Source organism: Pandoraea sp. B-6, assembly GCF_000282835.1.
Classification (GTDB): Bacteria; Pseudomonadota; Gammaproteobacteria; order Burkholderiales; family Burkholderiaceae; genus Pandoraea; species Pandoraea cepalis.
In genome coordinates this window covers 226-56,758 of the sequence record NZ_KB290546.1, presented here as the reverse complement: position 1 = coordinate 56,758, position 56,533 = coordinate 226, and the positions used below count along the sequence as shown (strand labels likewise).

49 protein-coding genes, 1 other RNA gene and 2 pseudogenes are annotated in these 56,533 nt (G+C 64.2%); 25 read left to right on the top strand and 27 right to left on the bottom strand.

The genetic code is table 11. The features are described from left to right. From A985_RS29470 to A985_RS0118615, 5 genes and pseudogenes are all read right to left on the bottom strand, one after another. Positions 1-862, bottom strand: a pseudogene (locus A985_RS29470) (3-isopropylmalate dehydratase); the annotation flags it as partial. A gap of 129 nt (positions 863-991) precedes the next feature. After that, positions 992-2,068 (bottom strand): ABC transporter substrate-binding protein, encoded by a 1,077-nt coding sequence (locus A985_RS0118630; RefSeq protein ID WP_017234889.1) that lies wholly within the window; start codon positions 2,066-2,068, stop codon positions 992-994. A 180-nt stretch (positions 2,069-2,248) separates the two neighbouring features. Then, positions 2,249-3,160 carry a LysR substrate-binding domain-containing protein gene (locus A985_RS0118625; protein ID WP_017234888.1) on the bottom strand — a complete coding sequence of 304 codons (912 nt, stop codon included), beginning with the start codon at positions 3,158-3,160 and terminating at the stop codon, positions 2,249-2,251. A gap of 367 nt (positions 3,161-3,527) precedes the next feature. After that, on the bottom strand, positions 3,528-3,683 hold the full coding sequence (locus A985_RS28295; RefSeq protein ID WP_157211514.1) for a hypothetical protein: 156 nt from the start codon (positions 3,681-3,683) through the stop codon (positions 3,528-3,530). A 65-nt stretch (positions 3,684-3,748) separates the two neighbouring features. Beyond that, positions 3,749-5,470, bottom strand: a complete 1,722-nt coding sequence (locus tag A985_RS0118615) for an iron ABC transporter permease (RefSeq protein ID WP_017234886.1) — start codon at positions 5,468-5,470, stop codon at positions 3,749-3,751. A gap of 300 nt (positions 5,471-5,770) precedes the next feature. On the opposite strand from A985_RS0118615, the gene A985_RS0118610 reads away from it, so the two are divergent. From A985_RS0118610 to A985_RS0118600, 3 genes are read left to right on the top strand one after another with little or no spacing between them, the layout of a single operon-like run. After that, positions 5,771-6,916, top strand: coding sequence for an ABC transporter ATP-binding protein (locus A985_RS0118610; RefSeq protein ID WP_017234885.1), 1,146 nt, complete (start codon positions 5,771-5,773; stop codon positions 6,914-6,916). Positions 6,917-6,939: 23 nt separating this feature from the next. Next, positions 6,940-7,734 carry a thymidylate synthase gene (locus A985_RS0118605; protein ID WP_017234884.1) on the top strand — a complete coding sequence of 265 codons (795 nt, stop codon included), beginning with the start codon at positions 6,940-6,942 and terminating at the stop codon, positions 7,732-7,734. After that, a complete protein-coding gene (locus tag A985_RS0118600; protein WP_017234883.1) occupies positions 7,731-8,219 on the top strand; it encodes a dihydrofolate reductase in 489 nt (162 codons plus the stop codon). Before A985_RS0118605 ends, A985_RS0118600 begins: the two co-directional genes overlap by 4 nt. 46 nt (positions 8,220-8,265) lie before the next feature. Here A985_RS0118600 and A985_RS0118595 read toward each other — a convergent pair whose 3' ends face one another. From A985_RS0118595 to pmbA, 7 genes are all read right to left on the bottom strand, one after another. Next, positions 8,266-9,705 carry a diguanylate cyclase gene (locus A985_RS0118595; protein ID WP_017234882.1) on the bottom strand — a complete coding sequence of 480 codons (1,440 nt, stop codon included), beginning with the start codon at positions 9,703-9,705 and terminating at the stop codon, positions 8,266-8,268. A gap of 204 nt (positions 9,706-9,909) precedes the next feature. Continuing rightward, on the bottom strand, positions 9,910-10,623 hold the full coding sequence (locus tag A985_RS0118590) for an ABC transporter ATP-binding protein (protein ID WP_017234881.1): 714 nt from the start codon (positions 10,621-10,623) through the stop codon (positions 9,910-9,912). After that, entirely contained in the window at positions 10,620-11,423 is an 804-nt protein-coding gene (locus tag A985_RS0118585) for an ABC transporter ATP-binding protein (RefSeq protein ID WP_017234880.1), read from the bottom strand. The genes A985_RS0118590 and A985_RS0118585 overlap by 4 nt, the downstream gene beginning before the upstream one ends. Positions 11,424-11,441: 18 nt before the next feature. Next, the gene (locus A985_RS0118580; RefSeq protein ID WP_017234879.1) at positions 11,442-12,317 is read right to left on the bottom strand and encodes a branched-chain amino acid ABC transporter permease; all 876 of its coding nucleotides are present in this window, start codon (positions 12,315-12,317) and stop codon (positions 11,442-11,444) included. 13 nt (positions 12,318-12,330) lie between these two features. Continuing rightward, positions 12,331-13,212, bottom strand: coding sequence for a branched-chain amino acid ABC transporter permease (locus tag A985_RS0118575; protein WP_017234878.1), 882 nt, complete (start codon positions 13,210-13,212; stop codon positions 12,331-12,333). 130 nt (positions 13,213-13,342) lie between these two features. Beyond that, positions 13,343-14,494: an ABC transporter substrate-binding protein gene (locus A985_RS0118570; protein ID WP_017234877.1), complete on the bottom strand. Its 1,152-nt coding sequence runs from the start codon at positions 14,492-14,494 to the stop codon at positions 13,343-13,345. Positions 14,495-14,712: 218 nt separating this feature from the next. Then, complete coding sequence (gene pmbA / locus A985_RS0118565; protein WP_017234876.1) at positions 14,713-16,071, bottom strand: metalloprotease PmbA; 1,359 nt, start codon at positions 16,069-16,071, stop codon at positions 14,713-14,715. A 115-nt stretch (positions 16,072-16,186) separates the two neighbouring features. On the opposite strand from pmbA, the gene yjgA reads away from it, so the two are divergent. Further along, the gene (gene yjgA, locus A985_RS0118560) at positions 16,187-16,792 is read left to right on the top strand and encodes a ribosome biogenesis factor YjgA (protein ID WP_017234875.1); all 606 of its coding nucleotides are present in this window, start codon (positions 16,187-16,189) and stop codon (positions 16,790-16,792) included. Further along, complete coding sequence (gene mog / locus A985_RS0118555; RefSeq protein WP_017234874.1) at positions 16,792-17,412, top strand: molybdopterin adenylyltransferase; 621 nt, start codon at positions 16,792-16,794, stop codon at positions 17,410-17,412. The genes yjgA and mog overlap by 1 nt, the downstream gene beginning before the upstream one ends. A 96-nt stretch (positions 17,413-17,508) precedes the next feature. On the opposite strand, the gene orn is transcribed toward mog, so the two are convergent. Further along, a complete protein-coding gene (gene orn, locus A985_RS0118550; protein WP_017234873.1) occupies positions 17,509-18,147 on the bottom strand; it encodes an oligoribonuclease in 639 nt (212 codons plus the stop codon). A 103-nt stretch (positions 18,148-18,250) separates the two neighbouring features. Here orn and A985_RS0118545 point away from each other — a divergent pair, with 103 nt between their 5' ends. Beyond that, positions 18,251-19,498: a M48 family metallopeptidase gene (locus A985_RS0118545; protein ID WP_017234872.1), complete on the top strand. Its 1,248-nt coding sequence runs from the start codon at positions 18,251-18,253 to the stop codon at positions 19,496-19,498. Further along, a complete protein-coding gene (gene rsgA / locus A985_RS0118540; RefSeq protein ID WP_017234871.1) occupies positions 19,495-20,436 on the top strand; it encodes a ribosome small subunit-dependent GTPase A in 942 nt (313 codons plus the stop codon). Before A985_RS0118545 ends, rsgA begins: the two co-directional genes overlap by 4 nt. Before the next feature lie 88 nt (positions 20,437-20,524). Here the strand turns inward: rsgA and A985_RS0118535 are convergent, their stop codons facing one another. From A985_RS0118535 to rpsP, 6 genes are all read right to left on the bottom strand, one after another. After that, positions 20,525-21,463, bottom strand: coding sequence for a CobD/CbiB family protein (locus A985_RS0118535; RefSeq protein ID WP_026132135.1), 939 nt, complete (start codon positions 21,461-21,463; stop codon positions 20,525-20,527). 135 nt (positions 21,464-21,598) lie between these two features. Further along, positions 21,599-22,285 carry a CoA pyrophosphatase gene (locus tag A985_RS0118530; protein ID WP_026132134.1) on the bottom strand — a complete coding sequence of 229 codons (687 nt, stop codon included), beginning with the start codon at positions 22,283-22,285 and terminating at the stop codon, positions 21,599-21,601. A 232-nt stretch (positions 22,286-22,517) separates the two neighbouring features. Further along, entirely contained in the window at positions 22,518-22,904 is a 387-nt protein-coding gene (rplS, locus tag A985_RS0118525) for a 50S ribosomal protein L19 (RefSeq protein WP_017234868.1), read from the bottom strand. 103 nt (positions 22,905-23,007) lie between these two features. Continuing rightward, on the bottom strand, positions 23,008-23,778 hold the full coding sequence (gene trmD / locus A985_RS0118520) for a tRNA (guanosine(37)-N1)-methyltransferase TrmD (RefSeq protein WP_017234867.1): 771 nt from the start codon (positions 23,776-23,778) through the stop codon (positions 23,008-23,010). Positions 23,779-23,838: 60 nt separating this feature from the next. Next, positions 23,839-24,489: a ribosome maturation factor RimM gene (gene rimM / locus A985_RS0118515; protein ID WP_232424674.1), complete on the bottom strand. Its 651-nt coding sequence runs from the start codon at positions 24,487-24,489 to the stop codon at positions 23,839-23,841. A gap of 129 nt (positions 24,490-24,618) precedes the next feature. After that, positions 24,619-24,870 (bottom strand): 30S ribosomal protein S16, encoded by a 252-nt coding sequence (rpsP, locus tag A985_RS0118510; RefSeq protein WP_017234865.1) that lies wholly within the window; start codon positions 24,868-24,870, stop codon positions 24,619-24,621. 328 nt (positions 24,871-25,198) lie between these two features. Here rpsP and A985_RS0118505 point away from each other — a divergent pair, with 328 nt between their 5' ends. The 5 genes from A985_RS0118505 to A985_RS0118485 all read left to right on the top strand — a co-directional run bounded on the left by A985_RS0118505 (position 25,199) and on the right by A985_RS0118485 (position 30,015). Further along, positions 25,199-26,275 (top strand): sorbosone dehydrogenase family protein, encoded by a 1,077-nt coding sequence (locus A985_RS0118505; protein ID WP_198288719.1) that lies wholly within the window; start codon positions 25,199-25,201, stop codon positions 26,273-26,275. A gap of 196 nt (positions 26,276-26,471) precedes the next feature. Further along, complete coding sequence (locus A985_RS0118500) at positions 26,472-27,272, top strand: META and DUF4377 domain-containing protein (protein ID WP_198288715.1); 801 nt, start codon at positions 26,472-26,474, stop codon at positions 27,270-27,272. A gap of 9 nt (positions 27,273-27,281) precedes the next feature. Continuing rightward, positions 27,282-27,731 (top strand): hypothetical protein, encoded by a 450-nt coding sequence (locus A985_RS0118495; protein ID WP_017234862.1) that lies wholly within the window; start codon positions 27,282-27,284, stop codon positions 27,729-27,731. A 9-nt stretch (positions 27,732-27,740) separates the two neighbouring features. Further along, complete coding sequence (locus A985_RS0118490) at positions 27,741-28,673, top strand: Rossmann-like and DUF2520 domain-containing protein (RefSeq protein WP_017234861.1); 933 nt, start codon at positions 27,741-27,743, stop codon at positions 28,671-28,673. Positions 28,674-28,860: 187 nt separating this feature from the next. Next, on the top strand, positions 28,861-30,015 hold the full coding sequence (locus tag A985_RS0118485; protein ID WP_017234860.1) for a PA0069 family radical SAM protein: 1,155 nt from the start codon (positions 28,861-28,863) through the stop codon (positions 30,013-30,015). Positions 30,016-30,081: 66 nt separating this feature from the next. Here A985_RS0118485 and A985_RS0118480 read toward each other — a convergent pair whose 3' ends face one another. After that, complete coding sequence (locus A985_RS0118480) at positions 30,082-30,570, bottom strand: Lrp/AsnC ligand binding domain-containing protein (RefSeq protein ID WP_017234859.1); 489 nt, start codon at positions 30,568-30,570, stop codon at positions 30,082-30,084. Between the two features lie 104 nt (positions 30,571-30,674). On the opposite strand from A985_RS0118480, the gene A985_RS0118475 reads away from it, so the two are divergent. The 6 genes from A985_RS0118475 to ssrA all read left to right on the top strand — a co-directional run bounded on the left by A985_RS0118475 (position 30,675) and on the right by ssrA (position 39,348). Then, complete coding sequence (locus A985_RS0118475) at positions 30,675-31,961, top strand: D-amino acid dehydrogenase (RefSeq protein ID WP_017234858.1); 1,287 nt, start codon at positions 30,675-30,677, stop codon at positions 31,959-31,961. A gap of 105 nt (positions 31,962-32,066) precedes the next feature. Then, entirely contained in the window at positions 32,067-33,200 is a 1,134-nt protein-coding gene (ald, locus tag A985_RS0118470; RefSeq protein WP_017234857.1) for an alanine dehydrogenase, read from the top strand. A 217-nt stretch (positions 33,201-33,417) separates the two neighbouring features. Further along, the gene (gene ubiG, locus A985_RS0118465) at positions 33,418-34,116 is read left to right on the top strand and encodes a bifunctional 2-polyprenyl-6-hydroxyphenol methylase/3-demethylubiquinol 3-O-methyltransferase UbiG (RefSeq protein ID WP_026132131.1); all 699 of its coding nucleotides are present in this window, start codon (positions 33,418-33,420) and stop codon (positions 34,114-34,116) included. A 1-nt stretch (position 34,117) separates the two neighbouring features. Further along, a complete protein-coding gene (locus A985_RS0118460; protein WP_017234855.1) occupies positions 34,118-34,843 on the top strand; it encodes an HAD-IA family hydrolase in 726 nt (241 codons plus the stop codon). A gap of 111 nt (positions 34,844-34,954) precedes the next feature. Continuing rightward, positions 34,955-38,959: a DUF748 domain-containing protein gene (locus A985_RS0118455; protein WP_017234854.1), complete on the top strand. Its 4,005-nt coding sequence runs from the start codon at positions 34,955-34,957 to the stop codon at positions 38,957-38,959. 30 nt (positions 38,960-38,989) lie between these two features. Continuing rightward, positions 38,990-39,348, top strand: a transfer-messenger RNA (tmRNA) gene (ssrA, locus tag A985_RS27700). 175 nt (positions 39,349-39,523) lie between these two features. Here ssrA and A985_RS0118450 read toward each other — a convergent pair. The 5 genes and pseudogenes from A985_RS0118450 to A985_RS0118430 all read right to left on the bottom strand — a co-directional run. Further along, positions 39,524-39,958, bottom strand: a pseudogene (locus A985_RS0118450) (Fic family protein); the annotation flags it as partial. Positions 39,959-40,125: 167 nt separating this feature from the next. Beyond that, on the bottom strand, positions 40,126-41,748 hold the full coding sequence (locus A985_RS0118445) for an acyl-CoA synthetase (RefSeq protein WP_017234852.1): 1,623 nt from the start codon (positions 41,746-41,748) through the stop codon (positions 40,126-40,128). After that, on the bottom strand, positions 41,745-42,914 hold the full coding sequence (locus A985_RS0118440; RefSeq protein WP_017234851.1) for an acetyl-CoA acetyltransferase: 1,170 nt from the start codon (positions 42,912-42,914) through the stop codon (positions 41,745-41,747). The genes A985_RS0118445 and A985_RS0118440 overlap by 4 nt, the downstream gene beginning before the upstream one ends. A 34-nt stretch (positions 42,915-42,948) precedes the next feature. After that, positions 42,949-43,707 carry an SDR family NAD(P)-dependent oxidoreductase gene (locus A985_RS0118435; protein ID WP_026132128.1) on the bottom strand — a complete coding sequence of 253 codons (759 nt, stop codon included), beginning with the start codon at positions 43,705-43,707 and terminating at the stop codon, positions 42,949-42,951. Positions 43,708-43,821: 114 nt separating this feature from the next. Further along, positions 43,822-44,643 carry an SDR family NAD(P)-dependent oxidoreductase gene (locus tag A985_RS0118430; RefSeq protein ID WP_017234849.1) on the bottom strand — a complete coding sequence of 274 codons (822 nt, stop codon included), beginning with the start codon at positions 44,641-44,643 and terminating at the stop codon, positions 43,822-43,824. Positions 44,644-44,896: 253 nt separating this feature from the next. On the opposite strand from A985_RS0118430, the gene A985_RS0118425 reads away from it, so the two are divergent. From A985_RS0118425 to A985_RS0118395, 7 genes are all read left to right on the top strand, one after another. Then, positions 44,897-45,790: an IclR family transcriptional regulator gene (locus tag A985_RS0118425; protein ID WP_017234848.1), complete on the top strand. Its 894-nt coding sequence runs from the start codon at positions 44,897-44,899 to the stop codon at positions 45,788-45,790. 71 nt (positions 45,791-45,861) lie between these two features. Beyond that, on the top strand, positions 45,862-46,764 hold the full coding sequence (locus A985_RS0118420; RefSeq protein ID WP_017234847.1) for a PCC domain-containing protein: 903 nt from the start codon (positions 45,862-45,864) through the stop codon (positions 46,762-46,764). Beyond that, on the top strand, positions 46,761-49,103 hold the full coding sequence (locus A985_RS0118415; protein WP_017234846.1) for a molybdopterin-dependent oxidoreductase: 2,343 nt from the start codon (positions 46,761-46,763) through the stop codon (positions 49,101-49,103). Before A985_RS0118420 ends, A985_RS0118415 begins: the two co-directional genes overlap by 4 nt. Before the next feature lie 55 nt (positions 49,104-49,158). After that, the gene (locus tag A985_RS0118410) at positions 49,159-50,178 is read left to right on the top strand and encodes a TRAP transporter substrate-binding protein (protein WP_017234845.1); all 1,020 of its coding nucleotides are present in this window, start codon (positions 49,159-49,161) and stop codon (positions 50,176-50,178) included. Positions 50,179-50,236: 58 nt separating this feature from the next. Beyond that, positions 50,237-52,099: a TRAP transporter large permease subunit gene (locus A985_RS0118405; protein ID WP_017234844.1), complete on the top strand. Its 1,863-nt coding sequence runs from the start codon at positions 50,237-50,239 to the stop codon at positions 52,097-52,099. A gap of 109 nt (positions 52,100-52,208) precedes the next feature. Continuing rightward, positions 52,209-53,066: a transketolase gene (locus tag A985_RS0118400; RefSeq protein ID WP_017234843.1), complete on the top strand. Its 858-nt coding sequence runs from the start codon at positions 52,209-52,211 to the stop codon at positions 53,064-53,066. A gap of 50 nt (positions 53,067-53,116) precedes the next feature. Further along, entirely contained in the window at positions 53,117-54,091 is a 975-nt protein-coding gene (locus A985_RS0118395) for a transketolase family protein (RefSeq protein WP_039830523.1), read from the top strand. Between the two features lie 127 nt (positions 54,092-54,218). On the opposite strand, the gene A985_RS26150 is transcribed toward A985_RS0118395, so the two are convergent. After that, a complete protein-coding gene (locus A985_RS26150; protein WP_051060255.1) occupies positions 54,219-55,331 on the bottom strand; it encodes a linear amide C-N hydrolase in 1,113 nt (370 codons plus the stop codon). A gap of 168 nt (positions 55,332-55,499) precedes the next feature. Next, positions 55,500-56,533: cytochrome c (locus A985_RS26145; RefSeq protein WP_232424673.1), on the bottom strand; the 1,034-nt coding region annotated here is incomplete at its 5' end.

The window sequence follows — 56,533 nt, the reverse complement described above, 5'->3', positions numbered from 1 at the left end:
GGGGGGCCCCCCCGCCACTGCCGACGGACACCGTGTCGAGATGGGTCAGGTGATCCTCAAAGCACAGCATCGACGCCGGGTCGTGCAGCGCCGGCACCGCGTCGCCGAAGGCGTGACGCAGGAAGCTCACGGCCATCGGCGTCACGTATTCGTGGGAAAAACGCCAGTCGGCGGGGACGAACACGGCGTCGCCTGCGCGCACACGAGGCACGCCGAGCGCCCTGGCAATGATCTTCTCGCCGTAGGTCATCGGTCCCGGCGCATGGGCGGGCCGCGGCGCCACGACGTCTCCCGCCAGCCGGCGCCGCGTGTAACCGAACAATCCCCCGCTGCGCACGATCTCCTCGCCCAATGGATCGCAGTCTTCGAGAAAGGCGTCGATGGCGACCGTCTCCCCCGCTTGCAGCCGCTCCGCGAGCGCCAAGTCGGTCGACATCAACAGCCCGAGGTTCTGGCAGTTCTGCGCATAAATGCGCTCGAAACTCTCGGCGATTACGATCCGGATGCCCGCGCACCATTCGGCGAACGGACTCGCCTCGCGCGACGACCCCTTGCCACGGCGCATTCCGGCGACCGACAACGCGAAGCCGCCTTCGCGCACCGCCTTCTGCCTAACGGGAAACACGCCGGCCGGATTCGTTGCGTCCGCACTGCATCGCAATCCGACATAGACGTAGTCGCCGAGCGTCTCATCGAACGCCAGACACGCCCATGCGGGCGTCATCTCGTCGGTGGAAATCTGGTCGCGCAACGGCCCGGCTTCGGTGCGCGTCAACGATTCGCCCGCCAGTTGCCGGGCCATGACATCGGCCCGGTCGCTCAACCACAGCACACGTCCGTGGAGTTGCACAGTGGCTTGCATGAGATCGCTCCTCGAATGTTCCCCAAGGGGTTCACCCGTTTTGATCGCACGTTCCGTACCGAGTCCGCGGGCGGCCGCGGGACGAAACGTGAGGTCACGACATCCAGGCGCGCGTTCGTCTGGACACCCTCAGGGATACTGTCGATTGGCCTGTGTCGCAAAAACGTTGGTCCACGTATCGCCGAGCCGGATCTGCGACGGCTTGACCTCGGGCGTGAACGACGCGAGCGCCTTGAGCGCCGTGGCCGGACCGCCGGCGGGCATCATGCCGTCTGGCGAGAACGCCTCGCGGCAGTTGGCGAACGCTTCCAGGTAAAGTGCCTTGTTGCCCAGCAGATAGGACTCCGGCACGGTCTTGATCAATTCTGCGGCGGTGGCGTGCTGAAGCCATTTGTCTGCCCGCACGATGGCGTTCGCGACGGCCTGCACGGTGCGCGGATTCTTCTCGATGAAGCTCTGCGGCGCGTACATCACGGCCGCCGGCATCGGCCCGCCAAACATGGCGCGGGTGCCCGCCTGCGTACGCGTGTCGACGAGTACCTTGATGTCGCCCGACGACTGCAGCAGCGTCATCATCGGATCGACGTTGGAGACGGCGTCGACCTGCCCGCCACGTGCGGCGGCGACGACCGTCGCATTGCTGCCGACGCCCACGATGGACACGTCGCTCGGTTTGAGCCCGGCTTTCGCGAGCGCCACGTTGACCAGCATATGCGTGCTCGACCCCGGCGCGCTCACGCCGATGCGCATTCCCTTCAGGTCCTTGACCGATTTCACCTCCGCGGCCTTGGCCTTGACCACGCCGAGCACCAGTTGGGGGGCCGCGCCGAGCACCACGAACGCTTGATAGGTCAATCCCTTGGTCTGCATGAGCAAGGTATGCTCGAAAGCCCCGGCGCCCACGTCGGCGCTACCGCCGACGACCGCCTGCAAGGCTTTGGAGCCGCCGGCGAAGTCGTCGATGGTGACGTCGAGCCCTTCGTCCTTGAAGTACCCGAGTTGTTCAGCGATGGTCAACGGCAGATAGTAGAGGCCGGGCTTGCCGCCCACGGCGATCGTGAGCTTCGGCTTTTCGAGCGCCTGTGCGGGCGCGGCGCAGGCCCCAGTGCTCAGCCCCAATGCTGCGAGGCCTGACGCCACCAGCGAGAAGACGAGAGCCCAACGTCCTACGGCAACGCGCACGCGGCGCGCTTCGGTATATGTCATCGCGTGTCTCCTCCCGCCCTATGCGGGAAATCGGCGCGCTCCGGCTCGTCGGCCGGAATCGCTATCGGCTCTGAGAGCATCCGCTGCCCCCGAAGCGCCGACAAGTTGTGTTTCGGCATGCCAGACATCGCCGTTCGCGACGCTTGCCGCCCTGGGGCGAACCTTTGGCGTTCCTATGCTTTACGCAATGTTGCGAGCGCACAGGTGATCGACGAGCATGCGCGAGGCGACGGGCAAGGCGTCATAGCGTCGCACGCACACGATCAGCCGGCGCAGCGCCCACGGATCGGTCAGCGGCACGATGCGCAGCGCCTCCCCGTCAGTCGCTTGCGAGTAACTGCCGACGGCCTCGCGCGGCACCACGGCCAGCCCGAGGTTGGCGCGCACCATGCGGCACACCGCCTCGAACGTCGACACATGGATGCGGAATTTGACCGTCTTGCCCTGCTCGGCCGCCACGCGCCGCAGCACGGTGTACATGGCGCTGTCCGGATGCACGCCGATGTGGTCGAAATCGAGCGTGTCGACGAAGGCGACCTGTTCGCGGCCGGCCAGCGCGTGGTCGCGGTGCAGTACGGTCACGATCTGGTCGTTGCGATAGGGGAAGACCTCGACATCGCGGGTATCCACGGCGTCCCAGCAAATGCCGATGTCGGTGGCCCCGTCCGCCACCCCGCGCACGACCTGTGCGCTGGTGTGATCTTCCAGGTCGACCTTCACGCCGTCGTGGCGACGCAGGAACGCGCCGAGCTCATCGGGAAGGGTTTCGACGATCGAGGAAACGTTGGCGAAGATGCGAATATGGCCGCGCACACCGCTGGTGTACTCGGACAGATCGCCCTGCATCTTCTCGAGGCTGCGCAACACATTGCGCGCGTGGTGCAGGAGGGCCTCGCCTGCCGGGGTCGCCCGCACACCCCACTTATGACGTTGGAGCAACGCCGAACCGACCAGGGACTCCAGGTCGTTGATCCGTTTGCTGACGGCAGAGGGCGCGATGAATTCGCGCTCGGCCGCCCGTGCAATGCTGCTTTCTTCGCAAACGGCGACGAACAGTCGCAACGAGACTAGATCGATCCGCCATAGCGTCATGCCTGGTCTCCCAAAGGCACTGCATTGACAGCGATTTTGCGGCGCATGTGGCGAAAACGCCACTGTCGACCGCCCCCGACGACACAGCAAAGCACCCGCGAAGCGCCAACGTGCGACAGGCCCCCTGCTGAACGACGGCAAACGACTACGACATTCGGGGAAGCGGCGAGTCGACTCAGGGGGAAGCGACTCGTCAAGCGCGGGAGGCGGCGAACCCGACGTCAAGCCCCGGGAATACACGTTCCCATCGGACGTCGCGCATCCGTCTCGAAGTGTCGGTGCCGGTCCCTCCCGGGACACCCGCTAGCGCATCGCTCCCGCCAGCAGCACGGCGCTCCAGCCGCCGTCTGCCGTGTTCAGCGGTGCCTCAGGTGGCGGTACCGACGCCAAGGCCATGAACAGCCAACATTTGCAAATGACGATCGCAATCATTTTGTTGACGCTCGATCATCCCGGCATCGTTGCCGGGCCTGCTTTGACTATAGTGCGGCGCTATCGGCGCGGCAACCAGGAAACGTTTCAAACGGGAATTCGATCGGGGTTCCCGCCACAAGTCGCGCGCGGCCTCGATGCCGCCACCCCATCCATTCAGGCGCGCTTCGCGATGGCGCGCGCCAGCACCAGCACCGGTAACAGGCCCACCAGCACAAGCGTCAATGCCGGCACGGCCGCCTCGGCGAGGCGTTCGTCGGCGGCCAGATGACTGGCAACGACCGCCAGCGTGTCCATGTTGAACGGCCGCAGCGCGAGCGTGGCGGGGAGCTCCTTCATCACGTCGACGAACACCAGCAGCGCGGCCGTCAACACGCTGCCGCGCAGCAGCGGCAGATGCACCCGGCGTAGCATCGCCCAGCCGCCCACGCCGAGGCTGCGGGCGCTGGCATCAAGATTTGGCGGGATGCGGGCGAAGCCGGCGTCCACGCTCTGCAGCGCCGCCGGCAGGAATCGCACGAGATAGGCATAGATCAACACGCCGCTAGTGCCTGCAAGCACCAGTCCGTCGGCGCCGAACACATGACCCAGCCACGTGTCGAGTCGGAGCACCGGCGCGAGAATGCCCAGCGCGATGACCGCGCCCGGGATGGCGTAACCCACGCCCACGAGCCGGATGGCGATACGCGTAACGCGTCCCGGGGCCAGTCGCTGTGCGTACCCGAGCACCACGGCGAAGACGCTGGCAACGAGCGCCGCCAGCGCCGCGAGGCGCACCGTATTGAAGACCCACTCGCCGTACCGATGCCAAGGCACCTGATCGAGCTCGGCGCCCGCCAGCCGCAGCATGATGAGCACGGGCAGCACGAAGCCGATGATGAGCGGCAGTGCGCACGCGAGGGTTGCCAGGGCGGCGCGCGCCCCTGACAAGCGCGCACGCCGCGACGTCGACGGCGCCCGCCCCGGCGCCCCATAGAACCGAAGGCGCGTCCGGCTGCGCGCTTCCGCGATCAGCAGGACGAGGACGGCGAACAGCAGACAGGCGGAGAGTTGCGCGGCCGCCACCCGATCGCCCATCGACAACCACGCGCGATAGATGCCGGTCGTGAGCGTCGGCACGCCGAAGTAGGCCACCGCGCCGTAATCGGCGAGTGTCTCCATCAGCACCAGCGCCAGCCCCGCGACCAAGGCCGGTCGCGCCAGCGGTAACGCCACGCGCCAAAACCCCTGCGCAGGCGTACACCCCAACGTGCGTGCGGCTTCGAGGTACCGTTGGCTGTGTTCCAGAAAGGCCGCTCGCGCCAGCAGATAGACATAGGGATAGAAGGCGCCCGCGAAGACCCAGGCAGCGCCGTACCAGCTGCGAACTTCAGGGAAGCCGGCGAGACGTTCGACCGCGAGCAGCGTGCGCAACGCGCTCTGCACCGGCCCGGCGAACTGCAGGAAATCGGTATAGGCGTAAGCGGTAACGTAAGCGGGCATCGCCAGCGGCAGAATCAGTGCCCACTCCAGCACACGGCGCCCGGGAAAGGCGCAGTGCACGACCAGCCATGCGCTGGCCACGCCCATCACCAGCACGCCGGCGCTCACGGCCACCGAGATACGAAGCGAGTTGAGCAGGTACTCGGGCAGCACCGTATCGAGCATATGCGCCAGCACGGCATGCGTATCCGCGTCGCCCGCGCCAAGCGCCGCCACGATGCCGAACATCGGCACGAGCACAACCAGTGCGGGAACCGATGCGACCAGCCGCCACGCCCAGGCGCCGGAAAGACGGCCAGCGCGCCTGCGGCGGGCGACGGGAGGCGAACGCTCGGCCAAAACGGGATCGATGACGGCAGAATCGGCGGCGGCGCGGGACGGGGGCGTCGATGACATCGGCAAATGGTAACGGGTAGCGGAAATGGGGCGGACGAGCGAGCGGCGGGAAAACCCCCGGGCGACGGCGCACAGCCGTTGCCCGTCGCGTGACTTCGGGGAACCGGTAGGCACTTGCCGGTCTAAAGCGTTGTAAATTATACGCATTCGCGATTGCGACTCTGACGCGCACGGCCGCAGAAAGTGCCCGGCCTCCCGCGAAAATGCCACCTTGCGGGCATTCGTGTCGATTCGCGTCGGCTCGTTTCCATGACTACGCTTCGTTGACGTGCTTGCGTCGACTCACACTTATCCACGCCGATGCCCCTGCCCTACCTGCTGCTCGACCATCTCTGTGTAAATTACGAGACTGCCGGCCACGTCCACACCGCGGTATGCGACTTGTCGCTGTCGCTGGCGCGTGGCGAGATCGGCTGTCTGCTCGGCCCGTCCGGCTGCGGCAAGACGACGGTGCTGCGCGCCGTGTGCGGGTTCGAGCCGTTGGCGGGCGGGCGCATCGTGCTCGATGGTCACGAAGTCGCCAACGCGCAGTTCAGCGAGCCGCCGGAGCGTCGCCACGTCGGTGTTGTGTTCCAGGACTACGCGCTGTTCCCCCATCTGGACGTTGCGCGCAACATCGGCTTCGGCATCGGGCGCATGGCGCGGGGCGAGCGTCAGGCGCGGGTGGAGGGGCTCGCCGAGCGCGTGGGGCTGGCGGGGGCGTTGAAGAAGTACCCTCACGAACTCTCTGGCGGACAGCAGCAACGCGTAGCGCTCGCGCGCGCCCTGGCCCCCGCCCCGGCACTGCTGTTGCTCGACGAACCGTTCTCGAACCTCGATCTCGATTTGCGCGAGCGTCTGGCGGTCGAGGTGCGGGAGATCATCCAGGCGAGCGGCGCGACGGCGATCCTTGTCACCCACGACCAGCATGAAGCGTTCGCAATGGCCGATCGCATCGGGGTCATGCATGCGGGGGCCATCGCTCAGTGGTCGCCCGCGCACGAGTTGTGGCGCATGCCCGCCAATCGCGTGGTGGCGGATTTCATCGGACGCGGCGCGTTGATACCCGGCACCTTCCGGGGCAATGCCAACGGTGGCGGCATCTCGCTCGAACTTGGGGAACTGGCCGTCTCGCCCATGCTGGCCGACAAGCTGCTGCGCAGCGCCGCCAGGGACACGTATCCCGTGAGCGTCGACGTTTTGCTGCGCGCAGATGACATTGCCCACGACCCGGCGAGCCCATTCGAAGCGACGCTGGTACGGCGTGCGTTTCGCGGGGCCGATCAGCTTTACACGCTTCGTCTGGCGTCGGGTCGCGAAGTGATCGCTCGCGTGGATAGTGAACTGGCCCACGAGGCGGGCGAGCGCGTGGGCGTACGCCTGACAGTCGAGCATCCGGTGGTTTTCGCGGCGAGTGTCGCCGACGTCTGCCCCTCGCGCAGCACGGCGTTCCCCGGAGGCTGGTAAAATCCGGCAAAACGGATGGGCCTATGAAACAGTACCTAGACTTCATGCGCCATGTACTTGAACATGGCACAGACAAGACCGACCGAACCGGCACGGGCACGCGCTCGGTGTTCGGCTACCAGATGCGCTTCGACCTGCAGGAAGGTTTCCCGCTCGTCACCACCAAGAAAGTGCACATCAAGTCCATCGTGCACGAACTCCTGTGGTTCCTGCAGGGCAGCACCAACGTGCGCTATCTGCAGGAAAACGGCGTGTCCATCTGGAACGAATGGGCCGATGCCGAGGGTGAGCTCGGCCCTGTCTACGGCGCACAGTGGCGCTCGTGGCCGACGCCCGATGGCGGCCATATCGACCAGATCACACAGCTCGTCGAGCAAATCCGCACGACGCCCGACTCGCGCCGTCTGATCGTGTCCGCCTGGAATGTCGGAGAGATTCCGCGCATGGCGCTGCCGCCGTGTCATGCGTTCTTCCAGTTCTATGTGGCCGACGGCAAGTTATCGTGCCAGCTCTACCAGCGCAGCGCGGATATTTTCCTGGGTGTGCCGTTCAACATCGCGAGCTACGCGATGCTCACGCACATGATGGCGCAGCAGACCGGGCTCGAGGTGGGGGATTTCGTCTGGACGGGCGGCGACTGCCATCTGTACAACAACCATCTCGAGCAGGTTCGCACGCAGCTTGCGCGCGAGCCGTTGGCGCTGCCGACGCTCGAGATCTCGCGCAAGCCCGATTCGATCTTCGATTACCGTTTCGAAGACTTCCATATCACGGGATACGAAGCGCATCCGCATATCAAGGCGCCGGTGGCCGTATGACGATACTGACGCTGGTGGTCGCACGCGCCGAGAATGGCGTGATCGGGCGGGACAATCAATTGCCGTGGCGTCTGCCGGAAGATCTTGCTCATTTCAAGCGCGCGACGCTGGGCAAGCCAATCGTGATGGGACGCAAGACGTTCGATTCGATCGGTCGTCCGTTGCCGGGTCGGCGCAATATTGTGGTGTCACGCAATCCCGATTTGAAGATCGATGGCTGCGACGTGGCCGGGTCGCTCGTCGACGCGATGCGGCTGTGCGTGGGTGTCGAGGAAATCTGCCTGATTGGCGGGGCGCAGTTGTACGCGGAGGCGCTGGCAAGCGCGGACAAGGTGATCGTCACGGAGATCGCCAAGGCGTTCGAAGGCGACGCGCATTTCCCGGATCTGCCTGCCGCCCAATGGCGCGAAGCCGCACGCGAGACCCATCACTCGCCCGCGCCCAATGACTTCGACTACGCGTTTGTGACGTACGAACGGATTTGATGTGATGGGGCGCGTGCGGACGTCGTCCTTGAACTTTGCCTCCGACTCACGCGCTCAGGTTTTCGCGCGGCGCCTGCGCGAGCGCGCCGGGTCGCTCGCCGCCATTTATCGGCGCGCCCTCCGAGACATGTACACGGTCACGACCAAGGCGCTTGGCAGCGTATAACGCGTCGTCCGCCAATGCGATCAGCCCCTCCGGCGTATCGCTCGCGACGCCCTGCTGCGGCACATGCGTTGCGCAGCCGACGCTGACCGTCACGTAACCCTGTCCGCCAGGCCCCGGTTTCGCCAGCGCCCGAACGCATTCCGTCACGCGCGACGCGACGAACCAGGCGCCGTTCGCGTCGGTCTCCGGCAGGACGACCACGAATTCCTCGCCGCCGTATCGCGCCACGAGATCCGTCGGTCGATGCGTCGCGCGCATGATGGCGAGCGCCACATGTGCCAGGCATTCGTCGCCAAGCGGATGCCCATAGGCGTCGTTGTAGCGCTTGAAGTGATCGACGTCGACCATCAGCAACGATAACGGATGGCCCGAGCGGCGGACCTGATCGAAGTCGCTCGGGAACCGATCGTTGAAGTAGCGGCGGTTGAAGATGCCGGTGAGCGCATCGCGGTTGGAGTATTCGATCAGACGCAGATGCGCGCGCGACAGCTCGCGGTATAGCCGCGTGATTTCCCACACCAGCACGCAGACAAGCAACCCCGGCGCCGACATGCTGAACAGCCGCGCCAGGTACCACCCCAGCGTGAATCGTACGGTGCTTATCAGACTAAGCACCGTATCCGTCACACACGCAAGAATGGCAAGCGCCACCCACACGTCGAGCACCGTGCGCAGACGACCGATCGCCAGCACCGCGCTCAGCGCCACGAGGTTCAATAAGAGCAGTACGATGCCGGTCCCGCCGACGGACAATTCACCCGGCACGCTCGCCGGTGACAACGCGGGCGGCAGCGGCACGGCCAACACCGTCAGGCAAAGCAGCACCCCCACGCCAATTGGCAGACCAATGAACAGCCACATCGCACGATCGGCAGGCGGCAACTGCGTCACGGACTGCGGGGTGAAGCGGCGTCGCTCCATCATGGCGATGAGCACGAGGGTGGGGAACCCCGCATGCCAGATGACCCAGATCCAGCCGGATGTCGTCGGGAGCGCCCCGAGCAGCCCGTGCGGCGCGAAAAGGCCGGGGAACGTCAGCAGTTGCATCGCGACGGTCAATGCCGTAAAGGCATAAGCACCGGACAGCAGCCCGAACACCGGCAGCCGACTCACCCGAAACTGTGCCGCCAACAGGAACGACGCGATCGTCGCCGTCGTGAAGACCGTCAGGCCGCACATGGGCAGGAAAGCCGCAACCGCCGGGAGTGCAGCGCTCGCCTGCGGCGCCGCCAGTATCAGGGCAGCGAGAATGACAATCGCCAGACAGCCTGCAAAAGCCCGCTGACCAGGCGTTGCACGCTCCATCAGAAAGGCGTCCATACGATACCCTTTGATTTTCGGTGTCCGATGCCGGCCCAACGACTCATGGCGTTGAGCACACATCTCCCCCGCCCACGACCGGTTAGCCGCAGCATGCACCAATTCCGCATGTCTGCCAACGGGTGTGCTCAACCGTCCGTCTTACACCGCACTCCAGCCGGATCGGGGCGGCACCCACGCCCCCCCCCGCTCCACGGCCGAACCTCAACCGCCCAGATACGCTTCGAGCACACGGGGATTGCCCAGCAGATTGCGCCCCGTGTCTTCGAGCACCACCTTGCCGGTCTCGAGCACGTAGCCGTGTTGCGCAATCTTCAGCGCCTGGCGCACGTTCTGCTCGACCAGGAAGATGGTCAGCCCCTCAGCGTTGATTTCCTTGAGGGTGCTGAAGATGCCCTGCACGATGATCGGCGCGAGACCCATCGACGGTTCATCGAGCAGCAACAGACGCGGCCGCGCCATCAACGCACGACCAATCGCCAACATCTGCTGTTCGCCCCCCGACAAGTTACCGGCCATCTGCTCGATACGCTCGGCAAGCCGTGGGAAACGCCCCAGCACCTTGTCCAGATCCGCCTTCACGTTCTGCTTGTCGCGACGCGTGTAAGCGCCAAGCTCCAGGTTCTCGCGCACGGACATCGTCGTGAGCGTGGCACGCCCCTCGGCCACCTGCACCAGCCCGCGCTGCACGATCTTGTTCGGTGCCAGACCGCCGACATCCTCGCCTTCGAAGAGAATCGTGCCCGCCTGCTTCTTGATGAGCCCCGACAAGGCGAGCAGCGTCGTGGACTTACCCGCGCCATTGGCGCCAACGAGCGAGGTGATCTCATGCTCGCGCAACGAAAAATCGACGCCCTTCACGGCCTCGATATGCCCATAGGCCACCTTCAGGCCCTTCACTTCGAGCAGCGCGCTCATGCCTTGTCCTCCGCGCCGGCCGCGAGGGCAGCCGCATCGTCGTCATCGTCATCGCGGCCGAGATAGGCCTCGATGACCTGCGGGTTGTGCTTGATCTCGTCCGGACTGCCTTCGGCGATGATGCGTCCGAAGTTCAGCACGGCGATGCGCTCGCACAAGCCCATCACAAAACGCATGTCGTGCTCGATCATGAAGATCGTGTAACCGCGCGCCTTGATGTTCTCGATCTCGCTCATGAGATCGACCTTCTCGCCCGTGTTCATGCCGGCCACCGGCTCGTCGAGCAGCAACAGCTTGGGCTCGGTCGCCAGGGCCCGGGCCAGTTCGAGCTTGCGCTGATCGCCATAAGACAGGTTGTCGGCGATGTCATGCGCCTTGTGATCGAGCTTGACCCAAGAGAGCAACTCATGCGCGCGTTCGCGCGAGCGCTTCTCCATCTCTCGATACCCTGGCAGCGAGAACAGCAGGCCCGCCGGGCCATACGAGAGATGCCGGTGCATGCCGACCACCACGTTCTCGATCAGCGTCATCTCCTTGAACACACGAATGTTCTGGAACGTGCGGGCAATGCCGCGCTGCGTAATCTTGTGCGGCTTCTGCCCCACGAGACTCTCGCCGTCGAACGTAATGCTGCCGCCCGTGGGCTGCAACAGTCCGGTGATCAGATTGAAGACGGTCGTCTTACCCGCCCCGTTCGGGCCGATCAGGCCGAAGATCGTGCCTTGCGGCACCTCGATGTTCACGTCCTGGAGAACGTGCAGGCCACCGAATCGTTTGGAAATATTGGAAAGCTTGAGCATGTCGTATCCCTCGTCCGCTTACGTGGAAGAGGCCGAGCGCGTCTTGCCGGCACGGAACCAACGGCGAAAACGCACCGGATCCCAAATGCCCTTGGGCAGGAACAGCACGATCAGCACCAGAATCAGGCCGTTGACCACCAGACGGAAGGCGTCGAACGCGCGCAGCAATTCGGGCAGCAGCGTAAGAATCGTGCTGCCGAGCACCGGCCCCACGAGCCCGTTGATACCACCAAGAATCGCCATGGTGAGAATCTCCACGCCACGGTCGAAGCCGAATTCGTTCGGTCCGATGAAGAACGTCAGATGCGCATTGAGTGCCCCGGCCAGCCCGGCGAGCACCGCCCCCAGCACGAACGCCAGCATCTTGTAGCCCGTGACGTTGATGCCCATGAGGCCCGCCGCCGTCTCGTCTTCCTTGATGGCTTCGAAGGCACGGCCCACTTTGGAGCGGCGCAGGCGCCACAACACGGCGAGCGAGATCACCACGGCCCCCGCCACGTGCCACCACTGCGTGAGTTGAGGAATGCCGTTCAGGCCCAGCGCACCGCCGGTCAGACCCTCGGCGTTGAGCGTCAGCACACGCACAACTTCGCCGAAGCCCAGCGTCGCCATCGCGAGATACACGCCCGACAGACGCAGCGTCGGCTTGCCGATGATGAACGCGATGAGCGCCGGCGCTGCCATGCCACCTGCCAACGACACCGCAAACGGCGTGTCGTAGTTCATCGTGAGCAACGCCGCCGTGTACGCACCGATGCCCATGAACGCGGCATTGGCCATGGCCAGCATGCCGCACGAGAGCGTGAGGTAAATCGACAGGGCCAGCAGCGCATTGGTGCCGAATGTCAGCACCAGATTGCTATAAACCGCCCAGAAATTGTTAAACCAGTCCATTGCGCCCCCGTGATTACGCTTTGCGTTCGAGCACTTTGCCGAACAATCCCTGCGGACGCACCAGCAGGATCAGGAACAACAGGCCGAATGCCACGGCGTCGCGCATGTTCGAGCCGATATACGCGACCGACAACACTTCCGCGAAGCCGAGGAAGAGGCCGCCGATCATCGCGCCGCGAATGTCGCCCATGCCGCCGAGAATGATGACCGCGATCCCCTTGTGCAGCATCGGCTGCCCCATCAGTGGGAAGACGGCGTTGGAGTAAAGCCCGATCAGCACCCCCGCCATGCCGCCCAGCCCCGCCGCGGCAAACGACGTGGCCAGGAACAGGCCCTCGACGTTGATCCCGAGCAGGTAGGCTGCCTTCGGCGACTCGGCAATGGCGCGCAGCGCGCGCCCGAGTTGCGTCTTCTTGATCGTGGCAATGAGCACGGCCATGAGCGCAAACGAGATGAAGATGATCGCGAGTTCCAGTACCGTCATGTGCACGCCGGCCACCGTCAGGGTGTCCTGCGGCACGAGTTCGTACGGGAATCGCAGGTTCTCCGCGCCGAAAATACCTTGCACACCGTTGTTGAGCAGAATGCCCACGCCAATGGTGGCAATCATCGGAATCAGGTGAGGCGCACCGCGTTTGCGCAGCGGTTTGAGCACCAGCACGTCGATGAGCAGGCCGACCAGGCCAGCCACCACGACCGCCGTGACGATAGCCGCCCACAGCGGCAGATGAAGACGCACGACGGCTTGCAGCGCCGCATAGGCGCCGACCATGAAGACCGCGCCGTGCGAGAGATTGATAACGCCGAGGATGCCGAACACGAGGGTGAACCCGAGCGCGAACAAGGCGTACACGCACCCTAGGGAGAGTGCGTTGACGAGTTGCTGTTCCAGCATGGTGTCTATTCCAGCCTGAGGGACGGGGACACGCGCCGCACGGGGGTACGGCGTGCGCCAGAAACGCCGATGGGCGTAGCGCCTTTCAGCTCTACGCCCATGCGGACTTCTTCAAGTACTGCCGGGCTGCTTACTTCTCGATGACGTACTTGGTACCCTTCGTCACGCTGACGATAGGCGCCTGTTGTGCATCGTAGCCGGCCGGCTTGCCGTTCTTGCCCATGGCCTGACGGAACGCAAACTTGCCCGTAGCGCCGTCGTGTGTGACCTTCGGCAGCGCGTCGCGCAGCGCCTTGCGGTCGGCATCCAGGTTGCCCGAGATCTTCACGCTCTTGATTGCGCCCGCCGCGATATACATCGCGTCATAGGCTTGCGCCGCGAACTGGTCCGGGGCCACGTTGTACTTCGCCTTGTAGGCGCTGATGAACTTCGTGTTGGCCGGCGTGCTGTTCTCGATCGACCACGGGCTCCCCACCCACAGGCCATCCGAGCTGCCCTTGGCCAGATCGAACACCTTGACCGAGTTCATGCCGTTACCGCCGATGAACGGCACGTTGATGCCCAACTGACGGGCCTGCACCATGATCGGCGCGCCTTCGGCGATCAGTGCCGACAGCACGATGGCGTCCGGGTTGCTCGCCTTGATCTTCGTGAGCTGTGCCTTGAAGTCCACGTCACCCTTGGCAAACGTCTCGGTCGTCGTGACCGGGATCTTCAGATCGGCCAGCGCCTTCTTGAAGTTGTCGTAGCCGCTCTTGGTGAACACGTCGTCGTTGCCATACAGCACCGCGACTTTCTTGATGCCCGTGTGCTTGGTCGCGACCTTGATGGTCTCGGGCAGCACGTCGGCTTCCGTCACGGAGTTGCGGAAGATGTAGTCGCCGATGGACGTAATGCCGTCAGCCGTATTCGACGTGCCGAACGCCACGGTCTTGGCCGCTTGCGCGATCGGATCGGCCGCCTGCGCCGAGTTCGACAACGTCGGGCCGAAAACCATCAGCACCTTGTCCTGGAAGATCAGCTTCTTGAAGACGTTGATCGCCTCTTCTTTCTTGCCCTGCTCGTCTTCGACCTGCAGTACGAGCTTGTTGCCGTTGATGCCGCCGGCGGCGTTGATTTCGTCCGCCGCGAGCTGGAAACCGTTCTTGATGGCGGCGCCATATTGCGCCGCACCGCCCGACAGTGCCTCGGCCACGCCGATCTTCAGATCGGCTGCGTGGGCCGCAGCCACCATCCCAGTAGCGACAAGCGCGCTCAGCAACTTGGTCATGGTGCTTTTCATGAGTCTTCTTCCTCCGATTCCTGGTCTCTAGTTATGAGAAGGCGCGCCTTATGAGCGCGCCCATTACCCTAACTACCGCGTCTGTTCTTAAGCCACGGCTTAAGAAAACCCCTAAGCATAACGCAAACTACCTTTACCGGACACGGCAAATGGGGTTTTGCCCCGTTGCGGCGCACAAATGCAACGCGTTTATGGCGCCGCAACGGCGATTCGCAGCATCAATGACCGGCGATGGTCATTTGTTCAATCAGGATTGACCCGACCTCCTTGGTACCGCGCACCAGGGCATCGGCCCCAATCGCGACGATCTGGCGGAACATGTCGTTCAGGTTGCCGGCCAGCGTGATCTCCTCGACCGGATACTGAATTTCGCCGTTCTCCACCCAGAAGCCCGAGGCGCCGCGCGAATAATCGCCCGTCACATAGTTCACGCCCTGCCCCATCAGTTCGGTCACGAGCAGGCCGGTGCCGAGCTTGCGCAGCATCGCTCGAAAGTCGTCCGTCGGTGCGGTGAGCTTGCTGTACATGCGCAGGTTGTGCGAGCCGCCCGCGTTGCCGGTCGTCTGCATGCCGAGCTTTCGGGCCGAATAGGTCGACAGGAAGTAGCCCTGCACCACGCCATCGCTCACCACGTCACGGGCGCGCGTTCTCACGCCTTCTTCGTCGTACGGGGCGCTGCCCATGGCGCGCGGCACGTGCGGATCCTCGTAAATGCCGACATGATCGGCAAACACCGGCTTGCCGAGGGTGTCAACGAGGAACGTGGCCTTGCGATACAGTGCGCCACCGCTCACACCCTGCACGAACGCCCCCAGCAGACCGGCGGCGAGCGGTGCCTCGAACAGCACGGCGCACTTGCGCGTGGACAGCTTGCGCGCGTGCAGGCGGGCCAGCGCGCGCTCGGCGGCGTAGCGGCCGACCGTTTCGGGCGAGGCCAGGTCTTCGGCGGCGCGCTTGGACGAATACCAATCGTCGCGCTGCATATGGCGGCCAGATCCGGCAATCGGCGAGACCGAAAGATAGTGTCGCGAATACGGATATCCCGACAGGAAGCCGCGAGTCGTCCCCAGCATGAATTGCGAGTGCTGGGCCGACACGCCCGCGCCTTCGGAATTTCGGATGAGCGGACTCACCTCGAATGCCGCCGTCTCGGCGCGACGCGCCAATTCGACCGCGTCGTCGGCCGAAATGCGCCACGGGTGAAACAACGACAGGTCCTGCGGATGCATCTCCAGCAGTTCGGACTCGGCAAGCCCGGCGCAGTCGTCTTCGGCCGTAAAGCGGGCAATGTTATAGGCCGCATCGACCGTGTCGTGCAGCGCCTTGCGCGAGAAGTCGGACGTGCTGGCATTGCCGCGGCGCTGACCGATGAATACCGTCACGCCCACCAGCTTGTCGCGATTGCGCTCAATGGTCTCGACCTTGCCGCGACGCACCGAGACCGACAAGCCGTCGCCCTCGGAGATCTCAGCCGCGGCATCGGTGGCGCCGAGCGAACGGGCGTATTGCAGTACGTCGCTGACAATTTCCTTGAGTTGATCCTGGGTATGCGTGAAATGCTGGGTCGCTTGGGACATCGGCGCGATTCGGTCAGTGGCTGAATAGGAACCGCCATCTTAGCGCGACTTCCCCGCCGCCGTGCGTCGGCACGGCAACTATTTGGACGCCGCGCGCCGCGCTACAATAGCGCTCATGACGCACACTCAACGCTTTAACCAAATCGCCCACGCCGAGCTTCCCGACGAAGGCCCGAGCAAATCCCAACGCAAGCGCGAGTCGCATGCCTTGCAGGATCTTGGCGAAGAACTGGTCAATCTGGCCAAGGACGCGCTCGCCCGCGTGCCGATGCCCGAGAACCTCGAACGCGCCGTCAAGGACTGCCGCAAGATCACCGCACACGAAGGCCGCCGCCGCCAGATGCAGTACGTGGGCAAGCAAATGCGCACGCTGCATGAGTCGGAAGTCGAAGCGATTCGCCGCGCCCTCGACGTCATCAAAGGCGTCTCGAAGGCGGAAACGGCCAAGCTGCATGCGCTCGAGCGCTGGCGCGAGCGCCTGCTGGCCAAGGACGAGGCGCTCACCGAGCTGCTCGCCCAGCACCCGCAGGCCGATGCCCAGCAGCTGCGCACACTGATTCGCAATGCCCGCCGTGAGCAGGCCGCGCAAAAGCCGCCCAAAGCCTTCCGCGAGCTGTTCCAGGCGCTCAAGGATCTGCTGGGCACCGGATCGTCCCACGCCGAAACTTCAGACGACGTCGAGAACGAACTGCCGGAATTCCCAACGCGCGAGGAAGATTGATGGTCGCCCGCTCCCATCCGGACGAACTTCGCGTAGGCCTCGTCTCGATCAGCGATCGAGCGAGTCAGGGTACCTATGACGACCAGGGCATTCCGGCGCTCCAGGCCTGGCTTGGCGCCGCGCTCCGGTCCCCCTGGGTGGCGGAAACTCGCCTGATTCCCGACGATGCCGACGGCATTACCGCTACGCTTATCGATCTGGTCGACACGATGCAGTGCGATCTGGTGCTCACCACCGGCGGCACAGGCCCTGCACGACGCGACGTCACGCCGGAGGCCACATTGCGGGCCGGTACGAAGGAGATGCCCGGCTTCGGAGAGCAGATGCGTCAGATCAGCCTGCGCTTCGTACCGACGGCCATCCTGTCGCGTCAGGTCGCCGTGATCCGCGAGAACCCGGCGCGTGCCGCGCTCATCATCAACCTGCCCGGGCAGCCCAAGTCGATCAAGGAAACGCTCGAAGGGTTGCGCGATATGGACGGAACGTCGATCGTGCCCGGCATTTTTGCCGCCGTGCCGTATTGCATCGACCTGATCGGCGGACCTTACATCGAGACCGACGACGCCGTCTGCAAGGCCTTCCGTCCCAAGAGCGCCATTCGCGCCCCGAAACCCGCCTGATGGACTGACGACAGGACGTTCCGGGCCATTCGGTTCGAAAATCCAAAGCACAACGCCAGCGATATGGCTGGCGTTGTGAAGCGTCTGTGGGGAAGATCAGGCCGAAGTGGGCGCGGCCGCCTCGGGCGCGCCGGGTACGGTCGTCTTCAGGAAATGCTCGCGGTAGTACACCAGTTCGTCGATCGACTCGTGAATGTCGGCCATCGCCGTGTGGGCGGCGCGCTTGGTGAAGCCCTTGTAGACCGTGGGTTCCCAGCGGCGGCACAGTTCCTTGAGCGTGCTGACATCCAGGTTCCGGTAGTGAAAGAACGCCTCGAGCCTGGGCATGTAACGCGCCATGAAACGGCGATCCTGACAGATCGAATTGCCGCACATCGGCGACTTGTTGGGCGGCACGTACTGCGAGAGGAACTCGATCAGTTGCGCTTCGGCAGACGCCTCGTCGACCGCCGATGCCTTCACGCGTTCGATCAGCCCCGAGCGCCCATGTGTCGACTTGTTCCAGTCGTCCATTGCGTCGAGCACGGCGTCCGTTTGATGGATCGCGAACACCGGCCCCTCGATGCGGCGCGTCAGCGCGGAGTCCGTGACGACCACCGCCACCTCGATGATTCGGTCGCTGTCGGGCTGCAGGCCGGTCATTTCCATATCGAGCCAGACCAGATTGAACTCGGCGCGCGCAAGCGTCGTCTCGGCATCGGCAGACGTGGGATGTTGGGATGGAATGACAGACATGGTCGGAAGACTCTGGAAAACGCGTCGGTAGGCGACCGGCAAGGGCGTCCCGCCGGTCGAAAGAACTTATAATTCTCGCATACTTCGGATTCTCCTTAAGCGCATGCTCACTTACCTCTTCGTGATCTTCCTGCTGGCGATGGTCATGACCAAGCTTTGGCTGGCCGCTCGTCAGATCCGCCATGTGGTCACCCATCGGGCGGCTGTTCCCGAGCGATTTGCCAGCACGATCACACTGACCGACCATCAGCGGGCCGCCGATTACACGGTCGCCCGCACCCGTCTGGGCATGGCCGAGATCTTTGCCCAGGCGGTGCTGCTCGTCGCTTTCACGCTGCTCGGCGGGCTGAACCTGCTGCATATCGGCGTGACCGAATGGCTCGGCGAAGGCTATCTGGGTCAGATCGCATTGATCGCCGCCGTGCTGTTGATTTCCGGCCTCGTCGATCTGCCCTTCACTTACGTGCGGCAGTTCGTGATCGAACAGCGTTTCGGCTTCAACCGCATGTCGCTCGGGCTGTTCATTGCCGATATGATCAAGGCCACCGCCATCGGCGTCTTGCTCGGACTGCCGCTGCTGTTCGCCGTGCTGTGGCTCATGGAGCGCGCAGGACCGTTGTGGTGGCTGTACACGTGGGTGGTCTGGGTGGGCTTCAATCTGTTTGTGCAGTTCATCTTCCCGCACGTCATCGCGCCGATGTTCAATAAGTTCGAACCGCTCTCGGACGTGTCGCTGGCGCAGCGCATCGAGGGGCTGATGCAGCGCTGCGGCTTCGCGGCGCGCGGTTTGTTCGTGATGGATGGCTCGAAGCGTTCGGCACACGGCAATGCCTATTTCAGCGGCTTCGGCCGCACCAAGCGCATCGTGTTTTTCGATACGCTCATCGAGCGGCTCTCACCCGCCGAAATCGAAGCCGTGCTGGCCCACGAGCTGGGTCACTTCAAGCGTCGCCACATCACGAAGCGCCTGATCGTCGCCTTCGTGCTGTCGCTGGCATTCCTTGCCCTGCTTGGTTGGCTGATCGGCCGCACATGGTTCTACACCGACCTCGGCGTGATGCCGTCGCTGACCGGCAGCAACAACGCGTTGGCGCTGGTGCTGTTCTTCCTCGTGCTTCCAGTGTTCGGCTTTTTCGCCAGCCCGCTCAGTAGCCTGACGTCGCGCAAGCACGAGTTCGAAGCCGATGCCTTTGCCGCCAGCCAGACGCAAGCCAGCGATCTGGTCAACGCCCTCGTCAAGCTTTACCAGGACAATGCGTCGACGCTCACGCCCGACCCCGTCTACACCGCGTTTTACTATTCGCATCCGCCCGCCTCCCAGCGCATCGACCGTTTGCTGGGGCACGCATGAAGCGCAGCCTCAAGGGAAAAGCCGCGCCGGCCGAAACAACCGCGCAGGAACGCCGTCACGGCCGAGTCACGGCGGCGCACGGCCGTCACTACGTCGTGGAAGCCGACGATGGCGAAACGGTGCTGTGCTTTCCTCGCGGCAAGAAGAGCGAAATTGCGGTCGGCGACGAAGTCGCCTGGGCGCGCACCGGCGATCAGGGCGTGATTGAAGAGATCCTGCCGCGCCGCAACCTGCTTTACCGCTCAGACCAGTTCAAGAGCAAGCTCTTCGCCGCCAACATCGACCAGTTGGTCATCATGTTGGGCACCGAGCCGTACTTCAGTGAGGATTTGCTGGGCCGAGCACTGGTCGCCTCGGAAGCCAATGCACTGAGACCGCTGATCGTGCTCAACAAGACCGATGTCGCCGAGGCCTTGCCGGCGGCGCGCGCGCGCTTGGCGCCGTATCGCGCACTGGGCTACGACGTGCTGGAACTTTCCGTGCGGGCGGATCCTGAAGGGGCGAAGGCGCTGCTGCTGCCTCGCCTGGCACATCAAGCGTCGTTGCTGCTCGGGCAGTCGGGCATGGGCAAGTCCAGCCTCGTGAACCTGCTCGTCCCCGATGCCGATGCCGCAACGCGCGAGATCTCCACGGTATTGAACTCAGGCAAGCACACGACGACCTTCACGCGAATCTTTCACCTGCCCGAAGGCGGACTGCTCATCGATTCGCCAGGCTTTCAGGAATTCGGTCTGCATCACCTCAAGGAAGGGGCACTGGAGCGCGCCTTCCCCGAGTTCCGTGCACGGCTCACCGGGTGCCGGTTCTACAATTGCCATCACCTGAAAGAACCCGGTTGCGCTATTCTCGCGGCCGTGTCCGACGGAAGCATCTCGCAACAGCGCCATATGCTCTATGCCCAGCTCGTTCACGAGTCGGAGCAACAGATTCCATACTGACGCTTCAGTCGGCGGCGAAGCGATCCGCGCGAATCGGCCATAAAAAAACCCGCTTCCGCGGGTTTTTTTATGGGTTCTCGCTTGAACCTCAGCCCAACCACACGGCGAGGGTCAGCAGCAGCAACAGGAGCATCCAAAGCAAAACCGCGCGCCAGACCAGGCCGACGGCCGCCTGAAGCGTGCGCGGCGTGCATTCGCTGCCGACAGGCAGGACTGCGTCGTCGCCTTGATTCAGCGCATCGACGCTCGAGACTTCCGCCAGCGGGCCGGTCAATCGTGCGCCGAGGGCGCCGCTACCCGCGGCCAGCAGAATGCCTTCGTTCTCGTTCGGCCACTGCTTCGCATAGTGGCGCCACGCGTAAATGGCGTCTTCAAAGTTGCCGACAATGGCGAAACCGATGGCCGTCAAACGAGCCGGCACCCAATCAATGACATAGAAAACCTTGCGCGCGAAGGCCCCGAACGCCGGGCTGCGATCGGGCGCGGGCTCCGTCCAGCGACGCGACAGATATTCGGCGAGACGGTACAACACCGCCCCCGCCGGACCGACCGGCATCAGGAACCAGAAAAACACGCCAAAAACGTGGCGATGCGAGGCAATGACCGCGTGCAACAGTGTGTGGCGCACGATCTCGTCCACCGGCATGTCGACCGTGTCGATGCCGATCCACTGATGCAGGATTTCTCGCGCCTCGTTCACGTTATCGTTGTTCAGCGCAACGTGAATGTCCGTGAAGTAGTGACTGAACTGCCGGAATCCCATCGTCAGGTAGACGATGAGCACGTTCCATGCGAAGCCCAGGAAAATGTTGACCCGCATGAGCAGGTAGTAGATGACACCGACCGCCAGCACAAACGGCAGCACCACGACCAGCCACGCAAGCACGCCATGACGGGGTAGCCCGGCATCGAACGATTGCGACGTATGGGTCGCGTGGGAGCGAATCAGGTTGTAGATCGGGTTTTGCGTGGAGAGGGCACGCATCTGCTCGAGGATCAGCGCGAGGAGTACCGAAAAGAATGTCATGCGTGCGTTCAGATCACCAGACGGAATGGTGTAACGATAGCACAGCTTCTCGCAAATGCCCGCCCCAGGCGCCTGCACGACGCACTCACTTCACACTATAGGCAGACAACTCGCGAAAACGATCGGTCTCTCGCGTCAGGCCCGCAGGAGTTGATAGAAATTACGTAGCATGCCGGCCGTTGCGCCCCAAATGAAGTATTCACCTCCCGCGGGCTTCGGATAGGGCATCGCGTAAAACCGGCGTTCGCCCACCTGATAGTGGAAGACGCGGATCTGATGATGTGCAGGGTCCATCAGGAAATCCAGCGGCACCTCGAAAATCTCGTCGACTTCACCGGCATCGGCGATGAGATCGAACGGCGGCTTGACCAGGCCCACGACCGGTGCAACACGAAAGCCGGTTCCGGTGACGTAGTCGGGCAAGCGTCCGATCACTTCCACCGCCCCCGAATCGAGACCTATTTCTTCACGCGACTCACGCAAGGCTGTGGCGATCGGCGACAGATCGTCGGGCTCGCGGCTACCGCCAGGAAAACTCACTTGCCCGGCGTGCGTGCTCAGATGTTGGGTTCGCTGCGTCAGCAGCACAGTCGTGCCATGCGCGCGCATCACCAACGGCACGAGCACGGCCGCCGCACGCGGCGTAAATTGTGCCGGCGGCGCGAGTTCGATCGCACCCGCCTCCGGCGTCCAGATCGGCGGACTCGCGAGCCGGTCACGCAACGCGGCGGGCGTTAGCCGCTCCGCCGGCACCGCAGGCTCCCCCTCGCCCGTCGAGACGATGGGTAACGCTTCAGGATGCAGGATCAGAGGTGGCGCCACGTAGACCTTTGCTGGGTGGAGAACTTCGCTATTTTAGCGAGGAAGCCCTAAACACGTACACGCAAACAAAATGCCAATGGCACGGCAATTCGTGGCGTTCGATGACGAAGACACGCCGCAACATCGGCGTCGATGAAAGACAGCACAACGAAAAAAGCACCCCGAAGGGTGCTTTTCCATACGGCTTTGGCTGCGCCCGGCCACGAGGTCGCCAGGCGTAGCGGCGTCCGACTTACTGGGCGGCAGCGGGCTTGCTCTTGAACGAGAGCTTTTCCTTGATACGTGCCGACTTGCCCGAACGCTCACGCAGGTAGTACAGCTTGGCGCGACGAACGTCACCACGACGCTTGACTTCGATGCTGGCGATCAGCGGCGAGTACGTCTGGAACGTACGCTCAACGCCTTCACCCGACGAAATCTTGCGGACGATGAATGCCGAATTCAGGCCACGGTTACGCTTGGCGATGACGACGCCTTCGTATGCCTGAACGCGCTTGCGCGTACCTTCGACCACGTTCACGTTGACGATCACGGTGTCGCCCGGGGCGAATTCGGGAATCGTCTTGTTCGCGGTCAAACGCGCGATTTCTTCCTGCTCGATCTTGGCGATCAGATTCATTTACCACTCCTTGTGCCATCGTATCGGCGTTATATACCGGCATGCCGGCCCCGACAGAGGATGGGTGCAAACCGAATGCCGTCCCCATGACGACACCCGCTACCTACTTGGCCGACGTATCGACCCGCAGGCTTGCCAGCCATGCCTCATCGGCACGACTGAGCAATCCGTTGGCGCGTGCGCTCTCGATCAGATCGGGGCGTTTGCGCCAGGTATTGGTCAACGCCTCGCGGCGTCGCCATTTTTCAATCTCTGCATGATGCCCGCCCAACAGCACGTCGGGCACGCGCACCCCTTCGTACTCTTCGGGTCGCGTGTAATGCGGACAATCGAGCAGGCCATTGACGAAACTGTCCTGCTCGGCCGACTGCTCGTCGTTCAGTGCCCCCGGCAGCAGCCGGATCAGCGAGTCCATCAGTGCCATGGCGGGCAACTCTCCGCCCGACAGCACGAAATCGCCAACACTGACCTCTTCGTCCACGACGCGATCGATCAAACGCTGATCGACGGCTTCGTAGCGCCCACAGAGCAGAATCAATCCCTGCTCCTGTTCGCGCAGTTCCACGACACGACGATGCGTCAGTGGCTTGCCTTGCGGCGACATCAGCAACACCCGGCCGCGCGGTACGCCGGCTTGCGCCTGCGCAGCCTTTGCGGCCTCGATGGCGTCGTCGAGCGGCTTGGCGAGCATCACCATGCCCGGGCCGCCGCCGTACGGTCGATCATCGATCGTCCTGTAGCTGTTATGCGTGAAATCGCGAGGATTCCAAAACCGCAGACCATAGCGCGACTGCTTGAGCGCCCGGCTGGTGACGCCCCAGTCGGTCAGTGCCCGAAACATCTCGGGAAAGAGCGTGACGACGTCAAACTGCATCAAACCGGTTCCGTCCAGAGGTGCCCGGACACCACAGCGGCCGGGCGATCAATCGGTATCTCAGTAGTCAAGACCCCAGTCGACCACAATGCGCCCCGCCTCGATATCGACGGATTGCACATATTTGGCGACGAACGGGATCAGACGCTCAGCGGTCTTCGCCGACTTGTCGTCGACGGCAGGCGCCTCGTAAGCGACACGCAGCACAGTGTGCACGCCGTTGTCGAGCAACCCGACGACCTTGCCCAGCGATTCGTCCTGCAGATTCGTTACCTGGGCGCCAATGAGGTCCACCCAGTAAAACTCGTCTTCACCGGCGGTCGGAAACGCACTGCGCGGCACCCAGACCTGAAGGCCCTTGAGCGCCTCGGCGGCCGACCGGTTTTCGCTGCCGCGTAATTGCGCGACCACGGTACCGGAATGCCCTCGACTGTGCAGTACATTGGCCTTGGTGTAGGCCGACTCACCGGGACGACGAAAATACCAACAATCGGCGGACAAGAGCCCTTCGCCCTCGCCCGTATGCGGCTGCACCTTGATCCAGCCACGAATTCCGTAGGCGTCGCCAATGTAACCCAGCTCGACGAGATCGTCGGGCACTTCGGTCACCGGGGCGAGCACCTGCTCGGCACGCATGCCGGCGGCGCGGCGCGCCTCAGCACCGATTTTCAGCGGTACCCGCTCACGTGCGGGTCGAGCGGAACGAACCATGCCAATCCAACGTTGTGACGAACACACGGCGATGACCGCTCCAGATCGCTCGGGAGCAGGCACCGCCGTTCAATTCTCATGCCATCGGCAAACCGACGGCAATGCTGATAGCTTGACTAGCCGAAGCGCTTAGGCAGCGGCCTTGGCGCCTTGCTTGATCAGACGAGCCACGGTCGGCGACAGTTGTGCGCCAACGCCTTGCCAGTACGTCAGACGGTCTTGAGCGATACGCAGACCTTCCGTGCCTTCGGCAGCGACCGGGTTGTAGAAGCCAATACGCTCGATGAAGCGACCATCGCGACGGTTACGCGAGTCGGTTGCAACGATGTTGTAAAACGGGCGCTTCTTCGCGCCGCCGCGAGCCAGGCGGATAACGACCATAATAAATCCTTGTGAATCCAGAAGTGTTCGGACAGAAAACGCGACATTATAGCGCAAAACCCTCGTCAAAACAAACACTTCCCCGGACACCGGCGGCGCCCCGCCAAGCCGCCCCTGGATTGGGGGACAAGACCGCCGCGTTGGCTCCGGGAGGCACTGGTCTACAATGCACGCATTCTGTGCGTGAAGCGAGTCCAGCATGCAACAATTGACCGGTGGATGGCAGCGCCCCGCTCGGCCGCAATGGCCAGTGCGGGTCGCCGTGCGAGTCATCCATCTTGCGAAGCATGTGCGTCGGGTCGGTTTGTTTTTCGGCGCCGCGCTGGCGATGGCCCCATGCCTCGCCACGGCGCGCGACGCCCTTCCCATCGAACGTCTCGTCCTGCCGCCCGGCTTTCACGTCGAAGTCCTCTCCGACCGGGTGCCCGGCGCCCGCGGCATGACGCTTGGCCCGAAAGGCACCTTGTTCGTCGGCAGCCGCGGACAAGGCGTTGTCTATGCCATCACGCTCGATCCGTCGCGCGCCTATGCGGCCAGGGTCCAGACCATCGCCTCCGGGCTGAACATGCCCGTCGGCGTGGCATTGCGCAACGGCGCACTCTATATCTCGGCCGTCTCGCGCATCGTCAAGCTCGACAATATCGAAAGCCGGCTCGACAATCCCGGCAAACCGATCGTCGTCTACGACAAGCTTCCTGGCGAAAGTCACCACGGCTGGCGGTACATCGCATTTGGCCCCGATCAGCGCCTGTATGTCGGCGTGGGCGCACCCTGCAATGTCTGCAAGCGCGACGGCGACCGTTTCGCGATGATCGGCAGCATGAAGCCGGACGGCACCGACTGGCAGGTCGTCGCCCGTGGCGTGCGCAACACCGTGGGCTTCGACTGGCAACCCAGGACACGCACGCTCTGGTTCACCGATAACGGTCGCGATCAACTCGGCGACGACGTGCCGGACGACGAGCTGAACCGCCTCACACGCATCGGCGAACACTTCGGATTCCCTTACTGCCATGCTGGCGACATCGCGGATCCCGAATACGGGCGAGAGAAACGCTGTGCGGACTTCACGCCCCCCGTGGCAAAGCTTGGCGCCCATGTGGCCGCGCTCGGCGTGCGCTTTTACACCGGCAAACAGTTCCCCAAGGACTATCGCGGCAGTCTGTTCATCGCAGAGCACGGCTCCTGGAACCGGAGCCGCAAGGTCGGCTACCGGGTCGTACGCGTCGTGCTCGACGCCAAGGGCAACGTCGCCAGGCAGGAAATCTTCGCGCAAGGCTGGCTGGGCGACGACGAGTCGGTCTGGGGCCGCCCTGTCGACCTCCTTACGTTACCAGACGGCTCACTGTTGATCAGTGACGATGAGGCCGGCGCGATCTACCGCATTACTTATCGGAAACCGTGACGCGGCCGCACGACGACGACCGACATCGACTCGGGAATCTCACCGCAATGACGATGCAAGGAACTGCACTGACCGGCATTCGGTCAACCTTTCATGGACTCAGGGCTGCGCACGGCGTCCGCCGCCTCCGTGTGCCGCGACACTTTCGCTGATCGTGCCCTCCCGGCACGCTCGGCAATTCCACCAAGACATGATCATGACCCAACGCCGACTCTCTTTCCTGCCCGCCTCGTTCGCCACCTATATGGCAACGCTCCTCGTGCCGGCGGCCATGTTGGCCGGCTGCGCCGCCCCGTCGGGCGGCGCCGGTCCATCGCAGGCGTCGCCCGGCGCGCCAGCCGCCGCCACCGCCCCCGCCGACATCCTCGGCACCTGGCAACTGATGCGGTGGGAAGGTGTCGACGACTTGCCAAGTCTGCCGGAAAGCCGCGCCATCAACCTGACCTTTAACGACAAAGGAGCGTTCTCTGGCTCCGGCGGATGTAACCGGATCTTCGGCCAGTACTCGGTGGGGCCGGCCAAGGGCCAGGTCAGCCTTCAGGCGCCGGCCGCCACACGCATGGCTTGCCCGGACTCGATGGCCTTCGAAGCCCGCTACCTGACGACGCTTCCCCGCGTCACCCGTTTCGAACGCCGCGACACACAGTTGATTTTGCGCACCCCGAATGGCGAGACGCTGACCTACGCCTCGCAGACGTTGCTGGATCGTCCGGTCGCCAGCGCCACCAAGACGGAAGACCGTATTGTCGACGTCGATTCGCAAATGGCGGATTGCGTGGGCGCCGCGCCGCGGAAGTGCCTGCGCGTGCGCAACGCCGACGATTCCGGGAAAGCGCCGTGGGAACTCTGGTACGCCCACATCGATGGCTTCTCGTGGAAGCCCGGCGTAGAATACCGCGTGAAAATCCACGGCGAACCCGTCGTCAATCCGCCCGCCGATGCGTCGAGCATGCGCTGGACGCTGGTCGAAGTCATTCGCGAAACGCCAGCCCGATAACCCATCCCAATGAATGCAGTCGCCTATAAATCCAAGACCCTGACCGCGGGCCTGGCAATGCTGTTCGGCACGCTGGGCCTGCATCGTTTCTATCTGTATGGTCTGCGCGACCGCTTCGGGTGGGCCCATGTCGTGGGATCGGCCTGCGGTGTAGCGGGTTGGGGGCTGCTGGTCACGAGTGAGCTGCAGTCTTCCGCCGGATGGGGCCTGACGATTCTCGGCGCCATCTCGCTGTTTTCCGCGTTCCTGGCGGCGATTGTTTACGGACTTCGGCCCGACGAGCGCTGGGATGCCCAGTTCAACGCCAGCGCCCAGCGCAAATCGCGCTCGGGATGGATGGCCGTCATCATCGTGAGCGTGTCGCTGTTCGTGGGCGCGATGTTGATGATGGTCGGTCTCGCCGTGGCGTTCCAGACCTATTTCGAAACGCACGACACGCCGAACCGCCTGTCCCAGTAACGCGTGAATATGACCACACCCGTCGCCGCCCCCTCCCGACCGACGCTGGGCTTCATCGGCGCCGGTCGCGTTGCATGCGCCCTCGCGCTCGCGGCGGCACGTGCGGGGTATGAGGTGACGGCGATCGCAAGCCGACGCCTCGATGCGGCGCAACGCGTCGCGGTCGCCTTGCCGGCGTGTAAGGCCCTGCCAATCCACCGGCCGAACGACATGAACGCGGTCTTCGCCCACGCGGACCTTGTCTTCCTGAGCGTTCCCGACGACGCCATCGCCACGTGCGCCGCGCATCTGTCGCCGCGCGCCGGGCAGGCACTGGTGCATTGCAGCGGCGCCTCGGAGGTCGGTCTGCTCGCGGCCGCCACCCGACACGGTGCGCAAATTGGCGGCTTCCACCCGCTGTTTCTTTTTGCCGGTCTCGATGACGACGCGACACGCCTGTCGGGCAGCGCCATCACCATCGAAGCCGACGCACCGCTGAACGCTACGCTCCACGCTCTCGCGAGCGCGATAGGGTGCCGCGCCCTGTCGATCCCGGCGGGCGCGCGGATGCGATATCACGCCGGCGCCAATTACGCCGCCAGTTTTCTGCTGTGCCTGCTCGATGAAGCTACCCAGCTCTGGCAAGCGATCGGCATGCCGGAAGCCGACGCCCAAGACGCCATGTGGCCGCTGGTCATGGGGACCCTCACCGCCGCCCGCGAGCGCGGACTCGCCGGTGCGCTCTCCGGCCCGGTGTCGCGGGGCGACGCAGGCATCGTCACCCGCCACACCGAAGCGCTTGCCTCGCTGGGCGGCAACCACGCGACGTTGTATTCGCTGCTGACGCTCCGGGCGATTCACCTCGCCCGTCAACGCCCGAACGCTGACGGCGCCGCACTCGACGCCATCGCGCGCGCCATCGCGCCATATTTGCCGCCGTCCGCCCCAGAAAGCGACGCATAAGCACATCCAGCGTCCCCAGCCCATCCAGTCGCTCGACGCCGTCCACCCGCGCCACCCCACCTCGCCCGCCAGTCCGTTTTGCGTCATGTTTGCCCCTCGAATACTGTACAAAAACACAGTATAATGACAAGCATTCCTCGCGAACGCACTGCCTTCGCGCCCCGGACTGCCTTCAAGGAGACGAGCCATGGCTTCCTCATTCGCGCCGCCCCCGTCGCGTAAGGGCCGAGGCGCTACCGCCAATCTCGAATCGCGCTTTTCCGAATTCCGGCGCGAAAGCGATGAGACCCGACTTGAATCGGATGCGGCCCAAGAATGCGAGGTCAAGTTCGTCACGCAAGTCGCGCTGGAAAACGCGCGAACGATCATCTCGCGCAATCAATCGACGGACATTCCCTTCGACCGTTCGATCAACCCATATCGGGGATGCGAGCATGGCTGCGCGTATTGTTTTGCGCGTCCCACGCACGCCTATCTCGGCCTGTCGCCGGGGCTCGACTTCGAAACCCGCCTTTACGCGAAACACAACGCCGCCGAGCGCCTCGACGCCGAGTTGCGCAAGCGCGGCTATCAGCCCGCCCTGCTCGCACTCGGCGCAAACACCGACCCGTACCAGCCCATCGAACGTGAATACGGCATCACCCGAAGCGTGCTGGAAGTCCTCGAGCGTTTCGGCCATCCCGTCGGCATCACCACGAAATCCGCGCTGGTCACGCGCGACATCGACATCCTGTCGCGAATGGCGCAGCGTGGTCTGGCCCGCGTATTTATCTCAGTGGGAACGCTCGATGCGGAAATCGCACGCAAGATGGAGCCGCGCGCCAATACCCCGGCACGTCGCATCGAGGCCATCCGAAAACTGACGGACGCGGGTATTCCCACCGGGGTGATCGTGGCGCCCATCGTGCCGGCGCTCACCGATTTCGACATCGAACGCGTACTGACGACGGCGGCGCAAGCCGGCGCAACGTACGCGGGCTATGTGATGCTGCGACTGCCGCGCGAAGTTCACGATGTTTTCGTGACGTGGCTCGAAGCACATTACCCGCTGCGGGCACGCCACGTCATGAGCCTGATCGAGCAGGTGCGCGACGGCAAGCACAACAGTTCCGAATTCGGCACGCGCATGCGCGGCACCGGTTTGCATGCGGAGTTGATCCGTCAGCGCTTTCATCTGGCCGCCCGCAAGTTGGGTCTCAATCAGGCGCGACCACCGCTGCGTAACGATCAGTTCAAGGTCCCCGCACCGGCAACTTCGGCCGTCGCCAACGGACGGCAAACCGCCGCGCAAGCCCCTGAGGCCGGGACCGACAAGGCCGACCCGCAAATGGCGCTCTTCTAGAAAGCGACGCCGGACGCAACCGCAACTTGGGCCTATCGACGCTCTCCCGCCCTCCCGCCGCCGCGCTCACTCTTCGACGTGGATGGTGAGCGTCTCCTTGATCTCCTCCATCACGACGTAGCTCTTCGACTGCACGGCCCCCGGCAGTTGCAGCAGGATGTCGCCGAGCAACTTACGGTACTCGGACATCTCTCGAATGCGCGCCTTGATCAGATAGTCGAAGTCGCCCGAGATGAGATGGCACTCCATCACCTCCGGGATCCGCAGCACTTCCCGCCGAAACTGATCGAACATGTTGCCTGACTTGTGATCGAGCGTGATCTCGACGAATACCAGCAACGCGGCGCCCAGCGCGGCCGGATTCACCCGAGCGTAGTACCCCATGATCACGCCGTCGCGCTCCATGCGTTTCACGCGCTCGATGCAGGGCGTAATCGACAGGCCGACCTGCTCCGCGAGGTCTTTCATCGACATCCGCCCGTCTTGCTGAAGCAGCGCGAGAATGCGCCGATCGAGCCGATCCAGCGTTCGGATCGATTGCTGCTGGACTCTCATTATTTATTCCTGAATTTCCAATATATACATTAACTAAACCTACTAATCAGATAATACTATGCCAATTATTACTGGATAACCATGGTTTTACAGGAGTCAACGCAATGAAGGTCATCGTTCTCGGTAGCGGCGTCATCGGCGTCACCAGCGCCTATTACCTGGCGAAGGCCGGGCACGACGTCACGGTGCTCGATCGTCAAGCCGGACCGGCGCTCGAGACCAGCTTCGGCAACGCCGGCCAGATTTCGCCGGGCTACGCCTCGCCGTGGGCAGCGCCGGGCATTCCGACGAAGGCCATCAAGTGGTTGTTCCAGAAGCACGCCCCGCTCGCCATCCGTCCGGACGGCACGCTCACGCAACTCAAGTGGCTCTATCAAATGCTGCGCAATTGCACGCCCGAGCGTTATGCCGTCAACAAGGAACGCATGGTGCGGATCGCCGAGTACAGCCGCGATTGCTTCCGTGCGCTGCGCGCGGAGACGGGCATTCCTTACGAAGGTCGTCAGGCGGGCACGTTGCAACTGTTCCGTACCGACGAGCAACTGGCGAACGCCGCGCGCGACATGGCGGTGCTCGAAGAGGCCGGTGTGCCGTTCGAGTTGCTCGACCGCCAGGCACTTGCCAGCGCCGAGCCGGCATTGGCGGCCGTCGCTCACAAGCTCACGGGCGGCCTGCGCCTGCCCAACGATGAAACCGGCGACTGCCAGTTGTTCACCACGCGTCTGGCGGCGATGGCCGAGGCACTCGGCGTGAAATTCCGCTACGACATGCCGATCGACGGTCTGAACGTTGTCGGCGACAAGATCGATGGCGTGGTCTGCGCAGGCACGGTGCAGCGCGCCGACGCCTACGTCGTCGCCCTCGGGTCATACTCCACACCGTTCCTGCGCGGCCTGGTCGACATTCCGGTGTATCCGCTCAAGGGATACTCGATTACGGTGCCCATCGCCGACGCATCGCGCGCGCCGGTGTCGACCGTGCTCGACGAGACCTACAAGATCGCCGTCACCCGCTTTGACGACCGCATTCGCGTTGGCGGCATGGCCGAAGTGGTCGGCTACGACAAGACGCTCAACCCGGCTCGCCGCGCCACGCTGGAAATGGTCGTGAACGATCTGTATCCAGGCGCCGGCAACACGGCCGACGCCTCGTTCTGGACGGGGCTGCGCCCGATGACGCCCGACGGCACGCCGATCGTGGGCGCCACCGCCCTGCGCAATCTGTTCCTGAACACAGGACACGGCACGCTGGGCTGGACGATGTCCTGCGGCTCCGGCCAGTTGCTGGCCGATCTGATGTCGGGACGGCGGCCCGCGATTCTGGCCGACGATCTGTCGGTGGCGCGCTACAGCCGCGCGCCCGACGCGCAGGCCCAACCGGCCTTCGCCTGAGCTTCCAGACGGCACCTTCGGGTGCCGTTTTGATTGGCGCCGCCGAAACGTTGGCATGCGCTGTCGTCACTTTTTGCTGTCACATCACAAAAAAGGAGACGCATCATGAGAATCGGTGTACCCAAGGAGATCAAGAACCACGAATACCGCGTCGGCATGACGCCCGCCGCTGTGCGCGAAGTCGTCGCCCGCGGGCACGAAGTGTGGATCGAAACCCAGGCCGGGTCCGGCATCGGCATGGACGACACGGTCTACGCCGCCGCCGGTGCACGCATTGCCGCAACGGCGGTCGACGTGTTCGATCGCGCCGAACTGATCGTGAAGGTCAAGGAGCCGCAGGCCGTCGAACGCGCCCGGCTTCAGCCCCATCACACACTCTTCACGTACCTCCATCTCGCCCCCGATCCCGACCAGACGCGTGACCTGCTCAAGAGCGGCGCCACGTGCATTGCCTATGAGACGGTGACGTCTGCGAACGGCGGACTTCCCCTGCTCGCCCCCATGTCCGAGGTCGCCGGACGCATGTCGATTCAGGCCGGGGCCACCGCGCTCGAAAAGACGCATGGCGGACTGGGTCTGCTCCTCGCCGGTGTACCGGGGGTGGAAGCCGGCAAAGTCGTGATCCTGGGCGGTGGCGTTGTGGGCACCAATGCCGCGACGGTGGCCGTGGGCATTGGCGCGCAGGTGACGGTGATCGACAAATCGGTCGACGCGTTACGCCGCCTCAATGCGCAGTTCGGTGGCCACGTCCAGACGGTCTACTCGACGCAACACGCCATCGAAACGCATTTGCACGACGCCGATCTCGTCATCGGCGGTGTCCTCATTCCGGGCGCGGCGGCGCCGAAACTCATCACGCGCGCGATGCTCGGCCTCATGCGCAAGGGCGCTGTCATCGTCGATGTCGCGATCGATCAGGGCGGTTGTTGCGAGACCTCTCACGCAACGACGCACGCTGATCCGGTCTACGTCGTGGAAGGGATCGTGCACTATTGTGTCGCCAATATGCCGGGCGGCGTGCCGCGCACCTCCACGTTCGCGCTCAACAACGTGACGTTGCCGTTCATTCTGCAACTGGCCGACCATGGACCGGTCGCCGCGATGCGCGCCGATCCGCACCTGCTTGCCGGACTCAATGTGGCGCGCGGCAGGGTGACCAATCGTGGTGTCGCTGACGCGCTGGGCCTGGTCTATCACGATCCGCATGCCGTGCTGGCGAATTTACCGGCCGCGGCGTAGGCACAACGACGTGAACGCGTAGGCGCGTAGATGCATCGGCGCGACGCCGGGGTGCTTCACACCCGGCGCCGCGCCACGCCTCGCGCTTTGGACATGGGCACACTCCCTTCGTTATACTTGCCTCATCTCGACGGCGCCCGCCGGTCAAGCCGGTACCCAGGCACGTGCTGCCGCGCGGCATTCTGCCTGTCCCCAAGCCGTCCCTGTCCATGAGCAAGTGATGAACGCCGACCCGCAAGAACTCAATAAATTCAGTGAATTGGCCCACCGTTGGTGGGATCCGCACAGCGAATTCAAGCCGCTGCACGAGATCAACCCGCTGCGCCTCGACTGGATCGAGCAGCATGTGCCGCTCCAGGGCAAACGCGTGCTGGACATCGGCTGCGGCGGCGGCATTCTCTCCGAATCGATGGCGCGCCAGGGCGCACACGTCAAGGGAATCGACCTGTCGAAAAAGGCGCTCGGCGTGGCCGATCTGCACAGCCTCGAAGCCGGCCTGTCCATCGACTATGAAGAGATCTCCGCCGAGGCGCTCGCCGCGCGCGATGCGGGAACGTACGACGTGGTGACCTGCATGGAGATGCTCGAACACGTGCCGTCACCGGCATCCGTCGTGGCGGCCTGCGCAACGCTCGTCAAACCGGGCGGTCATGTGTTCTTCTCCACGCTCAACCGCAACCCGAAGGCCTGGCTGCTGGCGGTGGTCGGCGCCGAGTACGTGCTTCGCATGCTGCCGCGTGGCACGCACGACTACGCCAAGTTCATCCGACCGTCGGAACTCGCGTCGTTCGCCCGCGCCAGCGGCCTGACGGTGCGGGATCTGCGCGGCATGACCTACAACCCGCTGAGCAAGCGTTACGCGATCAACCGCGACACCGACGTCAACTACATGATCGCGTGCACCCGCGATGCCTGATATGTTCGAGCCCCCCGCCCGAGTCCCCGACACGCCCTTCGGCGCCGATGCACAACTGCTCAACGGCAACGTTCGCGCCGTGCTGTTCGACCTGGACGGCACGCTGGCCGACACGGCGCTCGATCTCGTCGCCGCCGTCAACAAGGTGCGCACCGACCGCGGTCTGGCGCCGGGTCCCTATGAGACGCTGCGCTTGCAAGCGTCGCACGGCGCGCGCGGACTGATCGGCAGCGCCTTCGGCGTCGCCCCTGAGGATGCGGCGTTCCCGTCCTTGCGCGATGCCTTCCTCGCCAATTACGAAGCCGCCTTGTGCGTGCAGAGTCGCCTGTTCGACGGGATTCCCGCGCTGCTCGAGGCCTTGGCTGCGCGTGGCATGCCGTGGGGCATCGTGACCAACAAGGCCGCGCGTCTGACCGATCCGCTCGTCAAATTGCTCGGGCTCGCCGAGGGTGCCGCGTGCGTGGTATCGGGTGACACGACGCCGCACAGCAAGCCTCACCCCGCCCCCCTGCTGTACGCCGCCGAGTGCATCGGCATCGCGCCCGGGTGCATCGTGTACGTCGGCGACGACCTGCGCGACATCCAGGCGGGCAAGGCGGCAGGGATGGCGACTGTCGCGGCAGCCTATGGCTATTGCGGCGACTCGCTGACCCCTGCCGAGTGGCAGGCGGACGCTGTCGTCGAACACGCGGGGGCGATCGCCCCGCTGGTAATGTTGCCGGCCTGACGGGTCGGGCCATTACCTCCCGGGACGGGGCCACCGCAGCCGATCCCGGGTCTGTCTCGCCGCGCAACGCAGGCGCGGCGCCTGCGTCACTGGCGACTTACGGGAGACCGCATGGCCGAGCAAGAGAACGATCGCAAACCCCCTTCAGCCTCGCCGGAATCGTCCGCCGACGGCACTCGTCTGCAACAAGGTCTCGTTCGTGCCCGCGCGCTCGGGCGCGACCCCAACGTGCGCCGCCGTGCGCGCAAGACCAGCCTGTGGACCGCCGGGGTGATCGCCGTGTTTGGCGTCATCGGGTATTTCACCGTGCCGGCGGTGGTCAAGCATTACGCCATCGAAAAGCTCTCGGCCTATCTGGAACGACCGGTGAGCGTGGGCGACGTCAGCTTCAACCCGTACACACTGCGACTCGATTTGCATCAGGTCCATATCGGCGACAAAACGCCGGGGCAGCCATTCGTGGACGTGGGCATGCTGCGCGTAAACGCCTCGTGGGGTTCGCTGTTCCGCTTTGCACCGGTCGTCGACGAGCTTTACGTCGACACGCCGGTGCTCAACATCGTGCGCACGGCCCCACAGCGCTTCAACTTCTCGGACATCATCGATCGCGCAACGTCGGGACCGCCGTCCCCCGAGCCGTCGAAGCCCGCTCGCTTTGCGCTGAATAATGTGCAGATCAAGAACGGTACGGTGCGCTTCGACGACGCCGTGCAGAACGAAAAGCACGTCATCGATCATCTGCAGGTCGGCGTGCCGTTCATCGCGAACCTGCCGGCCGACACCGACATCTTCGTGCAGCCGCTGCTGCAGGCCTCCATCGACGGCTCGCCGGTACGGATCTCGGGCCAGACCAAGCCGTTTGCCGATTCGCTGGAATCGACGGTCGACATCAAGCTCGACCGGTTCGATCTGACCAAGTACCTCGGATATTCGCCGGTCAACGTGCCCGCGCAGATCAAGAGCGGCGCCATCAGTACCGATCTGAAGCTGCATTTCACCCGCGACAAGGACGGCAATCACGTGCTGCTCACGGGCACGGCGGGATTGTCCGACGCCGTGGTCAACGAGCCGGATGGCTCGCCGCTCGTCGCCGTCAAGCAAGTCGACGTGAAGCTGGGCAAGGTCGAGCCGCTTGGCAATGTCTATCACATCGATAGTGTGCGAGTCGACGGTCTCGACCAGCACGTCACGCTGGAAAAAGACGGCTCGATCAACGTCGCCAAGGCGCTGTTGCCGCAGCGTCAGGTCATCAAGGCGGTGGGCAAGGCGGTGGATCAGGCTGCGGCGTCGCCGCAAGCGAGCGAAGCGGCCAAGGCGGCACCGAAGGTGCCGGCCGAGCAGACGGCACGTCCTGCGTCGCCGGCGTCGGCGGCCGAAGCGGCCCAGGCGAAAGCGTTGGCCGCTGCCGAACCCGCGCCGCTCGACCTGCTGGTCGGCGACGTCTCGCTCGTCAACAGCAAGGTGCGCTTGACCGACGAGCGCGGCACGAAACCAGCGAGCCTCGCGCTGGAGAATATCCAGATCGGCGTGAAGCAGTTCTCGACGCTCGGCAAGGACCCCGCGACGTACGACGCCTCGCTGGGCATCCAGAGCGGCGGGTGGCTCAAGGCGCACGGCCAGTTCAGCCTGCCCGCGTACAACGCGAGCGGCGAACTCGAGGCCCAGTCGATTGCGCTCGCCGCCCTGCTGCCCTTCGCGCAAGGTGCGCTCGCGGGCGAGCTCAAGAGTGGCACGCTCGGCGCCCAGGCCAAGTTCAGCGCGGCGTTTGCCCCCGACAAGCAGCCCAACGTCCAAATTGCGCCGGCCACGGCCACGCTCGAGAAGATCGAATGGCTGACCGGTCTCAAGGGCGACGCGCCGGTCAAACTGGCCAAGGCTGAAGTGAAACTCTCACACTTCGATCTGGGCGCGCGGCAAGCGGCGCTCGACGAGGTCACCGTCAACGGGCTGCAGGTGTCGGCGCGTCGCGACAAGGACGGCAAAATCAACCTGCTCGCCCTGACCGGCGATGGCCAGCCGAAAGCCGCCGCAAACCAAGGCAAAGGCAAAGATATAAAGGCGCGCGTGGGCACGGAGCGCGGCCGGCGGACGTCCGCCGCATCGACTTCATCGAACGCGCAGGCGAGCGCGGGCGGCTGGCAATGGACTGTCGGCAAGGTGGCGTTGGAAAACGCCAGCCTCGGGTTTGAAGACCGCGACGTCAAAGGCCGTCCGATCAACGCGACGTTCGCACCGCTCAACGTCAAGGTGCAAGGCGCGTCGCAGGACATGAGCAAGCCGTTGCAGGTGGACATCAGCGGCACGCTCAATAAGAAAGGGTCGCTCAACGCCACGGGTCACGTCACGCCGCAACCGCTCGCGGCCGATCTTCAGATCAAGACGCAGCAGCTCGATCTGGCGGCGTTCGATTCGTACATGAGTGACCAATTGAACGCGAGCATCGCGAGCGCGCTGCTCTCCAGCAACGGGCGGGCCACGTTCGCGATGAAGGGCGACACCCCGCAGGCAACCTACCGCGGCGATGCCACGCTGGGCAACGTGCGTCTGCTCGACAAGGTCACGACGGATGACTTCATGCGCTGGAATGCGCTGGCGGTGCAGCAGATCAATCTGGCGGTGGGCAGCGGCAAGCCTAACGTCCAGTTGGGCAGCATTGCGTTGTCGCGCTTCTACGCGCGTTTGATCATCAACGCGAACGGGCGCTTGAATCTGGCCGATGTGGTCGGCAACAAGGAAGCGGCACCGCGTTCGCTGACGCGTGCGAACGAAGGCGTGCCGCTCGGTGGATCGACGGCCAAGCCACCGCTCGATGCGGCGGCGTCCGCCGTGGAAGCGGGACAACCGACGGCCGCCGAGACGCCAGCGCAGAAGCCTGGCGAGACGACGGCACAGCGCGGCCCGGGCTACGGGGCTGGCAAGGCGCTGCCTGCGGACGTCCACATCGGGCGTATCACGCTGCAAGGCGGCAACATCAACTTCACGGACAACTTCGTCAAGCCGAACTACACAGCGAACCTGACGGATATTGGTGGGCAAATCGGCGCATTCGGCACTGCGACGACCGAGCCCGCTGCGGTCTCGCTGCAAGGCAAGGTCAACAGGAATTCACCGATCGGCATCAACGGCAAGATCAATCCGCTTGCGCCGATGGCGTTCGTGGATCTGAGTGCCAAGGCCGACGGTATCGAACTGACCAATCTCACGCCGTACTCCACGAAGTACGCGGGCTACCCCATCGACAAGGGCAAGCTCACGGTTGATGTGCACTACCTGCTCGATCAGGCGAAGCTGACGGCGAACAATCACATCTTCATCGACCAGTTGACGTTCGGGGATCATGTGGACAGCCCGACGGCGACCAATCTTCCGGTGCGTCTGGCGGTATCGCTGCTGAAGAATTCGCGCGGCGAAATCGATGTGGACATCCCGATCTCCGGCTCGCTCGACGATCCACAGTTCAGCCTTGGCGGGGTGATTTTCCGGGCGTTCGTGAACCTGATCGTCAAGGCGGCGACGGCGCCGTTCAGTTTGCTGGCGTCGGCGTTTGGCGGCGGCGACCAGGAGCTGAGCTACGTGGAGTTCGCGCCAGGCAGCGCGCGTCTGACGCCGGAGAGCGAGAAGCGGCTGGAGACGCTGGTCAAGGCGCTGACGGATCGCACGGCGTTGAAGCTGGATATCGAGGGCCGGGTCGATCCGGCGAAAGATACCGACGGTCTGCGCAAGGTAGCGGTGGAGCGCGCGATCAAGGCGCAGAAGGTCAAGGCGATGGTCGGCAAGGGAGAGAGCATCGACGTGGACACCGTGAAGGTAAGTCCGGAGGAGCGAAGCAAGTACTTGACGGCCGCCTACAAGGCAGCGGACTTTGCCAAGCCGCGCAACATGATCGGGTTTGCCAAATCGCTGCCGGACGACGAAATGGAAAAGCTCATGGAGACGAACATCAAGGTGGGCGACGACGATCTGCGGGCGCTGGCGGATCGGCGGGCGCAGCGCGTACGGTCGTGGCTGGACGGCAAGATCGCGTCGGATCGGATGTTCGTGGTGGCGCCGAAGCTGACCGCGGACGGCATCAAGGACAAGGGGGCGACGACACGGGTGGACTTTGAACTTAAGTAGGCCATTTGTGTCATAATCAGCGTTACCACTGGGGCCGACATGGTTTCGACGTGGGTAGCGAAGCGAATCAGGGCATACCGAGGACCCGTCACCTCGTTAATCAATGGGAAAATTAGTAACTGCAAACGATAACTCGTACGCACTGGCTGCCTAAGGGCGCCTGCCTCGCACTAGCTCTCTGACGGGTTAGGGTAGCAATACCAAGCGAGGTTATTCACGTCAGATAATCTTCGGTGGTGCCACGGCGCCGGGGCCTAAAATCAAGTGGATCGCTGTTGCGTAGCGTGTTCGTCCGCGACAAAACGGTTAAATCAAATGACTGAACTAAGTATGTAGAACTGATCGTAGAGTACTTGCGGACGCGGGTTCGATCCCCGCCGGCTCCACCAATATTGAAGCCCCAACTGATCCCAGTTGGGGCTTTTTCTTTTCTCGTCTCATCAGGTCCGGCGCCAGGCGCTCGCGACGCACCAATTCATGCGCACGGCGTCGAGATGACGGTGCATGTCAGCCGATTTCGCCCGACCTCAGGCATTTTTGTCCGGGTCGACTCGCCCCTCACCCTCACGATTCGCTCAACTCGTAGCTGGTGCTGCGTCCACCCGCATCCGATTTGCGCAGGACCCCACGGGTCAGCAATTCGGTAACGTCTCGTAGCGCAGTGTCCTGTGAACACTTGGCGATCGCCGCCCATTTGCTGCTGGTGAGCTTACCCTCGAAGCCATCGAGTAGCCGATTGACCACCTTCACCTGTCGCTCGTTCATCGGCGTTGCCGCCCAACGCTGCCAAAACCGAGTCCTGGACAGCACGGCGTCAAGTGTGTTCTGTGCCTGATCGACAGCACGATGCAGTGTCTCGAAGAACCAGGCGAGCCACTCCGTGACATCGAGCGATCGCTTCTGCGTGCGCTCCAAGATGTCGTAGTAGGCCTTGCGCTCACGTTGGATTTGCGCCGACAGACTGTAAAAGCGCTGAGGACTGCCATCGGCTCGGGCCAGACTAACCAGATCGTGGCGCCAACATGGCCAGTCGCCAGCCTGCCAGATACAAGTGTAATCGCCGCTTTTCATGCGGAGATTATGGGCCGTAATCTCCGCAAACGTACGCTATTCGCCGCATGTAATGCGGTGATAGTGCGGCCCATTCACCGCACCGCCCCCTCCCCTCAATCCGACCGCATCTCCACCTCCTGAGAGGCCTCATCGCGCCGCTTCAACTCATCGAGCACCATCCGCTTCGGCACCTTGCCGTAGCCCGACTTGGGCAGTGCGTCCCAAAAGACAATTCGCTTGGGAACCTTGTACTTGGCGATACGGGTCTTGAGCCAATCCTGCAGCGCCGATTCGTCCATCCCCTCCCCGGCATGCAAAACGCAGACGGCCACACCGACCTCGCCCCACTGCGCATCCGGCACGCCAACTACCGCAACCTCGGTGATCGCTCCGTGCGTCAACATCAATTCCTCGATCTCGCGGGGATACACGTTGGAGCCACCCGAGATGTACATATCCGAAGCGCGACCGGTCAGATACACATAACCGTTCTCGTCCATATGCCCGATGTCCCCCGTACGGAACCAGCCATTGCGGAACGACTTGGCGTTGGCTTCGGGGTTGCGGTAATAGCCAGCGAAAACCGCCGGACCGATGACGCAGACCTCGCCCGTCTCGCCCGGTCCAAGTTCGTTGCCCGCGTCGTCCTGAATCGTCACTTGCATGCCGCTGCGCTCGACCCCACAAGTCCGCGGTCGCAACGCGATGGTCTCGTCGTTGTGGTCGTATGTCGGCAACACGGTAATGTTGCCCGTGACTTCCCCCAGGCCGTAATACTGCACCAGCACCGGTCCCAGCTTGGCCAGCGCGCGCTTCTGATCCTGCTCGTACATCGACGCGCCCGCGTAGATCACGTAGCGCAGACTCGCGTGGTCGTACGCGTCGACAGCCGGGTGCTCGACCAGCATCTTGAGAATGGTCGGCACCGTGAACATATTGGTCAGCCGATACCGCTCGATCAGCGCGAACGCCTGCGCCGGATCGAGCTTCTGGGCCGGCATCATCACCGTCGTGCCGCCACGCGCCATTACGTTGAGCTGATGCATGCCCGCGCCGTGCGAAATCGGCGCGACCACCAGCGAGCCATCCTCGTGCGTCAGGCCAGGCATGAGATCACACAGGTGGTTGTTGATGACGAACGCAAGCTGCCCATGCGTGAGCACCGCCCCCTTTGGACTCCCGGTGGTGCCCGAGGTAAAGAACAGCCAGCACGGCGTGTCGCGTTCGACCACCGCGTTGGCCATCGGGGCCGACAGGTGGCGATCGATCAGCGCGCTCACGTGCGGCGATTCGTCCGGCACCGCATTGTCGCCAGTGAACCAGACGACGTTGCAGCCCGGACGCTCCGCGACAACCGCCGCAGCATGTTCCGGGTAATCCGTCTGGCACAGAAATACCGTCGGTTCCGCCACGCGTGCCATGGTGGCCACCTCGCCCGGCGCGAGCCGGAAGTTGGTCGGCACCCAGACCGCCCCCAAACGAAACACGGCGACCATCGCCTCGATCATCTCGTTGCTGTTGCGCGAGTGGGCAAGCACGGTATCGCCGGCGCCAACACCGACCGCGCGCAAGCCCGCCGCGAGCGCCGAGACGCGTGCGTCGAACGCTTGCCACGTCCATTGCTGTTCGCCGAAAACGATCGCGGAATGATTCGGAAAACGACGCGCGTTGCGCGTCGCGAAATACGCAAGGTTCATCACTCGTGCCGAGGTCGGCGTCATGTGGATGAAGCTCATTTGGCGCGCTCCATGATCGAGACGTAATTGGCCACTGCGGCGCCCCCCATGTTGAAGACACCCGCGAGCGCGGCGTCAGCGATCTGCATGTCGCCCGCCTCCCCCGTGAGCTGCATCGCCGCCATCACATGCTGCGAGACCCCCGTTGCGCCCAACGGGTGGCCGCGCGACTTGAGCCCGCCCGACGGGTTGACCGGCAAGCGCCCGTCGCGCAACGTCACTCCCTCCTCGATCACCCGCCAACCCTCACCGGGGGCGGCGAGCCCCATCGCTTCGTACTCGATCATCTCGGCGATCGTGAAGCAGTCGTGCGTCTCGACAAGACTCAGGTCCCCCAGCGTCACCCCCGAGCTGTCGAGCGCCTTGCCCCACGCGCGACGCGCTCCTTCGAACGCGATCGGATCGCGCTTCGCGAGCGGCAGGAAATCGTTGACCTGCACGCGGGCGCGAAATCGAATGGCACGTTGCATCGTCATCGCGACCTCGGGCGCGGCGATCACCATCGCTGCGGCGCCATCGGAGACGAGCGAGCAATCGGTGCGGCGCAGCGGTCCGGCGACGAATGGATTCTGTTCCGACGGTGTATTGCAAAACGCAAACCCCAGATCCTTGCGCAAGTGCGCATAGGGATTGCGCACACCGTTCGCATGGTTCTTGGCCGCGATCATCGCCAACGCGTCGCTGTGGTCGCCATGGCGCTCGAAATACGCCTGCGCGATCCGTCCGAAAATGCCGGCGAAGCCGTCGGGGTTGCTTTCCTCGCGACGATAACACCCGCTCATCAGGATGTCGGGAATGGCCCGCCCCGGCACGGCGGTCATCTTCTCCGCCCCGATCACCAACGCGAGCTTGCCACGCCCTGCCGCGATGAAATCCATCGCCGCATGAAGCGCTGCAGATCCTGTCGCGCAGGCGTTCTCCACATGCATCGCGGGTGCGAAGCGCAGGCCCGGTTGCGCGAGCGAAGCGAGGGCGCCCTCGAAGCCCTGCGGTGTGAGGCCGTTGTTGTAGACCCCGACCATCACCGCGTCGATGTCTTCGGCCACGACGCCCGCATGCGCCAGCGCGTCGCCGATCACGTCCCGCATCAGCGTTTCCACGTCAGGCGCATCAAGCTTGCCGAAGCGCGAGTGCGCCCAACCAACCAGCATGGGTTGCGTATTCATCTTGTCTCTTCCTTAAGCTCGGTGCAGGCCAGCGTCATTCGTCGAGGATGCCCGCGGCAACGAAGCCGCCATCGACCGCGAGCGTCTGGCCGGTCACGAAACTCGCGCCCTCCGACGCGAAGAACGCGACCGCCGCGGCAATCTCGCTCGGCTGGCCGTAGCGCTTCATCGGCACCTGGCGCAGATAGGTCTCGCGCGCCTGCGCCGAGTGATGCCGGGTGAGCGGCGTCTCGACCGGCCCCGGCGCGATCGCATTCGCCGTGATCCCCGACTGGGCAAGCTCGATCGCGATCTGTCGCGTAAGCCCCATCATCGCGGTCTTCGACGTGCCGTAGCCGGTACGTCCGGCACCGGCGCGGATGCCGCTCGTCGACGCGATGTTGACGATCCGACCCCACTGGCGCGCGCGCATGCGACGCGCCGCGTGCTGCGCGAGCGCCAACGGACCGGTCACGTTGATCTCCATGATGCGGCGGAACGTGTCGAGCGGGAAATCGATGAATGGCTTGAGGCTGGCGATGCCGGCGTTGTTGACAAGCACGTCGCACCGGCCATGACGTTCGTCGAGTGCGGCGAAGAACTGTTCGATCGAATCGTCGTTACCCACATCGAGCGTCATGGCGTCGGCGCGATGTCCGCGCGCCATGATCGCCGACGCCACGGCCTGCGCGGCCTCCAGTTCCAGATCGCTGACGATCACCGTAAACCCATCTTCGGCCAGCCGTTCGGCGATCGCCGCGCCGATGCCGCCCGCCCCGCCCGTGATCACCGCGACCCGTGACTCTGCTTGCATGTGTGGCTCCTGTGTCGAATTCAAGATGCCCGCGCTGAACGCCGCACGGGTCGATGAAATTGTGGAATCGATGATGGGCATTCGCGCGACGTCATGCATCGCCCACGTTGTGCGTCACGTGAGCGGAACCATCGAGCAGCTCTGGCCGCCATCGACGGGCAAACACACGCCCGTGATAAATCGGGCTTGCTCCGACGCGAGAAAGACGGCTGCGTTGGCCACGTCCCACGGGTCGCCCATGCGACCCATCGGCACCATCTGATTGCGTGCCTCGATCATGGCTTCCACGCTGCTGTACTGCGATGCGATCTGCGTATAGATCAACGGGGTGTGAATCGCGCCGGGAAGCACGCAATTGGCGCGAATGCCGTGGCGTGCGTACTGCATCGCCATGCTGACGGTGGCCTGATTCACGGCCGCCTTCGAGGCCGAGTAAGCGAAATAGGGATAGCCGGTCCACCCCAGCGCTGCCAGCGACGAGATGTTGATGATCACGCCGCTGCCGCGCTCGATCATATGCGGCAAGACGGCCTTGGCCGTGCGGTAGACCGAGCCCAGATTCAATTCGATGGCGAGATGCCAGGTCGCTTCGTCCAGCTCGACCGGGCCGCCCATGTGCGTCACGCCCACATTGTTGTGCAGCACGTCGATGCGCCCCAGGCGCGACAGCGTCTCGGCAACCGCTTGTGCCACCGACGTGGCGTCCGTGACATCGGCACGCACGGCGAGTGCCGTGCCCCCCGCTTGCTTGATCGCATCGGCCGTGCCGTCGGCCAGATCGCTGTCGAGATCGACGCAACACACACTTGCGCCAGCACGCGCATAGGCGAGCGCCGCCGCTTTGCCATTGTTCCAGCCATCGCCGCGACAGCCCGCGCCGAACACGATCACCGTCTTGCCTTGCATCGACGCCGTGGCGTTCATGGATTCGTTCATGCGCTGCCTCGCGATTTCGTCAATTTCTTTAAATCCATAATGTGGACTTTAAATAAAACGGAATATGTTGAACGAAGGATAGGAGATTACCCGTATTTGTGGATAGTGCTCGTTAACCACGATTCATAAAGGAGAGCCAATCCCTATAATTTTCGCAGGGTTACGCACATAAGCTGTCCACAATGTGAATTAAGCAAGTATTAATTCACACAGGAAATTCAGAATCAATAGTCCACAATGTGGAGTTTCATAAATGATTCAATCGTCAGCCGATGACATGCCGCCGCAAGGCGAAGACACGACGGCCGCCGTGGTGCCGATCGAACGAGATGGCTCGCAAAGCATCGACCGCGCGATGGCGTTGCTCAGTCTTGTGTCGGCGCAGAGCCGGGTCGGCATGCCGTTGCGTGAACTGGTCGCACAAAGCGGCCTGAAGCAGCCCACGGTACACCGCCTGCTCGGCGCGCTCACGCGAGCCCGTCTGATCGAGCAGGATCCGCAGAGCAAGCGCTATCACCTCGGCATCGAAAGCTACGTGCTGGGCACGCTGGCGGCCGAGCGCTTCGGCGCGCATCGCATCGCCGTGGGCAGCGTGGTGCGGCTCGCGCATCAGTCGGAGGACACCGCTTTTCTGACCGTACGCCGTGGCGATTACGCCGTTTGTATCCACCGTGAGGAGGGCGCGTATCCGGTGCGCGCGCAGGTGCTGACGATCGGGGACTGCCACCCGCTCGGCGTGGGCGCCGGCGCCATCGCGCTGCTGGCAGCCCTGGACGACGACGAGGTCGAGCAAACGCTGAGCGCGAACGCGGCGAGTTATCGCGAGCATTACCCGTCGATCACGCCCGAGGGGCTGTGGGCGCTGGTGCGCGAGACGCGCGAACGAGGCTACTCGATGCACCGCGGCTTGGTTCACCCCGGCTCATGGGGCCTGGGCATCGTGTTCCACGACGAATCGGGCACCCCGGCCGGCGCACTCTCGATCGGCGCGATCGAGAGCCGAATGGGCGAGGACCGTCAGCAAAAGCTGGTGCGCATGCTGCAGTCCGAGGTACGCAATATCGAGACGCGCTTGAAACAACGGTCAGACGCCCGTCCCGCCGATGCATCGGTAACGGCAGTTCGCGCCGGTCGCCGCGCGAAGTAAGTCAGGTCCGTCGCCAGACGGCGACGACAACGAGCGCCCTCGCACGCGCCAACAAAACGCCTGGAGACACCTTGAATCTGCCCTCCCATCGACACCTGAAGCAGCCCGGCCTCCCGGCTGTGCAGCGGATCGAATCCATCGTCGGCGATGCCCTGTCGCTCACCTTCGCCCTGGCCGACGGCCAAAGCTTGCGCGATGCCATTCTCGGCCCACTTGAAGCCGCCGGCATGGCCGCAGCAACCGTGCGTATCGAAGGCCTGCGAGTGCACTCGATGCGCTATGTCCGCCCAGCGGCGTCGCCCGACGACGAGCACGTGGCGTTCTATAGCGAGCAGCACTGCATCGACGAACCCGTCACGATCGAGCTGGCCTGCGCGACGGTCGGTCGCCGCGACGGCGGACCGTTCATCCACTGCCATGCCATGTGGCGCGCTGCCGACGGTCGTTGGCAGGGGGGCCATATCTTCTCCGACCAGGTGATCGTCGCGCAGGACACCGAGGCGCGCGCGTGGGGCATCGCCAACGCCGAGATGCGTGCGGACTTCGATGCCGAAACCAATTTCACGCTGTTCCGCCCGGTGCCCATCGAGGCCGCGCGCAAGCCAGTGCCGGCGTCTACCGGCCGCCGATGCGTGGTCGCGCGCATTCGTCCCAACGAGGATCTGGTGCAGAGCATTGAACAGGTCTGCCGCGAACACGGTCTGCGCGCGGCAACGATTCGCGGCAGTGTCGGCAGCATCGTCGGCGCGCGCTTCGAGAACGCCGCGCCGGTCGACGACATCGCCACCGAGATCTTCGTGCTCGACGGCGTCGTTGCCGAGGCCGCGAATGGACCGCGGGCGACGCTCGATGTCGCACTGATCGACCCGCGCGGCAACATTCACCAGGGACGCGTGGTACGTGGTGACAATCCGGTGCTGATCTGCTTCGAGTTGTTCCTGGAGGAGTCCCTCGCCGTCGGGACTGCCGCATGACGCGATACACGCTCTCGCACTGGGGCGTCTACGAGGCCGGCGTCGACGACACGGGCAAGACCTGTCTGCGCCCGTATGCGAAAGACAGTGACCCTTCGCCAATCGGCACGTACCAGACCGCCGATTCGCTGCGCGCCCTGCGCGTTCGCCGTCCGTCGGTGCGGCGCGGCTGGCTCGAGAATGGACCGGGAAGCGCCACGCATCTGCGCGGCAAGGAGCCCTTCGTCGAAGTGTCATGGGACGTCGCGCTCGATCTCGTCGCGAAGGAACTTGCGCGGGTTCGCGAGACCTACGGCAACACGGCGATTTTCGGCGGATCTTATGGCTGGGGGGGCGCGGGCCGGTTCCACCACGCCCAGAGCCAGGTGCATCGTTTCCTGAACTGTGTCGGCGGTTATGTCCGCCATCGGGATTCATACAGCCTCGGCGCGGCGCACGTGATCATGCCGCATGTCGTCGACGACATGAACGAGTTGATCGGCTATCACCATTCGTGGGACGTGCTCGCCGAACACACGGAACTGTTCGTGACCTTCGGCGGCGTGCCACAGAAGAATGCCCAGTCGGCACCGGGCGGCGTCGGGCGACATCGCGTTCCTGGTGGACTGCGCGCGATGCACGACGCCGGCGTCAAGTTCGTGAACGTCGGCCCCGTCTCGGACAATCTCGACACCGGCGGCGAGGTCGAATGGGTCGCGTCGCGCCCCGGCACCGATACGGCCTTGATGCTTGCCCTCGCCTGGGTGCTGCGTCACGAAAATCTGCACAGCCCCGCGTTCCTCGCCTCGCACTGCACGGGATACGACGAATTCGAGCCGTATCTGCTCGGACATGTCGACGGCATTCCGAAGACGCCCGCGTGGGCGGAGCCGATCACCGGTGTGTCGGCCGACACGATCACCGCGCTCGCGCGCCGCATGCACGCGCGCCGCACGATGCTCAACGTCGCGTGGTCGTTACAGCGCGCGCATCACGGCGAGCAACCGTTCTGGATGGTCGTCACCCTCGCCGCGATGCTCGGCCAGATCGGCCTGCCCGGCGGCGGCTTCGGCGTCGGCTACGGCTGCGTGAACACCTTGGGCACGCCGCACGACAAACTCGGCGGACCCACGCTGCCGCAAGGCCACAATCCGGTCAGCGAGTTCATTCCCGTGGCGCGCATCGCCGACATGCTCCTCAAACCCGGCGAGCCGTTCGACTACGACGGCCAGCGCTATCGTTATCCCGACACGCACCTGGTCTACTGGGCCGGGGGCAATCCGTTCCACCATCATCAGGACATCAACCGCCTGTTGCGCGCCTGGCAGAAGCCGGACACGATCGTTGTCCACGAGCAATCGTGGACCGCGACCGCGCGACACGCCGACATCGTGCTGCCGATCTCCACGTCGCTGGAGCGCGACGACCTCGGCTACGCGTCACAGGAAGCGATCCTGATGTGGATGGCGAAGATCGACGAGCCGGTCGGCGAATCGCGCGATGACTTCACCGTCTTCGCGGGTCTCGCGCAACGACTCGGCGTCTTCGCGGAATTTACCGAGGGCCGCGACGCCGACCAGTGGTTAAGGCACATGTACGAGGAGACGCGCAAGCGCTATGCGCGCGCCGACATCGCGTTACCGGACTTCGACACCTTCCGCGACGTGGGTATGGTCGATCTCCATTCACGCGCGCGGCCGGTGGTGATGCTCGATGCGTTTCGCGCCGATCCCGCCGCTGCGCCGCTGAATACGCCATCAGGACGCATCGAGCTGTATTCGCGCGAGATCGCCGCGTTCGATATTCCTGACTGCCCGGGCCACGCGTGCTGGCTGCCGCCGGTCGAATGGCTCGGCGCACCGCTCGCGACGACCTACCCGCTGCACCTGCTCACGGACCAGCCGCGCAATAAACTCCACAGCCAGCTCGACGGCAGCCCTTACAGCGCCGCCAACAAAGTTAGGGGCCGCGAGCCGCTCTACCTTCACCCGCGCGACGCCGCCGCACGCGGCATCCTAGACGGCGACATCGTCGAGGTGTTCAACGCGCGTGGTCGCTGCCTCGCGGGCGTGCGCATCACCGATCGCATTCTGCCCGGCGTGGTGCGGATGTCCACCGGCGCCTGGTACGACCCGGAACCGGACACCGGGCGCGACAAGCATGGCAATCCCAACGTCTTGACGGCCGACGTGCCGGCCTCGGGCCTGTCGCAGGGCTGCGCCGCGCAGTCATGCCTGGTCGAGGTCAGCGCGCCGGTCACCAACGCGCCGCCGGTGAGTGCCTTCGATTTACCTCTCTTCACTACCGAGGTCACGACCGACATCACTGCCGCAACCGCCGCACCGACCGAGCGCCTCTAGCGCCCGGTCGCATCAGGCACCCAAATCCAAAAAAGCAATCTTCAGGAGACACATCATGCAGAGCCTTTCCCGCCGTTCGATGCTGAAGCTTTCCCTGGGTACGGCGATCGCGGCCCCCGCGATCCTCAAGCACACGCGCGTCTACGCGGCCGACTTCACGCTGAAGTACGCCAACAACGCGCCGATCACTCACCCGCTGACGGTACGCATCACGGAGGCCGCCGAGGCCATCCGCAAGGAGACGGGCGGCAAGGTCGACCTGCGCGTGTTCCCGAACAACCAGCTCGGCGGCGACACCGACATGCTGTCGCAGTTGCGCGCCGGCGCGCTCGACTTCTTCACGCTGTCGCCGATGATCCTCTCGACGCTCGTGCCCAAGGCCGCCATCAGTGGCGTGGGTTTCGCGTTCAAGGGGTACGACCATGTGTGGAGCGCGATGGATGGCGAGCTGGGCGACTACGTGCGCGCGCAGATCGAGCGCGGCGGCCTGCACCCGTTCCCGAAGATTTTCGACAACGGCTTCCGCCAGATCAGCTCGTCGACGCGAACGATCAAGACGCCCGACGACCTGAAGAGTTTCAAGATTCGCGTCCCCCCGTCGCCGATGTGGACGTCGATGTTCCAGGGCTTCGGCGCGGCGCCGCTCACCATCAACTTCGCGGAAGTCTATTCGGCGCTGCAGACGAAGATCGCCGACGGACAGGAAAACCCGCTGGTCACGATCAATTCGGCCAAGCTCTACGAAGTGCAGAAGTACGTGGCAAAGACCAACCATATGTGGGACGGCTTCTGGTTCCTGTCGAACCGCGCGTCGTGGGCCAAGCTGCCGGCGGAAGTCCGCAAGGTGATCGAGGATCAGATCGCAGCCGCCGCGCTCAAGCAGCGCACCGATGTCGCCGCGCTCAACGACTCCCTCGAGAAGGACCTCACCGCGAAAGGCATTGCCTTCAATTCGGTCGACGCCGCGGCCTTCCAGAACAAGCTCCAGACCGCCGGCTTCTACAAGGAATGGCAGGGCAAGTTCGGCGAGCAGGCCTGGGCACTGCTGCAAAAGAGTGCGGGCCGCACGCTCTGAGCCCCCATAGGCCTTTCGAAGGAGACAGCGTATGAACCGCGCCAGGCTGGAGACTCGCATGAACAAAGGCATACTGCCGGCAGCCCCTGCCCAGGAGGGGCTGATCGCCGCGCTGCAATTCACCTTGGCGAAGTGTGTCGAGCTGCCGGCCGCACTGCTCGTGCTGGCCGAGATCGTCACGCTGTTCGCCGGGGTCGTCAGTCGCGCCGTGTTCCACAGCCCGCTGGTATGGTCGGATGAGCTGGCCTCGATCCTGTTCATCTGGCTGGCGATGCTCGGCTCGGTGATCGCCTTGCAGCGCGGCGAACACATGCGCATGACCGCCCTGGTCGGCCGCATGAACGCCGGCCGGCGCGCGTTCCTCGATGTGCTGGCGATCGCCACACCGCTCGCGTTCCTGCTGCTGTTCATGCCGAGCGCTTACGACTTCGCGGCGGACCAGGCCTTCATCACGACGCCGGCGCTCGAAATTGCCGACTCGTGGCGGGCCGCCGCAATTCCGGTGGGCTGCGCGCTGATGGTGCTGACCGCGCTGCTGCGACTGGTCCGTCACGGCAACTTGCGCATGGTCGTCACTGCCGCGGTAACGATCGGCGCGATCATCGGCGCGCTGCTGCTTGCGCAACCCGTGCTGCGTGGGCTTGGTAACGTGAACCTGCTGATCTTCTTCGTCGGCTTCGTGGCGCTGATGGTGCTTACCGGCGTACCGATCGCCTTCTCGTTCGCGCTCGCCACCTTCGGCTACCTGTCGCTCGGCACCACCACACCGGTCGTGATTCTGGCGGGCCGGATGGACGAAGGCATGAGCCACTTGATTCTGCTCGCGGTGCCGCTGTTCGTGTTCCTCGGCCTGCTCATGGAGATGACGGGCATGGCGCGCTCGATGGTGGCGTTCCTCGGCAGTCTGCTCGGCCACGTGCGCGGCGGCCTGCAGTATGTGCTGATCGGCGCGATGTACCTCGTCTCCGGCATCTCCGGTTCGAAGGCAGCCGACATGGCCGCGGTCGCGCCGGTGTTGTTCCCGGAGATGCAACGCCGAGGCGCCAAACCCGGCGACCTCGTCGCGCTGCTCGCCGCCACCGGCGCGCAAACCGAGACGATTCCGCCGAGTCTCGTGCTGATCACCATCGGCTCAGTGACCGGCGTATCGATTGCGGCCCTGTTCACCGGCGGCCTGCTGCCCGGCGCGATCCTCGGCGTCACGCTGTGCGCGCTGGTGTGGTGGCGCTATCGCAACGAGAAGGTGGGCAGCGGCGCGCGCGCCTCAGGCCGGGAGATCGCGAAAAGCTTCGCCATCGCGCTGCCCGCGCTCGCGTTGCCTTTCGTGATCCGTGTCGCGGTGATCGAAGGAATTGCCACGGCGACGGAAGTGTCGACCATCGGCATTGTCTATTCGGCCGCGATCGGGATACTGATCTATCGCCGCTTCGACCCCAAGCGGGTCTATCCGATGCTGGTCGAGACCGCTTCGCTGACGGGCGCGATCCTCCTGATCATCGGCGCGGCGACCGGCATGGCATGGTCGCTCACGCACTCGGGCTTCTCGACGATGCTCGCTGCAGCGATGCGCGACGTTCCGGGCGGTCCGGTCGGCTTCATGGCGATCTCCATCTTGGCGTTCATCGTTCTGGGCAGCGTACTGGAGGGTATTCCCGCCATCGTGTTGTTCGGCCCGCTGCTGTTCCCGGTCGCGCAGAGCGTGGGCATCAACGAAGTGCACTATGCGATGGTGGTCGTGCTCTCCATGGGCATCGGCCTGTTCGCGCCGCCGTTCGGCGTCGGCTACTACTCCGCCTGCGTCATCAGCAAGGTTCATCCCGACGAGGGCATGCGGCCCATCGTCGGCTACATCGTCGCGCTGGCCGTCGGCCTGGTGTTGGTCGCCGCCGTGCCCTGGCTTTCGACGGGCTTCCTGACCTGATCTTCCCCGTTTCACGCCTGAAATCCGGTTCTGCCAACGCGGCGCGCGCTGCCATGCAGCGCGTGGCCTGACGCGCGCCGGGACACGTCCACTTTGCACAGGAGACTTTATGAGCACCGTTGCATCCCCCCCCGCCGATACCCTGAGTACGCTTGCGCAGCGCGCGCATCGCATTCGCCACAACGCCATCACCATGGCCGAGGTTCAGGGCCAGGGCTATGTCGCGCAAGCCTTGGGTATCGCCGACGTGCTGGCCGTCGCCTATCTGCATGCGATGAACGTGCGGCCGCACGAGCCGGAATGGGAGGCTCGCGACCGCTTCCTGCTGTCAGTCGGCCACTACGCCATCGCGCATTACGCCGTGCTCGCCGAGGCCGGCTACTTCCCGAGGGAGGAACTCGTCACCTACGGTTGCGACGACAGCCGCCTGCCGATGTCGGGCATGATGTCGTACACGCCGGGCGCGGAAATGTCGGGCGGCTCGATCGGTCTTGGCCTGCCGATGGCCGTCGGCATGGGACTCGGCCTCAAACGCAAGCAGTCGACGTCGTTCGTCTACACACTGATGGGTGATGGCGAGCTTGCCGAAGGCCCGACCTGGGAAGCGGCAACGTCGGCCTCGGCGTTCAAGCTCGACAACGTCATTGCCGTCGTCGACGTCAACGGCGTGCAAGCCGACGGCCCGTCGACGGTCATCATGCCGACCGAGCCGCTGGTGCAGAAGTTCGAGGCGTTCGGCTTCTACACACAACGCGTGAATGGCAACGACCTGGCGGCCGTGCTCCAAGCCTTCGACAATGCCCGGTCGCACGACCGGCCCGTGCCGCGCATCATCATCTGCGACACCAAGATGGGCAAAGGCGTCGATTTCCTCGAAGCCCGCGAAAAGAATCACTTCATCCGCCTCGACCCGCCCGAGTGGCAACGAGCATTCAGCGCGCTCAACGCGCAAGGGAGCGCAGCATGAACACGTCCGTAGCCGATCAACCGACGACAACCCAAACCCGTCAGAACGCCATGCCCGCCGCGCCCGCCATCATCGCGTCGTCGGTCGATGAGGGACACCGCACACGCGCTACACCGTTCGGCAAGGCGCTCGTGGCGCTGGCCGATGCGCGTCCAGAGATCGTCGGCATGAGTGCCGATCTCGCGAAATATACGGACATGCACATCTTTGCGCAGGCCTATCCGGAGCGCTTCTACCAGATGGGCATGGCCGAGCAGTTGATGGCGACCGCCGCCGGCGGACTGGCCAAGGAGGGGTTCATCCCGTTCGCGTCTACCTACGCGACCTTCGCCGCACGCCGATGCTACGACTTCATCTCGCAGGGCGTCGCCGAGCAGGATGCCAACGTCAAAATCATCGGCGGCCTGCCGGGCCTGACCACGGGCTACGGCCCCAGCCACCAGGCCACGGATGACATTGCGATCTTTCGCGCGATGCCCAACCTGACCGTGATCGATCCGTGCGACGCGCTGGATATCGAGCAGATCGTGCCGGCCATCGCCGACCACCCCGGCCCCGTGTACATGCGGGTGCTGCGCGGCAACGTCCCGCTGGTGCTCGACGAGTATGGCTATAAGTTCGAGCTGGGCAAAGCCAAGCCGATACGCGATGGCAACGATGTCCTGATCATCTCGACCGGCTTCATGACCATGCGCGCCCTCGACGCCGCCAAGGCACTGGCGGCGGATCGCGTCGACGTGGCGGTGCTGCACGTGCCGACGATCAAGCCGCTCGACGAGGCGACCATCGTGCGCGAAGCAGCGCGCGGCGGGCGTCTGGTGGTCATTGCGGAAAACCACACGGTGATCGGTGGTCTGGGCGAAGCGGTAGCGGGTGCGCTCATGCGCGCCGAGGTATCGACGCGCTTTCGCCACATCGGTCTGCCCGACCAGTTCCTGGACGCGGGCTCCCTCCCGGTGCTGCAGGATCGCTATGGCATTTCGCGCAAAGCGATGATCGCATCGATCAAGCATTGGTTGGGGTGACGTGGACGGCGTGAGGTGCGGCAGGCCAGCGCGATGACGGATGCGCCATCCGCCTTACGTGCCCGGCGCATGCCGGGCACGTTGGCTATCGGCGACGGTCGACGGCGTCAGGGCGGCCGCGTGCCGTTCACAGGCCGGTGCTTCCTGACCGGTCTTTCGACGCGGGGCCGGGAACGTCGCGCAACCCCAGAAACGGAAACGGCGGCGCCACCTTGAAATCGGCCGAGACCTCACCGCTGAAGGTATTGCGCTGATCCTTGCCGAGATCGAGCCGCTTCACGGGCGCCCCGGCCGCGAAATCAACCTTGTTCAGATCCACCCAGAACGTGTTGGGCGTGAGCGCCGATTCAAAGAAATAAAGCATGCGCTTGTGATCGACGACCGTGCGCCAACGCGTTGACGAAATATTCGGCTCGCCCGGCGTCGTGATGCCGAACGGCACCGACGCATTGCGAATGACACTGAACACACTCGCCAACGCCTCGACCGGCGATTCGGTCTTTGGAATCGCATTGATGTAGAACGACGCTCGCGCAAAGCGATCCGACGAGCGATTCGTCCCCGGAAGGAACGTCGTTCCGCCAATCTGCTTCCAGTAACTGTTCAACGCAAGCTGCTCGTCGAACGTCGGCGAATTGGTCATCACCTGATACTGGCGGCCGTGGTGAATCACCTGCCGACCGTTGATGTACTCGACGATGGCACTGTCGCCCGACTTGTCGGACATCGACAGATGCAGCGTCGCGATCCGATCCTCGCCGGGCACGTTGTCCGTCACGATCGTGAACGGCGTCTTCTCCAGCGCCGCCACGGCTTGTGCAACCGTCGCGAAATTATCCAGTACGTACTGCGCCCAGGCCGCGATCGTCAGCCCCGGCTTCGACCCCTTGTCGAACGTCGGATATTGCGACTCCACCAACCAGAGCAACTGCGCCGACAGCCCTTTCTCGTTGACGCCGTCGGTCGTCGACACGTCGTAGCCCGTGGCCACCACGCTGCCGTATTTCGCCGTCCAGCGAAGCGAGTTGGGCCCCGCCTCGCCCGAGCGCGTCATGCCGCGCGGCAACACATAGAGATTGGTGGCGACGTCGACCCTCCAGTCCATCGAGCGCGCGGTAATCACGTCGTCGTTCGCGCCGAGATACACCACACGGGTACAGGCCAGTGCCGACAGCGGGGACAGGGCGAGCGTTGCGGCGGCGACGAGACACGGCAAGGTCTTGACGAACATTCGGGGCATGGTGATACCTCATGTTGGGGACACGGTTGCGCAAGAACCGTCAGTATAACGATGGAATCCGCCCCCTCCCCCGCCCGATCGCAAACAACGAAGCCCCGCCAGCGATGCTGCCTGGCGAGGCCTCGACTTCCCCCCTGGGGCCGGTCACCGGCCCTACGATTTGCCGGCTCAGCGCTGCGGTTGCGCCGCTGCGCCAACCTCCTTGCGCACCTTGGCCACCTGGGTGGCTGTCACCGCCGGCGCCTTGTTGCCCCAGCTCGAGCGCACGAACGTCAGCACGTCGGCCACATCCTGATCGGTCAGCCGGTCGTCGAAGCTCGGCATCGCGTAATGCGTGGGCGCCGACTTCGTCCACGGCATTTCCGCGCCGCGCAACACGATGTGGATGAGCGAGGTCGGATCGGCCGAGTTCACCGTCGAGCTGAGGGCGAGCGTTGGGAACGTCTGCGTGTAGCCCTTGCCGGTGCTGCGATGGCACGCCGCGCAGTTGTCGAGGAACGTGAGCGCACCGTTGCCCTTGCCTGCGCCCGTACGCAATGCCTTGGCCACGGTGTCGTCATAGGCGAGCGCCTTGGCGTTCGGATCGACCGGCTTGAGCGTCTTCAGGTACTTGGCAATCGCCGTGAGGTCGTCATCGTTCATGTGCTGGGTGCTGTGCTGCACCACGTCCGTCATCCCGCCGAACGCCGCGGAGTGGTCGTTACGTCCGCCCTTCAGGAACGCCGTGATATCGCCTTCGCTCCAGTTGCCCAGACCGTCGGTGACATCGCCCCGCAGATTCTTCGCGAGGAAGTTGTCGACCACACCGCCCGACAGGAATGCGGTGCTGTCGTCGGTGAGCGCCTTCTCCTGAAACGCAAAGCCGCGCGGTGTGTGGCAGGCGCTGCAATGGGCCAGGCCTTCGACAAGATAGCGTCCGCGCGAGATGGGATCGTTATCGGTCGAGGCGGTATCGCCAACGACCGCGGGCGCGAACATGTTGCGCCAGATCGACAGCGGCCAGCGCATCGACATCGGCCACGGGATATCGGTCGACTTGTTGGTCTGCGCGACGGGCTTCACGCCGTTCATGAAGTAGGCGTACAGCGCCTTGACATCGGCCGGACGCACCTTCGCGTACGACGTGTACGGCATGGCCGGGTACAACGTCGCGCCATTCTTCGCGACCCCGTGGCGCACCGCCTTGTCGAAGTCCTCGAGGC

Bases quoted from the DNA above. Each gene is read 5' to 3' on its own strand.
- A985_RS0118475 (WP_017234858.1), top strand. From the start codon at position 30,675: ATGAAGGTCATCGTTCTCGGTAGCGGCGTCATCGGCGTCACCAGCGCC.
- A985_RS0118430 (WP_017234849.1), bottom strand. From the start codon at position 44,643: ATGAACGAATCCATGAACGCCACGGCGTCGATGCAAGGCAAGACGGTG.
- A985_RS0118630 (WP_017234889.1), bottom strand. From the start codon at position 2,068: ATGACATATACCGAAGCGCGCCGCGTGCGCGTTGCCGTAGGACGTTGG.
- rpsP (WP_017234865.1), bottom strand. From the start codon at position 24,870: ATGGTCGTTATCCGCCTGGCTCGCGGCGGCGCGAAGAAGCGCCCGTTT.
- A985_RS0118605 (WP_017234884.1), top strand. From the start codon at position 6,940: ATGAAACAGTACCTAGACTTCATGCGCCATGTACTTGAACATGGCACA.
- rimM (WP_232424674.1), bottom strand. From the start codon at position 24,489: ATGGTTCGTTCCGCTCGACCCGCACGTGAGCGGGTACCGCTGAAAATC.
- A985_RS0118575 (WP_017234878.1), bottom strand. From the start codon at position 13,212: ATGCTGGAACAGCAACTCGTCAACGCACTCTCCCTAGGGTGCGTGTAC.
- A985_RS0118600 (WP_017234883.1), top strand. From the start codon at position 7,731: ATGACGATACTGACGCTGGTGGTCGCACGCGCCGAGAATGGCGTGATC.
- A985_RS0118425 (WP_017234848.1), top strand. From the start codon at position 44,897: ATGATTCAATCGTCAGCCGATGACATGCCGCCGCAAGGCGAAGACACG.
- A985_RS0118485 (WP_017234860.1), top strand. From the start codon at position 28,861: ATGGCTTCCTCATTCGCGCCGCCCCCGTCGCGTAAGGGCCGAGGCGCT.
- A985_RS0118590 (WP_017234881.1), bottom strand. From the start codon at position 10,623: ATGAGCGCGCTGCTCGAAGTGAAGGGCCTGAAGGTGGCCTATGGGCAT.
- A985_RS0118495 (WP_017234862.1), top strand. From the start codon at position 27,282: ATGAATGCAGTCGCCTATAAATCCAAGACCCTGACCGCGGGCCTGGCA.
- A985_RS0118585 (WP_017234880.1), bottom strand. From the start codon at position 11,423: ATGCTCAAGCTTTCCAATATTTCCAAACGATTCGGTGGCCTGCACGTT.
- A985_RS0118400 (WP_017234843.1), top strand. From the start codon at position 52,209: ATGAGCACCGTTGCATCCCCCCCCGCCGATACCCTGAGTACGCTTGCG.
- A985_RS0118535 (WP_026132135.1), bottom strand. From the start codon at position 21,463: ATGACATTCTTTTCGGTACTCCTCGCGCTGATCCTCGAGCAGATGCGT.
- A985_RS0118490 (WP_017234861.1), top strand. From the start codon at position 27,741: ATGACCACACCCGTCGCCGCCCCCTCCCGACCGACGCTGGGCTTCATC.
- orn (WP_017234873.1), bottom strand. From the start codon at position 18,147: ATGTCTGTCATTCCATCCCAACATCCCACGTCTGCCGATGCCGAGACG.
- A985_RS0118570 (WP_017234877.1), bottom strand. From the start codon at position 14,494: ATGAAAAGCACCATGACCAAGTTGCTGAGCGCGCTTGTCGCTACTGGG.
- A985_RS0118580 (WP_017234879.1), bottom strand. From the start codon at position 12,317: ATGGACTGGTTTAACAATTTCTGGGCGGTTTATAGCAATCTGGTGCTG.
- A985_RS0118455 (WP_017234854.1), top strand. From the start codon at position 34,955: ATGGCCGAGCAAGAGAACGATCGCAAACCCCCTTCAGCCTCGCCGGAA.
- A985_RS0118460 (WP_017234855.1), top strand. From the start codon at position 34,118: ATGTTCGAGCCCCCCGCCCGAGTCCCCGACACGCCCTTCGGCGCCGAT.
- A985_RS0118625 (WP_017234888.1), bottom strand. From the start codon at position 3,160: ATGACGCTATGGCGGATCGATCTAGTCTCGTTGCGACTGTTCGTCGCC.
- A985_RS0118410 (WP_017234845.1), top strand. From the start codon at position 49,159: ATGCAGAGCCTTTCCCGCCGTTCGATGCTGAAGCTTTCCCTGGGTACG.
- rplS (WP_017234868.1), bottom strand. From the start codon at position 22,904: ATGAATCTGATCGCCAAGATCGAGCAGGAAGAAATCGCGCGTTTGACC.
- A985_RS0118505 (WP_198288719.1), top strand. From the start codon at position 25,199: ATGGCCCCATGCCTCGCCACGGCGCGCGACGCCCTTCCCATCGAACGT.
- A985_RS0118415 (WP_017234846.1), top strand. From the start codon at position 46,761: ATGACGCGATACACGCTCTCGCACTGGGGCGTCTACGAGGCCGGCGTC.
- A985_RS0118405 (WP_017234844.1), top strand. From the start codon at position 50,237: ATGAACAAAGGCATACTGCCGGCAGCCCCTGCCCAGGAGGGGCTGATC.
- yjgA (WP_017234875.1), top strand. From the start codon at position 16,187: ATGACGCACACTCAACGCTTTAACCAAATCGCCCACGCCGAGCTTCCC.
- A985_RS26150 (WP_051060255.1), bottom strand. From the start codon at position 55,331: ATGCCCCGAATGTTCGTCAAGACCTTGCCGTGTCTCGTCGCCGCCGCA.
- A985_RS0118610 (WP_017234885.1), top strand. From the start codon at position 5,771: ATGCCCCTGCCCTACCTGCTGCTCGACCATCTCTGTGTAAATTACGAG.
- A985_RS0118615 (WP_017234886.1), bottom strand. From the start codon at position 5,470: ATGTCATCGACGCCCCCGTCCCGCGCCGCCGCCGATTCTGCCGTCATC.
- A985_RS0118395 (WP_039830523.1), top strand. From the start codon at position 53,117: ATGCCCGCCGCGCCCGCCATCATCGCGTCGTCGGTCGATGAGGGACAC.
- rsgA (WP_017234871.1), top strand. From the start codon at position 19,495: ATGAAGCGCAGCCTCAAGGGAAAAGCCGCGCCGGCCGAAACAACCGCG.
- A985_RS0118595 (WP_017234882.1), bottom strand. From the start codon at position 9,705: ATGGACGCCTTTCTGATGGAGCGTGCAACGCCTGGTCAGCGGGCTTTT.
- mog (WP_017234874.1), top strand. From the start codon at position 16,792: ATGGTCGCCCGCTCCCATCCGGACGAACTTCGCGTAGGCCTCGTCTCG.
- A985_RS0118440 (WP_017234851.1), bottom strand. From the start codon at position 42,914: ATGAATACGCAACCCATGCTGGTTGGTTGGGCGCACTCGCGCTTCGGC.
- trmD (WP_017234867.1), bottom strand. From the start codon at position 23,778: ATGCAGTTTGACGTCGTCACGCTCTTTCCCGAGATGTTTCGGGCACTG.
- A985_RS0118480 (WP_017234859.1), bottom strand. From the start codon at position 30,570: ATGAGAGTCCAGCAGCAATCGATCCGAACGCTGGATCGGCTCGATCGG.
- A985_RS0118545 (WP_017234872.1), top strand. From the start codon at position 18,251: ATGCTCACTTACCTCTTCGTGATCTTCCTGCTGGCGATGGTCATGACC.
- ald (WP_017234857.1), top strand. From the start codon at position 32,067: ATGAGAATCGGTGTACCCAAGGAGATCAAGAACCACGAATACCGCGTC.
- A985_RS0118435 (WP_026132128.1), bottom strand. From the start codon at position 43,707: ATGCAAGCAGAGTCACGGGTCGCGGTGATCACGGGCGGGGCGGGCGGC.
- A985_RS0118445 (WP_017234852.1), bottom strand. From the start codon at position 41,748: ATGAGCTTCATCCACATGACGCCGACCTCGGCACGAGTGATGAACCTT.
- pmbA (WP_017234876.1), bottom strand. From the start codon at position 16,071: ATGTCCCAAGCGACCCAGCATTTCACGCATACCCAGGATCAACTCAAG.
- A985_RS0118500 (WP_198288715.1), top strand. From the start codon at position 26,472: ATGACCCAACGCCGACTCTCTTTCCTGCCCGCCTCGTTCGCCACCTAT.